This window comes from Arthrobacter sp. UYCu512 (assembly GCF_040547075.1).
Classification (GTDB): Bacteria; Actinomycetota; Actinomycetes; order Actinomycetales; family Micrococcaceae; genus Arthrobacter.
Map to the genome: position 1 here is coordinate 226,284 of NZ_JBEPPA010000002.1, position 55,682 is coordinate 281,965.

Here is a 55,682-nt window from a genome sequence, read left to right on the forward strand (position 1 = left end):
CAAGAAGGTCCTCGTAGCGGCCCGCGATGCCCTGGATGGTGACCATCTGGCCGCCGACGGCGACGGTGCGGTTTTCGACGCCGAACTCAACGCCCTCAAAGCGGAACGGGACGGCCGTTTCCTTGGCTTTCTCCAGCAGCACCTGGGCCGCGTCCCGGGGCTGCGCGGCGCTGACCAGGAAGCCGCCCGGCTTGATGATGCCGGCCTTTTCGTGGGCGATCTCCTCGGTTGTCTCGCCCAGCAGGTCCGTGTGGTCCAGCGAGATGGGCGTGACCACAAAGACCTCGCCGTCCCCGACGTTGGTCGCGTCGGTGATCCCGCCCAAGCCAACCTCAATGACGGCTACGTTGACCGGCTGGTCGGCGAAGACTGCGAAGCCCAGTATGGTGAGGCATTCGAAGTAGGTCAGCCGGGGCTGGCCCGCGGCCTCAAGTTCGCTGTCCACGATGGCAAGGTAGGGCCGGATCTCGTCCCAGATCCGAACGAACGTCTCATCCGGCACCGGAGCGCCGTCGATGCTGATCCGTTCGGTGACCTTGGACAGGTGCGGGCTCGTGTAGCGCCCGGTGCTCAGGCCGTGGGCGCGGAGCCCGGCCTCGATCATCCGGGCAGTCGAGGTCTTTCCGTTGGTGCCGGTGACGTGGATGATCGGGAACGCCTTGTTCGGCTCCCCCAGGATGTCCATCGCCCGGTGCAGCGGGGCCAGCCGCGGCTCCATCTTGTTTTCCGGGGCACGCCCCAGCAGCTCGGCGTAGACACTTTCTACGGAGAATTCGTCGGTCATGGCTTAGGCCTCAATTTTCTCGACGGCGATGTGCAACTCGGTGCCGTCTCCGTTGGAGGACAGCCCGAGTTCCACGGTGAGCGTTTCGGTGGATACCAGGTTTTCGTGCACCCGGATGGCGTCGATGACGTCCACGGGCGCCGCGACGGTGGTCCTGATCCGGTCGCTGACATTGAGCCCGGCATCCTTGCGGGCCTGCTGGATGCTACGGACCATGTCCCGGGCCAGGCCCTCGGCCTCGAGCTCGGGTGTGACCTCGGTGTTGAGCACCACAAACCCACCGCCCGGGAGCACGGCTGCCGCGCGGGAACCGGCGCCTTCAGCGGCTTCGGCGACGACGGTTTCCAGGGTGTATTCCTGCGGCTCAAGATCGAGCCCGCCGACGGTCACAACACCTGCATCGCTGACTGACCAGTCGCCGGACTTGGCGCCCTTGATGGCCTGCTGGACGTTCTTCCCCAGCCGCGGCCCGGCGGCCCGGGCGTTGACTACGAGCTTCTGCTCGATCCCGAACTCCGCCGGCGAGGCGCTCCCGGCGTCGAGCAGGCGGACGGACCGCAGGTTCAGTTCGTCGGCGACAACACCGGCGAAGCCCGCCAGCGCGTCGGCGCCCGGTGCCACAACAGTGAGTTCCTGCAACGGCAGCCGGACCCGGAGGTTGGCGGCCTTGCGCAGTGAGGATCCGGTGGAGCAGATCTGCTGGATCTTATCCATCGCCTCGACGAGTCCCGGGTTGGCCGGGAACAGGTCCGCGTCCGGCCAGTCGGCCAGGTGCACGGAGCGCCCGCCGGTGAGGCCGCGCCAGATCTCCTCGGAGACCAGTGGCAGCAGCGGGGCCGCGACCCGGCACACCGTCTCCAGCGCCGTGTAGAGCGCGTCGAAGGCGTCGGGGTTTTCGTCGAAGAAGCGCTGCCGGCTGCGGCGGACGTACCAATTCGTGAGCATGTCCAGGTAGCTGCGCAGTTCATCGCAGGCGCCGGAGATGTCGTAGCTGTCCAACTGGGCGGTCATGTTCCGGACCAGGTCGCCGGTGTTGGCCATCAGGTACTGGTCCAGGGTGTCGGCGTAGCCGTCGTGGCGCAGCTTGGCATCGTAGCCGGACGCTGTTCCATCCACTGCGTTCGATGCGTTCGTGTACAGCGTAAAGAAGCTGTAGACGTTCCACAGCGGCAGGATGACCTGGCGGACGCCCTCGCGGATGCCCTGCTCGGTGACTACGAGATTCCCGCCGCGCAGGATCGGGCTGGACATCAGGAACCAGCGCATCGCGTCCGAGCCGTCCCGGTCCAGGACCTCGGAAACGTCAGGGTAGTTCTGCAGGCTCTTGGACATCTTCTGCCCGTCCGAGCCCAGGACGATGCCGTGGCTGATGACGTTGCGGAAGGCGGGCCGGTCGAACAGCGCGGTGGAGAGGATGTGCAGCATGTAGAACCAGCCGCGGGTCTGGCCGATGTACTCGACGATGAAGTCCGCCGGGTTGTGGGTGTCGAACCATTCCTCGTTCTCGAACGGGTAGTGGACCTGACCGTAGGGCATGGACCCGGAGTCGAACCAGACGTCCAGAACATCCTCGACCCGGCGCATGACGGATTGGCCTTCCGCCGGGGTCCGCGGATCATCCGGGTTCGGGCGGGTCAGTTCGTCAATGAACGGCCGGTGCAGGTCGACCTGGCCGTCGTTGTTTAGCGGCAGGCGGCCGAAGTCGGCTTCGATCTCGGCGAGCGAGCCGTAGACGTCGGTGCGCGGGTAGTCCGGATCGCTGGACTGCCAGACCGGGATGGGGCTGCCCCAGTAACGGTTCCGGCTGATCGACCAGTCGCGGGCGTTGGCGAGCCATTTGCCGAACTGGCCGTCCTTGACGTTGCCCGGGATCCAGTTGATCTCCTGGTTCAGCTCGGACATCCGGTCCTTGAACTTGGTGACCTCCACGTACCAGGAGGACACGGCACGGTAGATCAGCGGGTTGCGGCAGCGCCAGCAGTGCGGGTAGCTGTGCTCGTAGCTGGCCTGGCGGACCAGGCGGCCCTGGGCGCGAAGTACCTGGGTGATGGGCTTGTTGGCTTCGAAGACCTGCAGCCCGGCGATCCCGGCGAGGTCGCCCTGGCCGAACAGCGGCAGGAACTTCGCCCCCTCGTCGACCGAGAGGACCACGGGGATCCCGGCTTCTTCACAGACTTTCTGGTCGTCTTCACCGTAGGCGGGTGCCTGGTGGACGATGCCGGTGCCGTCGGTGGTGGTGACGTAGTCCGCCACAAGAAAGCGCCAGCCGTTCTCGGTGCCGTACTTCTCAGCGTCGGAGAAGTAGTCCCAGAGCGGTTCGTAGGTCAGCCCTTCGAGCTCGACGCCGGTGTGCCGGGAGGTGACGGCGGCTTCGGCAGCCGCCACACCCTCGGCGCCGTCGCCGTAGCCGAGGTCCTTGGCGTAGGCGCCAAGGAGGTCCCCGGCGAGCAGGAAACGCCCGGTGACCGGGGCGTCGGCGGATGCGGCTTTGATCCCCTGCGGCCCGGCCGGCAGCACAACATAGGTGATGGCGGGCCCGACCGCGAGCGCCAGGTTCGTGGGCAGCGTCCAGGGTGTGGTGGTCCAGGCGAGCGCCTGGACCCCGGCGAGCTGCTTTGACAGTTCCGAGTCCCCAGCAGTGATGGGGAAGGTGACCGTAACGGTCTGGTCCTGGCGGTTTTTGTAGACGTCGTCGTCCATCCGCAGTTCATGGTTGGACAGCGGCGTCTCGTCCTTCCAGCAGTACGGCAGCACCCGGTAGCCGTTGTAGGTGAGGCCCTTTTCGTGCAGTTGTTTGAAGGCCCAGAGCACGGACTCCATGTACTCGACGTTGAGTGTTTTGTAGTCGTTCTCGAAGTCGACCCAGCGCGCCTGGCGGGTGACGTAGCTCTTCCATTCGTCGGCGTACTTCATCACCGAGGCGCGGCAGGCGTCGTTGAACTTGTCGATGCCCATCGCCTCGATCTGGGTTTTATCAGTCATGCCCAGCTGTTTCATGGCTTCGAGTTCGGCGGGCAGCCCGTGGGTGTCCCAGCCAAAGCGGCGTTCGACGCGGCGGCCGCGCTGGGTCTGGTAGCGGCCCACGAGGTCCTTGGCGTAGCCGGTCAGCAGGTGGCCGTAGTGCGGCAGGCCGTTGGCGAAGGGCGGGCCGTCGTAGAAAACGAACTCGTTGCTGCCGGGCTTTCCGCCGGGAAGGTCGGAGTCGCGCTGATCGATGCTGGCCTGGAACGTGCCGTCCTCATCCCAGTACCTGAGGATGCGCTCTTCGATCTCCGGGAACTTCACGGAGGCCGGTACACCAGAGGTGCTCGCGGCAGAGGTGGTGGCGCCTGCGCCGGACGGAGCAGCGGAGGCCTTCGGGTAGTAAGTCATCTCGACATCCTGGGTTGAGCTAGTGAACAAGTGGATTCATTCAGGATGCGAGGACGGCTCCTGCACTGTCTTTCGACAACACCGGCACCGCGGTACCACCTCACTTACCGTCACCGCGTGCGCCCCTTGGAGGGACCAACGGCGGCGGCCGCTCATTACTGCTGTGACGGGCTTACCCGTCCGGTTCTACCGGTCCCGGTCCGCTGAAAGCGGCATGAGGACGTTCTTCCGGAAGCTCACCGGTGATGGCCGGGTCGAAGCTGCTACAAGAAGTCTAACAACTGTCGCGGCTCCGTTGTGCCTGCACCGAGTCCCGCTGCTCAGGATCCTGGGCCGGGCCACCCCGCGGTCATTATCGACCACGGGGTAACCAAGCCCGTCGGTGCGCTACGGCCGCTCAGCGGCCGGTCTTGAGCTCGAAACTGCGCGGCAGCTTTATGCCGGATTCGGCCATAACGTCCCGCAGCCGGTCGGGGTAGTCCGTGATGAGGCCGTCTACCCCGAGGGCGATCAGGGCGCGCATGGTGGGCTTGTCGTCGACGGTCCACGGAATGACCTGCATGCCGGCGGCGTGTGCCCGGCTGACCATGTCGGCGGTGACATACGGGACGTAGTCCTGATCGGTGACTGCGCCATCCTGGGGCGTGCCGTGTACCGGGGACACGGCAGTGACCCCAAGGGAGGCCGCGGCCGCGACCAGATCCCCGCCAAAGTCGTCCGCGTCGATACCGCCGAGCCACGGCGAGCTGCCGGGCTGGCCGGCCTCAAGGAAGTCCTTGTTGGTCAGGGCAACGGTGGGGATCTGCGGCTGGCGTTCCCGGACCAGGCGCAGCGAGCCCCAGTCGAAGCTTTGGATGGAGACCCGGCTTTGCATGTGCGCCTTGTTGATTTCCTGCAGCGCGACGTCCACGAACTGCTCCCGCGGGGCGGTCTCCTCCGGCGCTCCGGCTTCGACCTTCGTTTCGATATTGAACCGGACCTGGCTGGCACGGTAGGACCGGGCCAGCGCAAAGACCTCGGCGAGGGTGGGCATTTTGGCGCCTGGGGACGCTGCCTGGCCCGGGAATTGAGGCTGGGTCAGCGAGCCGCAGTCCAGGCTCCGGACCTGTGCGAAGGTCAGGTCCTTGACGTATTTGCCGACGTAGGGAAACTGCGGGTCGCCAGCCGTCACCGGCGCGGTGTCCTGGCACTTTTTGTCGCTGATCTTGCGGTCGTGGGTGATCACCTCGCGGCCGTCTTTGGTGATCTGGAGGTCAAGTTCAAGCGTCGAGACACCGGTCTCGAGGCCCTTCGCGAACGATGCCAGCGTCGACTCGACGGTGAGACCGATGCCGCCGCGGTGCGCCTGAAGGTCAAAGTGGTGGTCGGCGCCTGTGCCCGAATCGCGGGAACGGGTGTCGGCGGCGTCGGCCTGGGCCGTGGTGGCGAGGAGCAGGGCGGCGCTCAGTACTGCGGCGCCGAGCTTGGTCGTGGTGCGCATGGGGATGAGTCTCCACTCTGGTGGTGTGCAGTTGCACCAGCCACGGTCCCCGCCCGCGGCCAACAGCGCACCACCCCTGGCCCACGGCAGAGCCAAGTGCAGATGAACGCCGGGCGTCCGGTTTCCGGCCGGCCAGTCCGGACCCGGCCGGAGTCCGGAGGACCCGCCTAGTTTTTGCGGATCAGCTTGTGGTTGGCGGCCTGCGCGACCGGACGGATCACAATCTGGTCGAGGTTCACGTGGTGCGGCGCCGTGACGGCGTAGCGGACGACGTCCGCGACATCCGCTGCGGTGAGCGGCTTCTCAACTCCCTGATAGACCTTGGCGGCTGAGGCCTGGTCCCCGAGGCGGTTCAGGGCGAACTCCTCCGTCTGCACCAGGCCGGGGGCCACCTCAATAACGCGGAGGTTGTGTTCGGCCTCTTCGAGGCGCAGCGCACCGGTCAGCGCGTGCTGGCCGAACTTTGCCGCGTTATAACCGCCGCCCCCCTCATAAGCGGACAGCCCGGCCGTTGACGTCAGATTCAGGACCGTACCCTCGCCAACCGCACGAAGCATCGGCAGGAAGGCCCGGATGAGCTTTAAGGTGCCGAGAACGTTGACCTCGAACATCCATTCCCAGTCCTCGGTCTTTGCCCCGGCCACCGTGTCCGCGCCGCGGGCGCCGCCGGCAATGTTGATCAGGGTGTCGATCCCGCCGGCGCGGGTCACCTCGTCCACCAGCCGGGCGACGGCGGCGTCGTCGGTCACGTCCGCCGGAAGGGCGACGGCGCCGGTTTCCGCGGCGAGCGCCGCCAACCGGTCCGCGCGGCGGGCCACGGCGTACACCGTCCAGCCCGCGCTCCGGAGCGCCCGCACGGTGGCCTCGCCGATTCCGGTGCTGGCGCCGGTTACTACTGCCGCTTTGTGCTGGATTCCCTCAGTCATGGCACCACCCTAGTGGATCAGCGCACGGTGCTGGATTCCAGGTCCTCGTCCTCGAGGCCGAGGACCTTGAGCTTGCCGCTCTTCCGGTCGGCGAGGTACTCCTTCATTTCGCGCTTGATGACCGGCAGCAGCAGGTAGACCCCGAGCAGGTTCACGAAGGCGCAGACGAACAGTGCAGCGTCGGCGAAGTTCAGCACCTGGGTGAAGGTCAGCACGGTTCCCACGACGGTAAAGAACAGGAAGACGCACTTGTAGCTGACCTCGGAGGCCTTGCTCCGGCCGAAGAGGTATTCCCAGGCCTTGAGCCCGTAATAGGACCAGGTGATCAGGGTGGAGAAGGCGAACAGCGAGACTGCCACGGCCAGCACTGCGGGAAACCACGGGAGCACGGTAGCAAAGGCGTCAGAGGTCAGAATGACGCCGTCGGGGGCGCCCTTCCCGGCCTGTACCTGATCCATGCCGGCCTGGAAGCTCGGTGCTCCGCCGATGATGATGGCGAGTGCTGTCATGGTACAGATGACCACCGTGTCGATGAGGGGTTCGAACATGGCCACAAAGCCTTCGCTCACGGGCCGGGTGGTCTTGACTGCAGAGTGGGCAATGGCGGCTGACCCCAGGCCGGCTTCGTTGGAGAACGCGGCGCGCTGGAAGCCCACGATCATCACGCCGACGACGCCGCCGGTGAGGCCTTGCGGATTGAACGCACCGCCAATGATCGATCCCATTGCGGCGGGGACATGGTCCAGGTTGGCGAGGATGACGAACAGGCAGGCGAGTACGTAGATAATTCCCATGGCCGGGACGAGTTTGCTGGTGGTGGCCCCGATCGACTTGATGCCGCCTAGGATCACGGCGGCCACCAGGGCGGCCAGGACGACCCCAAAGATCAACGCGGCCCCGGCGCTGCCGAGCGGACCGTCCTCGCCGCCCGTGACGTTTTGTACCTGGGCGAACGTCTGGTTTGCCTGGAACATGTTGCCGCCGGCGATACCGAAGATCAGGATGGCGACGGCGAAGATGCCGGTGAGCGTCTTGGCCGGGAACCGTCCGAACTTCTTGAACGCGATGGGCAGGTACTTGAACGGCCCGCCCGTCACCGTCCCGTCAGCGTGGACTTCCCGGTATTTGACCCCGAGGGTGCACTCGGCAAACTTCGTGGCCATGCCTAGCAGACCGGCAAGGATCATCCAGAATGTCGCTCCGGGGCCACCGAGCGCCATAGCCGCGCCGACGCCGGCGATGTTGCCCAGCCCCACGGTGCCGGACAGTGCCGAGGTCAACGCGTGGAAGTGGGGAACTTCGCCGGGATCGGATTTTGACGAGTAATGGCCGCGGATCACCTCGTGGGAGGTCTTGAGACCGCGGAACTGGATAAAGCCGAAGTAGACCGTGAAGATCACACCGGCGGCGATCAGCCAGGCCACGACGGCCGGAAAGCTCACCTCACCGATAGTGATGGGGAAAAAGACAATATTTGAGAAGGTCTCGGTGACCGGCTGAAAGACCGTATCTGCCGCGCTTTCTACGGCCGACAGCCAGCCGATCTCGTCGGAGGCAGCTTGTGTTGGCAGCGCTTGGTAAATTGACATTCCTCCACTAGAACGTCAATCGAACGTGATCGCAATCACATTTCGAATACCCTACGAAATTTGCGTTTGTCTTTGGTAGGTATCTGACACGGTTCTCGGTGGCGGAATCGTGTACGGACAGGCGTACAGACAATCGATCCGACTTCGGTGTTGATGCCCCGCCTTCCCGCCGTTGCCCTGCGGGGTCCTCCGGCCATGGAAGAATTGCCCCATGGCTGAAGACACGCAGGGTACAGACACGCCCACCACCGCCCCCATCAATGTTCCGGACAAGCCCGCCCTGGAAGGGCTGGAAACCGCGCTTACCCGGCGCTGGCTTGACGACGGGACCTACAAGTTCAACCCGGACACCACCCGGGAGCAGGTCTACTCGATCGACACTCCCCCGCCCACCGCGTCGGGTTCGCTGCACGTCGGCCACATGTTCTCCTACACCCAGACCGACGTCCTGGCCCGCTACCAGCGGATGACCGGCAAGAATGTCTTTTACCCGATGGGCTGGGACGACAACGGCCTGCCCACCGAGCGACGCGTGCAGAACTACTTCGGTGTACGCTGCGACCCAACGACCGCATACGACGCCGGCTACCGCCCCCCGGCGGAGCCGGCCAAGAACCAGCGCGACTTCGACGTCGTCTCGCGCCGGAACTTCATCGAACTCTGCGAGCAGCTCGCGGTCGAGGACGAAAAGGTTTTCGAGAACCTGTTCCAGACCCTCGGCCTGTCCGTGGACTGGGACCTGACGTACCGCACCATCGACGACAAGTCCCGTGCCATCTCCCAGCGTGCCTTCCTGGCGAACCTGGCTGCCGGCGATGCTTACATGGCCGAGGCGCCCACCCTGTGGGACGTAACCTTCCGCACCGCCGTGGCCCAGGCCGAGCTGGAGGACCGCGAAGTTGCCGGCGCGTACTACCGCTTCCCCTTCTTCACCGAAGGAGGCGAGAAGATCTTCATCGAGACCACCCGCCCGGAACTGCTAGCCGCCTGTGCCGCGCTCGTGGCCAATCCCGACGACGAACGCTACAAGCCGCTGTTCGGCACAAAAGTCACCTCCCCGCTGTTCGGCGTCGAGGTGGAAATCAAAGCCCACCCGCTCGCCAAGGCGGACAAAGGCTCCGGCATCGCCATGGTCTGCACCTTCGGGGACCTCACCGACGTCACCTGGTGGCGCGAACTCCAGCTGCCCACCCGCGCGATCGTGGGCCGTGACGGGCGCATCCTGGGCGAGACGCCGGAGTGGATCACCACTGCCGAAGGCCGCGCCCACTTCGAGGCGATCGCCGGCAAGACCGTGTTCAGCGCCAAAGAAGGCGTGGTGGAGCTGCTGGCGGCAGCGGAACTGCTCGACGGCGAACCGAAGAAGATCATGCACCCGGTGAACTTCTTCGAGAAGGGCGACAAGCCCCTTGAAGTTGTAACGTCACGCCAGTGGTACATCCGCAACGGCGGCCGTGACGCCGAACGCCGTGAGCGGCTCATTGCCCGCGGCCACGAAATCGAATTCCATCCGGCATTTATGCGTTCCCGCTACGAGAACTGGATCTCCGGACTGAACGGGGACTGGCTCGTTTCCCGCCAGCGCTTCTTCGGTGTGCCCGTGCCCGTCTGGTACCCGCTGGACGCCGACGGCAACCCCGACTTCGCAGCTCCGATCGTCCCGTCCGACGCGCAGCTGCCGGTGGATCCGGCGGCTGACGCGGCACCGGGGTACGAAGAGTCCCGGCGCGACGTGCCGGGGGGCTTCACCGGCGACGCCGATGTGCTCGACACCTGGGCCACCTCGTCGTTGACACCGCAGATCGTGGGTGGCTGGAGCACCGACGAGGCGCTCTTCGCCAAGGTCTTTCCGTTCGACGTCCGCCCGCAGGCCCACGACATCATCCGGACGTGGCTGTTTTCCACCGCCGTCCGCGCGGATGCCCTGCAGGACGTCGCGCCGTGGAAGCACGCGGCCATCTCCGGCTGGATCCTTGACCCGGACCGCAAGAAGATGTCCAAGTCCAAGGGCAACGTGATCGTTCCGACCGATGTGCTCAACGAATACGGTTCGGACGCCGTCCGCTACTGGGCAGCCTCGGCCAAGCTCGGCGCGGACACCGCGTATGAGATCGCGCAGATGAAGATCGGCCGGCGCCTGGCCATCAAGCTCCTGAACGCCTCCAAGTTTGTGCTGAATCTCGGCGCCACCGAGGACTCCGTCGTTTCGGCTGACCTCGCGGTGCTCAGCAACCCCCTGGACCGGGCCGTGCTGGCCCAGCTCTCCGAGGTGGTCCGCCTGGCCACCAAGGCGTTCGAAAACTACGACTATGCCCGCGCCCTGCAGATTTCCGAGAGCTTCTTCTGGCACTTCACCGATGACTACGTGGAGCTCATCAAGGACCGCGCCTACGGTGCCGCAGGCGGGACTGAACAGGCTTCAGTCCTGGCAGCACTGGCGACGAGCCTTGATACCCTGCTGCGCCTCTTCGCCCCGTTCCTGCCGTTCGCCACGGAGGAAGTCTGGAGCTGGTGGCGGACGGGTTCGGTGCACCGTGCACAGTGGCCCTCCGCCGTCGAAATCGACGGTGACACCACGTTGCTGGCCACCGTAGGGACCGCGCTCAGCGGGATCCGGAAAGCCAAATCGGAGGCCAAGGTCAAGCAGCGCACCGAGGTCCTGTCGGCGACCATCACGGCTCCGGAGTCCCTCACAACGCAACTGAAAGCCGGCCTGGCCGACCTGAAGGCCGCGGCAAACGCCCGGGAACTGATCCTCGTGGGCGGCGACGGCGAACTGACCGTCGGCGATGTTGTCCTGGCCCCGGCCGAGGAGACCGGGCAAGCCTGACGGCTGTCCGCCCGGGAGACCAAAAAAGGGCCCTCCGCCCGGCTCACGCCGGGCGGAGGGCCCTCTTTTCGTCTGGCTGATCCTTGCTTTCCGGGGCCTCAGATCCCGGCTGCGGCCCCGAAGTGCGTCAGCACCGGCGGTGCGGCCAACAACTCCGCCAGTCCGCTTGCGCCGGCGCCTGCGCGCCACGCGCGGTAAGCGGAGTCGTGTTCAATCGACTCCCACCGTTCCACCACCAGAAAGTGCGCGGGGTCGTGGCTGTCGACAAGGACATCAACACCGAGGCAGCCGTCAAAGGCCCGCGTGTCGCCGAGGATACCGCGGAGCACCTCCGCCGCCGTGGGCAGGGCTTCTGGCTTTAGGGTCAAGTCAAGGTGGGCTGTGATGGGCATGGAACTCCAATGGTCGCAGGTGGTCACAAGGGACAGCCGGCCTGAACGCCGGCCAACACGGCACCCGGAGCGGTGCCCTGCCATTGGTGGCAACAGCGGTGCCGGGCCAGTTGTTCCTGCGGCTCTGCTGAACGGGCGCGATGTGAACCGGTCCGGTTTGGGACAACCCGAATTTTGCCCTAACCCGCATTTTGGGGCAAAGGGGAAGCCCCATCAGCGTTTTGCCGTTGGTGGGGCTTCGACTTTCGATTGCCACGTGACGTCTCAGGCAATCTGGCGGAACCCTTGGATTTCCAGGTCTTCCTACCTCGTCACTGGTAGCCATCATCTGACTGTGCCGTAGGCTGCGTCGGATAAGTGTCACTGAATCGTTGGTTCCCGCGTCCCGCTTCTTCCGAAGTGGGTAAGATCAATTGTGATCCTGCCCTGCCGGATACGCAAGAGCCCCGAAGGAACTACACGCGGGTAGTTCCTTCGGGGCTCTGGTTGTCCCGCGGGCTTCTAGCTGAACACGGGGCTTTCGGTCCGGCTGCGCTTAAGTTCGAAGAAGTACGGGAACGACGCCAGGGTCACTGTGGCGTCCCAGAGCCGTCCGGCCTCCTCGCCGCGCGGAATGCGCGTTAGTACCGGGCCAAAGAAGGCGGTGCCGTTGAAGGCGACCACCGGTGTGCCGACGTCCTGCCCGACCAGCGAGATGCCTTCCTCGTGGCTGCTGCGCAGTTCGGCGTCGAACGCGTCGCTCTGGCCGGCGGCCGCCAGCTCCGCCGGGAGGCCAACCTCCGCGAGGGACTTCGAGATAACCTCGGCGATGTCAGCATTGCCTTCGTTGTGGATTTTGGTGCCCATGGCGTCGTAGAGCGCCTTCACGTATTTTTCGCCGTGCTGCTGGGCCGCGGCCATGATAACCCGCACGGGGGCCCAAGCCTTGGTGAGGAACGCCTTGTACTCCTCCGGGAGCTCCTCACGGCCCTCGTTCAGCACGGCCAGGCTCATAACGTGCCACTGGACGCTGATATCGCGGACGTCCTGTACCTCGCCAATCCAGCGGGAGGTCACCCACGCGAAGGGGCACATCGGGTCGAACCAGAAGTCGGCTTGGTTAGTCGTTGCTTCTTGGGTCAGGGATTCAGACACGGTTGTTCTCCTTAAGGAAGTCTGCCGGGAAACATGCGCTGCTGCGGATCCAGCACCCGGGCGCGCCATAGGTGACAGCGACCGGCGCATCGTGTTTATTCCGGGTCAGGCCGACTTGCGGCGCTTGAGGTCGTGGGCGATCAACGTGGGCGCTGCCTTCTTGGAGACGACGTCCTCCGTGATAACAACTGTGGCGATGTCCTCGCGGCTCGGCAGGTCAAACATCACAGGGAGCAGGACCTCCTCCATGATGGCGCGAAGCCCTCGGGCCCCGGTGCCGCGTTCCAGTGCCTGATCGGCGATCGTGTTAAGGGCTTCCTCGTCGAACACCAGCTCAACGCCGTCGATCTGGAACATCTTCTGGTACTGCTTCACCAGGGCGTTCTTGGGGGTGGACAGAATCTGGATGAGCGCCGCCCGGTCCAGGTTGGAGACCGTGGTGATGACGGGCAGGCGGCCGATGAACTCAGGGATGAGCCCGAACTTCAACAGGTCCTCAGGCATCACCTCGCCGTAGGAGTCGGTGTTGTTCTTGACCTCGTTGAGCGGGGCGCCGAATCCGATGCCCTTGCGGCCGGACCTGGAGCCGATGATCTCCTCGAGACCGGCGAACGCACCGGCCACGATAAAGAGCACATTGGTGGTATCGATCTGGATGAATTCCTGGTGCGGGTGCTTGCGGCCGCCTTGCGGCGGAACCGAGGCGACAGTGCCTTCCAGGATCTTCAGCAGGGCCTGCTGCACACCCTCGCCGGAAACGTCCCGGGTGATGGAGGGGTTCTCGCTCTTGCGTGAGATCTTGTCGATCTCATCGATGTAGATGATGCCTTGCTCGGCCTTCTTGACGTCGTAGTCAGCGGCCTGAATGAGCTTTAGGAGGATGTTCTCCACGTCCTCGCCGACGTAACCGGCTTCGGTCAGTGCGGTGGCGTCGGCGACGGCGAAGGGTACGTTGAGCCGTCGGGCAAGCGTCTGCGCAAGGTACGTCTTGCCGCAGCCGGTGGGCCCGATCAGCAGGATGTTCGACTTGGCGATCTCGACCTCATCGTGGTGCACCCCTTCGGCGAGGCTGCCGCTCTTAGGGGCGTGGCCCGCCTGGATGCGCTTGTAGTGGTTATAGACCGCTACGGCGAGTGAACGCTTGGCCGGCTCCTGGCCAATCACGTATTCCTGCAGGAAATCGAAGATTTCGCGGGGTTTTGGCAGCTCAAAACTGCCCAGGTCGGCCACTTCGGCGAGTTCTTCCTCGATGATCTCGTTGCAGAGTTCAATGCACTCGTCGCAAATGTAGACACCGGGCCCGGCAATGAGCTTCCGAACCTGCTTTTGGCTCTTTCCGCAGAAAGAACACTTCAGCAGATCCGTGCTCTCGCCAATCCGAGCCATATGTGAACCCCTTTGTATTTTGCTGCCGGCTGTGTTCTTCGCCTGCGCAGCGCTGCACCCGTTACTGGAATCACGGACCTTCCCCAGGGAGGCCAACCGTGACATGTTCCACTCTAGGTCACTTTCGGTCTATTGAGTGGAAAGCAGACACCGGTGCGGCCACGTCAAGTGGCGCACCGGTGTCGGGAACTGCTGCTTAGCTACTTGGTGATTGCCTGGGGCTTCATCTTGCGTGAATCCAGCACCTGGTCGATCAGGCCATACTGCATCGCCTCGGCTGCGGTGAGGATCTTGTCGCGTTCGATGTCGTTGTTGACCTGCTCGGGGGTCCGGCCGGAGTGCTTGGCCAGCGTGTCCTCAAGCCAGGACCGCATCCGCATAACCTCGGCTGCCTGGATCTCCAGGTCGGAGGCCTGGCCGCCCTGGCCGCCGGACAGGGAGGGCTGGTGAATGAGGACGCGGGCGTTGGGAAGCGCGAGGCGCTTGCCCGGTGTGCCGGCTGCAAGGAGCACAGCCGCGGCACTGGCGGCCTGGCCGAGGCAGACGGTCTGGATCTCCGGGCGGATATACGTCATGGTGTCGTAGATCGCGGTCATAGCGGTGAAGGACCCGCCCGGGGAGTTGATGTAGAGGGTAATGTCGCGGTCCGGGTCTGTTGACTCCAGCACCAGCAGCTGGGCCATCACGTCGTCGGCCGACGCGTCGTCAACCTGGACGCCGAGGAAGATGATGCGGTCCTCGAACAGCTTGGTGTAAGGGTCCTGGCGCTTGAATCCGTAGGGGGTGCGCTCTTCGAACTGCGGCAGCACGTAGCGGCTGCTCGGCAGGTTACCGGCAGTCGAACCGAAGTTGTAGTTCATGTTCATTGCTCCTGAAGTCATTGCTGTCTGCGTGCCGGTCAGTTCTCGGTGGCTGTGTCTGTGCCGTTGTCACTGCCGCCGGCATTGGTTCCGCCGCCGCCGGCCACGGAGCCCGCGTGCGCCGCAATCTTGTCGAAGAAACCGTAGTCAAGGGCCTCCTTGGCCGTGAACCACTTGTCGCGGTCGTTGTCCTTGAGGATGGTCTCGACGCTCTGTCCGGTCTGGTCAGCGGTCAGCTCGGCCATAACCTTCTTCATGTGCAGGATGAGCTCGGCCTGGATTTTGATGTCCGATGCCGTGCCGCCGATGCCGCCCGAGGGCTGGTGCATCAGGATGCGTGCGTTCGGGGTGGCGTAGCGCTTGCCCTTGGTACCGGAGGAGAGCAGGAACTGTCCCATCGAGGCGGCCAGGCCGGTGGCGACGGTCACGACGTCGTTGGGGATGAACTGCATGGTGTCGTAGATGGCCATGCCGGCCGTCACGGACCCGCCCGGTGAATTGATGTAGAGGTAGATATCCTTCTCGGGGTTCTCGGCCGAGAGCAGCAGCAGCTGCGAGCAGATCGCGTTGGCGTTCTCGTCGCGGACCTCGGAGCCGAGCCAGATGATGCGCTCTTTCAGCAGGCGGTTGTAAATGTAGTTGTCCTGGGCTGCCGGATCGACAGTAGCCATCCGGGGTGCCCCTGCTTGCTGTGACATATGTACTTCCCTCTCGCTGGCGACGGTGATGCCACTGGACGACATCACTGAACTTTCCTACATGGACACTAACGGTTTTTCGGACCGCTTTGTGCGCAGGCGCGGGGCTGTTCGCTGACGGCGCACGACTGGCCGGGAGGGTTCGTCACAGGCTTAAAAAGCAGCACCCCCGGATCAAAGATCCGGGGGTGCTGCTGGACCGCGGGAGCGGAAGGTATTAGAACTTCACGGCTGCCGGATCATCATTTGTGCCGGTCTCGGTTGCCGCTTCCTCGGAAGCGCTTTCCTCGGCCTCGGCAGTTGCCTCAACGGTTGCCTCTTCGTCGCCGGGGCGGACGAAGTCGCTGAGGTCGACGGCGTTGCCCTCAGAGTCGGTGACCTCGGCCTGGCCGAGGACCACGGCCAGTGCCTTGCGGCGGCGGACCTCGGAAACCATCATGGGGACCTGGCCGCTCTGATCGATGATCTGGGCGAACTGGTTCGGGTCCATGCCGTACTGGCCGGCGGTGGTCACGATGTAGTCGATCAGCTCGTTCTGGCTGACGTTGACTTCTTCCTTTTCGGCGATGGCGTCCAGGATGATCTCGTTCTGGAAAGCCCGCTCGCTGTTGGCCTTGACCTCGGCGCGGTGCTCCTCGGTGTCGTGATCGCCTTCACCGTGTGCGTTTTCGGCGTTGAAGTGCTGCTCAAGCTGCTCTTCGACGACGGAGGCCGGTACGGGAACCGCAACGAGCTCAACGAGCTTGTCGAGGACCTTGTCACGGGCTTCAACGCCCTGCTCGACGACCTTGGACTCTGCGGCCTGCTTGGTGAGGTCCTCGCGGAGTTCGGCCAGGGTGTCGAACTCCGAGGCCAGCTGGGCGAAGTCGTCGTCGGCCTCGGGCAGCTCGCGCTCCTTGACGGACTTGACGACGACCTTGACCTGGGCGGACTCACCGGCGTGCTCGCCGCCCACCAGGGTGGTGTCGAAGATCGCATCCTCGTCGGCGCTGAGGCCGGTGACAGCTTCATCAAGGCCCTCAAGCATTGTGCCGGCGCCTACCTGGTAGGACAGGCCCGTGGCGGAGTCGACTTCGGCGCCGTCGATGGTGGCGGTGATGTCGATGGTGAGGAAATCTTTGTCGGCCGCGGGGCGGTCCACGGACTTCAGCGTGCCGAAGCGGCCGCGCAGCTCATCCAGGGCCGTCTCGACGTCGGCGTCGGTGGAAGCAGCGGCCGCAACCTCAACCTTGATGCCGGCGTAGTCGGGCAGCTCGATCTCGGGGCGAACGTCAACCTCGGCGTGGAACTTCAGCTCACCATCGGTGGCTGAAGGATCCGGAACTTCGGTGATTTCGACCTCTGGACGGCTCAGCGGACGGATGCCGGTTTCCTGGACTGCCGCCTGGTACCAGCCGTTCAGGCCTTCGTTGATGGCAGTCTCCAGCACATAGCCGCGGCCGACGCGCTGGTCAATAAGCTTGGAGGGGACCTTGCCCTTGCGGAAACCGGGGACCTGGATCTGCGAAGCAACAGTCTTATATGCCTCTGCGATGCTGGGTTTCAATTCCTCAAAGGGGACCTCAACATTGAGCTTGACCCGCGTGGGGGTGAGGTTCTCGACAGCGCTCTTCACAGTCTAAGTACTCCTGGTTTTTAGGGGGTGGGGTTCTGCACCGCCAAGGTCTGGCGGCAACTGCAGAGTCGGGGTGACAGGATTTGAACCTGCGACTTCCTGCTCCCAAAGCAGGCGCTCTAGCCAAGCTGAGCTACACCCCGTAAGTGCACAGAACAGTCTACGGTCATATCGTGCCGGTTTGCACATTTGACACTGGGGCCCTGAATTAGGTTTAGTTGTATCCGGCTTGAACAGCCACCCGGAAGTTTTGCTGGAAGTCTCCTGCAAAGTCCCGGGGACGTAGCTTAATGGTAAAGCCTCAGTCTTCCAAACTGATTACGCGGGTTCGATTCCCGTCGTCCCCTCAGAAATATGACGAGAAAGCCCCTCTCCGGAGGGGCTTTTTTGTACCCGTTTGGCCGGCCGCACGGGCCCGCCACCAGCAAGGAACTCGATGGCCCGCTGCCCGCAAAGAGTACTCTCACCGCTGGCAGGAAGGGCACCAATAGAGCTTGCGGGCCCCCAGGTCGGTCAGCGCCACCGTCGTTCCGCAGTTCCGGCAGTCGAGACCCTGCCTCCGGTAGACGAAGTGGGACTCGTCCGGGGCGGGCAGCTGGCCACGGTTCCCGCTCGCGGCGAGGCCGGCCCAGCAGTCCGGGGGTGTTGTGATGATCCTGCCGTCACGGACGCCGTCGGACATCACCGCGACGCTGTCGTCCCACAGCTCCCGGGCAGCAGCGGCGGAGAGCGAGCGGCCCGGCAGCCAGGGGTCCAGCCCCTGCCGGAACAGCAGTTCGGCGCGGTAGACATTGCCGACGCCGGCGATGACCTTTTGGTCCATCAGCAGGGCCGCGATCGGCGTGCGCCGGGCCCGGACAGCGGCAACAAAGGAGTCCCGGTCCCCGGGCAGGTTTCGCAGCGGATCGGGTCCGAGTCGGGCGAGCACTGCGGCGGCTTCGGCTTCGGTAACCACTTCGCACGTCGTTGCGCCGCGCAGATCGGCCCAACCGTGGACCCCGGCGAGACGGACCCGGACGGCACCGACCGGTGCCGGCGGGCCCGAATACGGTGCCGGCTCAGCCGACGCACCGTCGTCAAAAATCTCCCGTTCCCCGACTTTCCGGGGCGCTCCGATGCTCGACGCGCCCCGGAAGCCTGCGTCTCCGCCGAAATCCCAGGCCCCGTAGAGGCCCAAGTGGACGTGCAGCGCCAGCCCGTGGCCGAACGCCAGGAAGAGGTGCTTCCCGTGCGCGGTGGAGCCGGTGAGCGTATGGCCGTCCAACAGTGCCGCGCCCCGGACAAAACGCCCCTGCGGACTCGACACCGCTAGCTGCTCGCCCGTAAAGACGTCGCCGAACTGGCGGGCCAGCCGGTGGACGGAATGCCCCTCCGGCACTAGGCGAGGACCTCGCCGGTGCGCTCATAGGCGGCGATCTTGCCGATCCGGCGGACGTGGCGGACGTCGTTGCTGAATGGTTCAGCCAGGAACGCCTCGATGATTTCGGTGGCCTCCTCGACGCTGTGCTGCCGGCCGCCGACGGCGACCACGTTGGCGTCGTTGTGATCTCGCGCCAGCTTCGCCGTGGACAGGTTCCAGGCCAGCGCCGCCCGGACGCCCTTGACCTTGTTCGCTGCAATCTGCTCGCCGTTGCCGGAGCCGCCCAGCACGATGCCCAGGGCGTGTGTGCCGGCTTCCTGGTCCGCAACGACCGCAAGAGCGGCATTGATGCAGAAGGAGGGGTAGTCATCCAGGGCGTCGTAGGCCGCGGGTCCGTGGTCGACTACCTCGTACCCCTTGGCGCCAAGATGGGCGACGAGGTGGGCACTGAGTTCCATGCCGGCGTGGTCGGTGGCGATGTGCACGCGCGGGAGGTCAGGAAGGGTCACGGCGTATCCGTTCGGTGGGGCAGAGCAGTGGGGTCACCGGGTCTGCGGTGCGGTCTGGGAAGCTGCTTCCAGCTTACTAGGGCACGCGACCGAGCCGGCCGTTCCGCCTGCCGGCAGTTCGTCACACACCGGCGGCTCCGCCGTCCCGGTGCGCGCGTGCGGCCACCCGTGAGATGACCTGGGCTACGTTCTCCGCAGTGGCGGCGCTCCCGCCGCTGACGGTAACGGTCCGCCCGTCGGAACGGCCCACAACGATTGCCGGTCCGCTGCTGACCAGCAGGGCAGTTGTGCTGCCGTGGCTGCGGTAACCCCAGCCGCCAAAGTCGGCCGCCCGGATCTCCTGCTGTGTCGCCGACTCGATGGCGCCGGCCGGAACATCCAGTACCCGGACGAAGCCTGCGGCGAAGACGCGCAGGCCGCCCCGGTCCACCCGGATGCGGGCGAACAGGCACGCCGCCGCCAGCAGGGCCAGGGCCACGAGCAGGGCCGCCAGCCAGGGCAAGGCGATGGTGAGGAGTGCGGCTGGAAGCACTGTGGCGACCCCGAGCATCACAAAAACGGAACTGCGGGCGTGGACCCACAGGCTCACTGCATCGCGGGCAAGCCCGGGATCGATTTCGCGGGCCAGGGCCGCCGCCACGGCCTTCTCATCGTCGGCGGACCAGCGTTCGTCGGCCTTGAAAACAAAGCCCATCACGAAGCCCAGGCCCAGTGCCGCGCCGCTTCCCATGGCGAGTACTGTGACGTCCACCTGGGCCTGCCTCGCATTGCCGAGCCCGAGCTGACCGACCAGCACGGCTGCGAGGACGGCGGTGATGAACAAACTGACGAACAGACCGGCGCCCATCATGATCCGGCGCATCACCGCTGGGCGGGACAGCGGTACCGCCTGCAGCAGCACGCCGCCGCCAAGCAGCACGATCAGGGCGGCGCCAACTCCGGTCACGGCCGGGAACGGTGCGAAGTCCGCCGCGCCGCCCTCAGCCCAGCGCACTGCCAGCGGCTCGGGCAGCTCCGTGCGGATCAGCAAGGCGCACACCACAAACGCCGTTGCCAGCATCAGCGGAAACCCCAAGGCGAAGCGCAGTGCCCTGGCGTCGACGGAATCCCGGAATCTATCCATATCCACCACGCTACCCCCGGGTGATGAGGGCTTCGGTATCGTGGTGGGACCTAACGCAACTTGCCAAGCACCGCAGACGTGAAAGAATGATTTCACAATACTTGTTCGCCCATCCGCACAGCATCCCTGGAGGCTCCCCTTGCCCGGAATGAACCTGACGCGCGCCGAAGCACGCGAGCGCGCCGAACTGATCGCCGTCGAATCCTACGAGGTCGAGCTCGACCTGACCCGCGGAGGGAAAGTCTTCGGCTCCACCACCGCTGTGAAGTTCACGGCCGTGCCGGGTTCCTCGACGTTCATCGACGCGGTGACCGACGCGGTGCACAGCGTGAAACTGAACGGCCGCGAGCTGGACCCTGCAGCGGTCTCCGACGGAGTCCGCATCCAGCTGCCGGATCTCGCAGCGGACAACGAGCTGCTGGTGGTCGCCGAGGCCCCCTACATGAATACCGGCGAGGGCCTGCACCGGTTCGTGGATCCGGTGGACCAGGAGGTCTACCTCTACACCCAGTTCGAGGTTCCGGATTCCCGGCGGATGTTTGCCGTGTTTGAACAGCCCGACCTCAAGGCCAGCTTCACGTTCACTGTGACTGCGCCCTCGCACTGGGATCTCATCTCCAACTCCCCCACCCCGGTGCCGGTGGAAACCATCCCCGGCCCCGACGGCGGCGCCCGCTCCGTCTGGGAATTCAGCCCCACCCCGCGCCTGTCCTCCTACGTCACGGCCCTGATCGCCGGGCCGTACGAATCGGTGCGCAGTGAAGTAGTGTCCGCCACCGGGAAAGTCACTCCGCTGGGCGTCTTCGCCCGCAAGTCGCTGATGCAGTACCTCGACGCGGACAACATCTTCGAACTCACCCGGCAGGGCTTCGAGTTCTTTGAGGCGCAGTTCGGCTGCCCGTACCCGTTCGAGAAGTACGATCAGCTCTTTGTGCCCGAGTTCAACGCCGGTGCGATGGAAAACGCCGGCGCCGTGACCATCCTGGAAGGCTACGTCTTCCGCAGCAAGGTCACCGACGCCCAGGTGGAGCGCCGTGCCATCACCGTGCTGCACGAACTCGCCCACATGTGGTTCGGGGACCTTGTGACGATGCGCTGGTGGAACGACCTCTGGCTCAATGAGTCCTTTGCCGAGTACATGTCCCACCTTGCCGCCGTCGAGAACACGGCATTCGACCACGCCTGGACCACCTTTGCCTCGGTGGAGAAATCCTGGGCGTACCGCCAGGACCAGCTGCCGACCACCCACCCGATCTTCGCCGAGATCAAGGACCTGGAAGACGTCGAAGTGAACTTCGACGGCATCACCTACGCCAAGGGCGCCTCGGTGCTCCGGCAACTGGTGGCCTGGGTGGGTCCGGAGGAATTTATGGCCGGCGTCCGCGAGTACTTCCGCAAGCACTCCTGGCAGAACACCGAGCTCAGCGACCTGATGGTCGAGCTCGAAAAGGCCAGCGGCCGCGACTTGGACCACTGGGGGAAACTTTGGCTGGAGACCGCCGGGGTCAACACCCTGACGTCGGAACTGTCCGTGGGTGCGGACGGAGGCATCTCGTCCTTCGCCATCCTGCAGACCGCCACCGAGACCCAGCCGACCATCCGTCCGCACCGGCTCGCCGTCGGCTTCTACAACCTCAATGGTGCCGGGAAGCTGGAGCGCGTGCACCGCGCGGAACTCGACGTCGACGGTCCGCGCACCGAGGTGCCCGCCCTGGCGGGGCTCGCACAGCCGGACCTGATCCTGCTCAACGACGATGACCTCGCCTACGCCAAGGTCCGGCTGGACCCGAAGTCCCTCGCCACTGCCACAGCACACCTGAAGGACATCGGCCAGAGCCTGCCCCGCACCCTCGTCTGGGGTTCGGCCTGGGACGCGGCGCGCGACGGCGAGACTCCGGCCCGCGGCTACGTGGAGTTGATCCTGGCCAACATCGCGGAGGAATCCGACTCGTCAGTGACCATGGTCCAGCTCCGCCAGCTGGCCACGACGCTGAACTTCTATGTGGCAGCGGACCACAAGGAAGCCACCGCGACCGCCGCGGCCGGCCGGCTCTGGGAGCTTGCCGCCGGCGTCCGGGCCGGCTCCGACGCACAGCTTCAGTTCGTGAAGGCCTTTGCCCTGTTGGCCCGCAGCGCCGGTCAGTTCGATACCGTCGCCGGGCTGCTTGACGGCTCCCTGAAACTGGCCGGCCTGACCGTGGACCAGGACCTGCGCTGGGAACTGACCACCGCCCTCGTGGTCGGCGGCCAGGCCGGGCAGGAGGCGATCGACGCCGAGCTCGAGCACGACAACACCGCCACCGGACAAAACGCGGCGGCCCTGGCGAAGGCGGCCATCCCCACCGCCGCGGCCAAGGCTGCGGCCTGGGAGTCGATTGTGGTCACCAACGAACTCTCCAACGCCCTGCAGGGTTCGGCGGTCGCCGGCTTCACCCGGGTGCTGGACACCTCACTGCTGGAGCCTTACGCGGAGAAATACTTTGCGGCCGTCCCCGGCGTGGTCAGGGACCGCACCCACGCCCTGGCCCAGCAGATCGTCGTCGGGCTCTACCCGGCCCAGCTGACCACACAGGCCACGGTGGACCGCACGGATGAGTTCCTGGCCTCGCTGCCGGCGGACAGTGCGGCGCTGCGCCGAATGATGTTGGAGAACCGCGACGGTGTGGCCCGCGCACTGCGGGCCCGGCAGGCCGACGCCGGCTAGGGAGCCGCTTAGGGAGCCGCTTCCCGGAGTCCCGCCCAACTAGCTCGCAGCAAAGGCCGTTTTGGACGCTCATAACGACCCCTGCTGCCAGCTAGTTGGGCAGGGATGTGTTTTAGGCTGGGGTAATGAGCCTCGACGAACACCGCTACGCGCTGACTGTCCGCTGGACCGGGAACCTTGGCGAGGGGACGGCGTCGTACCGCGGGTATGCACGGGACCACGACATCGAGGTTCCCGGGCTGCCCGTCCTGCGGGGCTCCGCAGACCCGGCCTTCCACGGCGACCGGACCCGTTTCAACCCGGAACAGCTCCTGCTGGCCGCACTCTGCCAGTGCCATATGCTGTCCTTCCTGCACGTTGCGGTGAAGCACGGTGTAGTGGTCACGGCTTATGAAGACCGGGCCGAGGGGCTGATGCGGACCAATCGGGACGGCAGTGGACAGTTTGAGTCGGTCACGCTCAGGCCGCGGGTGAGCACTGCGGAGCCGGTCCCGGAGGCCGTGATGGCGGACCTGCATAGCGCCGCGAACAAGGTCTGCTTCATCGCCCGGAGCGTCAACTTCCCGGTGCTGCACGAGCCGGTCACGGCGCCGGCAGGCCGGCGGGACGTGGTTTCGCCGTAGTTTCCGGATCCAGGTCCCTGCCGGCCCCTGGAGCGCGGCCGGGTAGGCTGCGCGCGCTCTGCTCCGCGGGCAGCCGCTACGGCGCTACTGTTGAACCAGACCAGAGCTTTATGCGCCCGCCGGACGCCGCAACAAGGAGTACTCCCCCACCGATGATCAGCCTGACCAGCGCCACGCCCATCACCGCTCCGGACATCTCGGCCATCAACGTGCCGGGGGTCCTCATCAGTCTGGGGGTCGGCGTCGCCATCTGGCTGGTGGCGTCCGTCGTGATCGGCGGAATCACGAAACGGGTCGCCGCGGGCAGCACATTCTTCAAAAAACCTCGGTTCCGCTGGGTGGCTCCCGCGTTCCGCGCCCTGGACCATGAGCGCAGAGTCCAGCGGGCCAACACAATCGGTGCACTTCTCAGCAGCGTGGCAGGCGTCCTGGTAGCCGTACTCACCGGCGTATACGTGCTTAAGAACCTGAACGTGGACGTCGCGCCGATCCTGACCAGCGTCGGAATCCTCGGAATTGCCTTGGGCTTCGGCGCCCAGCAGCTGATCCGGGACTTCCTGTCCGGCATTTTCATCACCATCGAGGACCAGTACGGCATCGGCGACATCATCGAGACCTCCGAGGTGGTGGGCACTGTGGAATCGATGAACCTTCGGATCACCCGGGTGCGGGCCGAAGACGGCGCCATCTGGTACCTGCGCAACGGCGAAATCCTGCGGGTGGGCAACCGTTCCCAGGGCAATTATGTTCCGCCCGGAAGTCCAACGGCGGACACCGAAGACAGCACACCCCAGCAACAGGCCGGAGAGTAGAGCCATGACAATTCCCAGCGCCGGCGGACCCGGACAGCCCAAGCAACTGCTGCAGAACGATCCGTTCAGCAGGCCGGGCTACACCGACAACTTTTACGATGCAGTGGGCGGCCACAAGACGTTTGTTAAGCTCATTGATGTCTTCTACGACGGCGTCGCATCGGATCCATTGCTGCGGCCGATGTATCCGGAGGAGGATCTGGGCCCTGCCCGGCGCCGTTTCCTGATGTTCCTCGAGCAGTACTGGGGCGGCCCGACGACGTATGGCGAGGAACGCGGGCACCCCCGGCTCAGGATGCGGCACCAGCCCTTCCGGGTCACCCCGGAGGCCAAGGACCGCTGGCTGCATCACATGCGCTCCGCGGTGGATTCCCTGGACCTCCCGCCGCTGCACGAGGGGACGCTGTGGGACTACATGGAGCGGGCAGCACTGTCCATGGTGAACAGCCCGTCCGAATCCTGAGCTGCGCCCGGCGGACGCCGCAGAACGAGCCGTGGCTAACGAGCCGTGGCTACTGACGGTCCTAGAGTCCTGAACCGGAGCGGGCCAGGACATGCCCCCGGGCCCCGCTGAGCCGGAACCAGCGCCCGGACCGGTAGAGCTGCTGCCCGCCGTCGGCGAGGAAGCCGAGGGTGAGGGCCGCAAACGCGGCACCCAGCGGCAGTCCGCCGGCTCCCTCCAGCTCCCGGCCCCAGACAGTGGCGCGGGCGTTGTTGACGATCAAGGCGCCGGGCTGGTCCGGGATGATGGCTGCAATCTCACTGATACCGGCCTCGGCGGACCTGCGCAGGGCGGAATCAGACAGGGTGGCCACGGCCTCCCACCCCGTGCGGGGAGCGCCGACGCCGGCCCACGATTCGGTAACGGTGACCGGCGGCAGCGGGAGCTCGACGTCGTCCTGGCCCGCGCGCGCCAGCCGATCCAGCACCGCGGAGATTGGGACGGTGACGTCAGTGTCCGCCGGCTGCGCCAGGGCCATGGTACGCAGGCCGAGGATCGTCGGTGTAGATTCGCCCAGCAGCCGTGGCCGCAGCACACACACGTAGGCGGCGAGCACCCGGCCGGAGGCCTGGAGGCGGATGGCACCGTCGTCAATGGACTTGGCGCGGGCCGCGAAAGTGCGCAGGTCAGCGAGATCGCGGGGATCGGTGAACTGCAGGGGCAGGGTGAGTACGTCAGACACAATATCGACTCTACCGGCTGTGCCTCGTTGGGACCGCGGCGGAGGGACGTCTAGAGTCAAACCATGACTGAAGCCGAAGCCGGATTGCAGGGACCACCGACACAGGACCCCACCTCCTCGCTCCTCCAACTGCTGAACCTCGGAGAGCTGGAGGGTGCCCGGACAGATGAGGACATCTTTATGGGCCCTTCCCAGCAGCAGCCCAGGCACCGGGTGTTCGGCGGCCAGGTACTCGCACAGTCGCTGATCGCCGGAAGCAGGACGGTCCCCGAAGGGCGCGGCGTGCATTCCATGCACGGCTACTTCCTGCGGCCGGGGGACGCTAACAAGCCGATTACCTTTGGGGTCCAGCGCCTCAGGGATGGACGATCGTTCTCAGCACGGCGGGTGCACGCGTACCAGGAGGGCATGCCCATCCTGTCGATGATCGCGTCGTTCCAGGACCCGGATGAAGGGATCGAACACCAGTCCGAGATGCCGTCCGGCATCCCCGCCCCGGAGTCGCTGCCGAGCACCGCTGACCTGTTGGGAAAGTTCGATCATCCGGTGGCGCGCCACTGGGCCTATGAGCGGCCTTTTGACATCCGTCACGTTGACCCTGCCCTCTACGTTTCGGCCAAGGGCGAAAAAGCACCGCGCAATGCCGTCTGGATGAAGACGTTCGGACCTATGCCGGATGATCCGGAGCTGCACCGCGCCGCGCTTGCCTACGCAAGTGACTACACGCTGTTGGAATCGATCCTCCGCAAGCACGGGATGAGCTGGATTACCCCCGGGATGTCCGTGGCCAGCCTGGACCACGCGATGTGGTGGCACCGGCCGGTCCGGGTGGACGAGTGGCTGCTCTACGTGCAGGAATCCCCCAGCGCCCAAAGCGCCCGCGGCCTGGCCACCGGCAAGATCTTCAGCCGTGACGGCCGCCACGTGGCAACCGTGGCGCAGGAAGGCATGATCAGGGTTCCCACCGACCTCAAAAGCAAGGTCAAGGGGGCCGTCCAGACCAAGGTCCTGGAGCACCAGATGCGCAAGGCTGAACGCGGCTGATGCAGGAACGACCAAGGCCGGCTCCCCGCGGGGAGCCGGCCATGGTCATCCGTGCAGTGCGGCGCTGGCCTAGTCGCGGGTGAGGCGACGGTGGGTCACGCGGTGCGGCTTGGCTGCGTCCGCGCCCAGGCGCTCGACTTTGTTCTCCTCGTAGGATTCGAAGTTGCCCTCGAACCAGTACCACTTGGAGGGGTTCTCCTCGTCACCTTCATAAGCCAGGATGTGGGTGGCCACCCGGTCCAGGAACCAACGGTCGTGCGAAACCACAACGGCGCAGCCCGGGAATTCGAGCAAAGCGTTTTCGAGGCTGCTGAGGGTCTCGACGTCGAGGTCGTTAGTGGGCTCGTCGAGCAGCAGCAGGTTTCCGCCCTGTTTAAGGGTCAGTGCCAGGTTCAGGCGGTTGCGCTCGCCACCGGAGAGCACCCCGGCCTTCTTCTGCTGGTCCGGGCCCTTAAAGCCGAAGGCAGCAACATAGGCGCGGGACGGCATTTCAACCTGGCCGACCTGGATGTAGTCGAGTCCGTCCGAGACAACCTCCCAGAGGGTCTTGTTCGGGTCGATACCGCCGCGGCTCTGGTCCGCGTAGGAAATCTTGACGGAGTCACCGATCTTCAGCTCGCCGCCGTCGAGGGGCTCGAGTCCGACGATGGTCTTGAACAGGGTGGTTTTTCCGACGCCGTTGGGGCCGATAACACCGACGATGCCGTTGCGCGGCAGGGTAAAGGACAACCCGTCGATCAAGGTGCGGTCCTCGAAGCCCTTCTGCAGGTTCTTCGCTTCCAGGACGAGGCCACCCAGGCGCGGTCCCGGCGGAATCTGGATCTCTTCGAAGTCCAGCTTGCGGGTGCGGTCAGCCTCCGCAGCCATCTCCTCGTAGCGGGCCAGACGAGCCTTGGACTTCGTCTGGCGGCCCTTGGCATTGGAGCGAACCCACTCAAGTTCCTCGGTGAGCCGCTTAGCCTGCTTGGCGTCCTTTTTGCCTTGGACTTCCAGGCGGGCGCGTTTTTTCTCAAGGTACGTGGAGTAGTTGCCCTCGTACGGGTACAAGTGGCCCCGGTCCACTTCGGCAATCCACTGGGCCACATGGTCCAGGAAGTACCGGTCGTGGGTGACGGCGAGGACGGCGCCGGGGTAGGCCGAGAGATGCTGTTCAAGCCACAGCACGCTCTCCGCGTCAAGGTGGTTAGTGGGCTCGTCGAGGAGCAGCAGGTCTGGCTTCTGGAGCAGGAGCTTGCACAGGGCAACACGGCGACGCTCACCGCCGGAGAGCAGGGTGACGTCTGCGTCGGCCGGCGGGCAGCGGAGGGCGTCCATGGCCTGCTCGAGCTGGGAATCGAGGTCCCACGCGTCGGCGTCGTCGATCGCTTCCTGCAACTGGCCCATTTCCTCCAGGAGGGCATCATAGTCGGCGTCGGGATTGGCCATCTCTTCGGAGATGTCATTAAAGCGCTGGATCTTGCCGTAGATCTCACCGACACCTTCCTGGACGTTGCCCAGGACGGTCTTGTCCTCGTTGAGCGGCGGCTCCTGCAGCAAGATGCCGACCGTGTAACCGGCGCTGAGCCGGGCCTCGCCGTTGGAGGGGGTGTCCAGCCCCGCCATGATCTTCAAAATGGTGGACTTGCCGGCACCATTCGGGCCGACGACGCCAATCTTGGCCCCCGGGAAGAAGGACATGCTCACGTCATCGAGGATAAGTTTTTCGCCAACGGCCTTTCGGGCCTTGGTCATTGTGTAGATAAATTCCGCCATGCCTACAAATCTAGTGGTTCGGCCGGGATAACTCACATCCTGCAGTCCTGGGGGACTCCGTGACGGCGGGCCGGACTCAGCCCGGGGTACCAACGAAACAGCGGCCATCAGCGAGGACCGGCAGGACGGACGCCGTGACCGTGCCATGGCGAAGCTGGGCGATGATGCAGTTCCGGTCTACCTGCACGGCAACTTCAACAGCGTCCGTGTCCAGCCCCGTGGGGGTTTTGCTTGCCGTGACCTCTCCACTGTCGGCGGGGAACCCCGCGTCCGTCAGCGCGGTGCGGATCCTTTCCGTCCCGGGCTTCGCGTCGGCCGCGGCGAGCGGCCGAAGGGCTGCCTCGAGCCGGGCTTTTGCGTCCGACAGCGCAGCGTCCGGGGCGGGAATGGTGGTGCCGCCGTGCACGACGCCCGCTACCCCGGCGGACGCAGTCGCTTCGCCTCCGCCGCCGGATTCCGACGGCGCCGAGCACCCGATCCCAGCCGTAACCACCAGCGCAAGAACCAAGGCCAGCGCACTGGCCCGTACCGGGACGGATGCTGCGCCGCGGCTGCCGGTTCTGGATCGCTTCACCCGGTCATTCTGGCACGGCCCGGGGGCTGCCGCATTGAACCCGCCAGGGGTTGGCTGCAACACGGCCGTCGCCGCTGCGCCGATGGGGTCAGCGGCCGGAGCGTCAGGCGGCGGCCCCTTTCAACTCCCCCGTTTCCTCGTCGAGTTCCTCTACGTCGCCGCTGATTTCGTCGACAAAGACTGCGCGGGAAACGGGCCCGTCATCCTCGTCCGGCCCTTCGTGGCCTTGGTCCTCCAGCGGCCCACCCTCGGGGCTGCCGTCCGGGAAAGCGGCCGGCGAACCGGAGGGACCCGGGGCCGTCGCCGAGCCATTGGCGGCCGTCCGGATGAAGTTGGCGGAACCCCACATAAGGTCGTGGCCGACTGACTCGGCATCAATCTCGACTGCGTGATAGATCCGGCCGTCCTTTTCCCAGCTCCTTAACTTGAGCCGGCCCACCACGATGACTCGCTGGCCTTTCTTGATGCTGCAACCGATGTTTCCTGCCAGCTGCCGGTAGCCCTGGACCGTAAACCAGTTGGTGTTGCCGTCCACCCAGGCGCTCGTGGCACGGTCGTACCGCCGCTCGGTGGACCCGATGCGGAATTTCGCCGTCGCCACCCCACCCGGCGTCGTCGAACTCGTGATCTCCGTGGCGACGAAGCCACGGACCGTGATGTTGTCACTCATGCTCATGTCCTGTCTCGAAATGTTGTGCCTAGCCGGCTCCTTCAGCATCGCGCCGGGAAGCGGACTCCGCGAGGAGCAAAAGAGGCCATGTGGAAAACCCCGATCCGGCCCCAGCGGCGTGTCTGCTGCGCTGTCCCGGCTACCGGGTGTTCCTGACAGCGGACACTCTGAGGGCACGGTAAACTCGTGGAGGCATCTCCCGGCAGCAGCCGGCAGTTATGCCGTCTTGCCCCAGTAGCTCAGGGGATAGAGCAGCGGCCTTCTAATCCGCCGGTCGGGGGTTCGATTCCCTCCTGGGGCACCAGAATGCGGCTCTGGCCTGCCGGAACGTTCCGCAGACCAGGGCCGCACTTTTCGGCCGCGGGCACGGTTACGGCACGTCCTCGGCCCGCACGTCGACCTTCTGCGATCAGCACACTTAGTATTAGTACACAAGCACGGCGCCAGGCATGACGGTGCGCCCGCACGCAACGAAAGGTACGCCGCCATGACGCAGACACCCCGGGAATTTGAACCCCACGATCCCAACGACGCCGAGACCCCCCGCTACCCGGAATCGGCCCCCGCCGCGTCCGGACCGGCCGTGGCAAGGAATTCTGCAGAGCCGCCGGCAACCGACAGCGAACGGGCCTCCGCCCCTGTCACGATTCCGGCCACCCCCGCGACGCCGCCGGAGCACAAGGACACGCCGCTGCCGCAGCAGCCCGAGGCATCGGCGACCGCCGCGGAACCGCGCCGGGTTACCCGTGCGGGTATGGTCTGGGCAGCCGTCGCCGCAGCACTGGTAGTGCTGATCCTGCTCATCGCCTTTATCCTGCAGAACCAGGAATATGTCCTTGTGAAGTTCTTTGGCCTGGAGGGCTCGGTGCCGCTCGGCATTGCACTGTTCATCGCGGCAGTTGGCGGCGGCGTGCTGGTCGCCATCGCCGGAGCCGCCCGCATCATTCAGCTGCGGCTCGCCGCGCACCGCCAGCGCGTCGGCCGACGCGCCGGCACGGGGACGCATACCCGCTGATAACGTCCGGCCCCGGCGACGCAACGCCGGGACTCGCCGTCGTACGCCCCGCCGCCCCGGCTGGCCCGCCACCACCATCTAGGGCCGGGTCAGGACCAGCGGACCGTCTTTTGTGATCGCGACGGTGTGTTCGCTGTGTGCGGCACGGCGGCCGTTGGCCGAGCGAAGCGTCCATTCGTCATCGTCGTGGAAGTACTCATCGTTGCCGCCCAGGATCAGCATCGGCTCGATGGCGATGACAAGACCTTCAGTCAGCTTGATGCCGCGGCCGGGCCGGCCGTCGTTGGGAACGTGCGGATCCGCGTGCATGGTCGTGCCGATTCCGTGACCGCCGTGGTCTGCCAGCATCCCGTAGCCTGCGCGGCGTGATGCACCGCCGACGGCGTAGCCCAGGTCCCCCATCTTGTTGCCGATCCTGGCGGCCTCGATGCCCCGGGCCAGTGCCGCGTCCGTCGCATCAATCAGTGCCTGGTCCGCCGGGTCGGCGGTGCCGACGATAAAGCTTATGGCAGCGTCGCCGCACCAGCCCTCAAGGAACGCGCCGCAGTCCACGCTGAGCAGGTCACCGTCCTGGAGCCGGTAGCCGTTCGGGATGCCGTGCACCACGGCGTCGTTGACGGACGTGCAGATCACGCCGGGAAACGGCACAGCGGCCCACCGTGGCTTGTAGTTCAGGAACGCCGGTGTTGCCCCGGCGGCGGCAATAGTCGCCGCGGCCACCTCGTCCAGTTCCTTCAGGGACACACCAACGGCGGCGGCCTCACGGACGCACTGCAGTGTGGTGGCCACTACCCGGCCGGCTTCGCGCATCAGGGCAATTTCGGCAGGCGTCTTGATCATTGACATGGGCTCCACTCTAGGGCCCGCCGGAGCGTAGCTAAAGTGTCCTTATGGCCACCGCTGAACTTCTGTCCGCGATCCGCTCCCGCCTGCAGGCGGCAGCAGATCCCGCGCGGGCAGCCAGGGCGCAGGCCTACCTGAAGTCCGGATTGCCCTCGCTGGGGGTCCGGGTTCCCGAGATCCGTCGGATCGTCAAGGCAGCCGCCGGCGAACTGCCTCCCGGCTCCCTTGAGGACTTGCTCTCCGGCGTCCTGGAACTGTGGCGCAGCGCAAACTGGCGCGAAGAACGCCACGCGGCCATCGATCTCACTGGCCTCAAGCTGGCCACCGGTGAGTTGGACATGCTGCCGGTCTACGAGGAAATCATCCGCAGCGGAGCCTGGTGGGACCTGGTGGACGGAGTGTCGCACCAGCTGTGCGATCTGCTGCAGACACACCCGGGCCAAGTGTCCCCCGCGCTGCGCCGCTGGAGTACCGACCCGGACTTCTGGATCCGGCGCGCCGCCATCACGGCCCAGCTGGGCGCCAAATCCGCAACGGATCGTGCCCTGCTGGCAGCAGTTATCGAGCCCAATCTGGCCGACCGGGAATTCTTCATCCGGAAGGCAATTGGCTGGGCCCTGCGTGACTACGCCGGCACCGATCCGAAATGGGTCCGGGAGTTCGCGGCACGGCACCGCGAAGAGCTCAGCCCGCTCTCCCTGCGGGAAGCCCTCCGGAAGCTTAAATGATCGGGCGGCTGCTGGCTGATTCCTCTGATTTGCTGAAGAGCAGCTTGGTCTTGGGATCGAGGAAGATCAGGTACAGGGCAAACAGCAGGGCGATGATCGCCGCGGCATTCCGGGCCAGGGCCAACGCCAGGCCCAGATCGGCTGTCTGCAGGTACGGGAACACTTCCAGCTGGTCCGAGATGGCGTACACCATAAAGAACGACACGATGAAGTAGAGCGCCTTGACCTGCCAGTCGTCCCGGATGCCGGTGAGGGCGAAGAGCGGGATCAGCCACACCACGTACCAGGACTGGATCATCGGGGCGAGGATAACGACGGCGGCGAACGCCAGCGCGAGCCGCCGAATCAGGCGGTCGTAGTCGCCGCGGAAGATCTGCCAGGCGATGATGCCGAGCGCAAGCAGCTTACCGGCGTCGTAGACCCATTTGGCCAGCCCCCAGCCGTCGAGTCCGAAGGCGTTGAAGATCGAGGCGACCACCAGGCCCAGCAGCCCGACCGGGGCGTACCAGATCCAGATGCTGCCCGGCGCGGATAGGCCGTTAATCCAGCCAAAGCCGAAGCCGTTGACCAGGCTCATGGCGTACAACAGGGCGAGGCTGATGCCGGCGGTGAGCCCCCAGAAAACGAATTTCCGCGGCCAGCCGGCGTTCTTCCCGGCCCAGAGCAAACCAATGAAGGGCAGGAAAACGATGGTGATGGGCTTGACCGAGACGGACAGGGTCACCAGGACCAGGCCGAGGATGACGCGCCGGGTAGCGCAGTAGTACAGCCCGGCCAGGGCCAGACCGATCATCAGGGCGTCGTTGTGGACGCTGGCGATGAAGTTGGTGAGGAAAAGCGGATTGGCGGCGGTCAGCCACAGCGCGCGGTGCGGGTTAACACCGTGGAGTTCGGCGAGCTTGGGCACGTAGACGATACACAGCACAATCCCCGCCAGCGCGGCAAGGCGGAAGAGCATAATGCTGGCCTCGGGGTGCACGTTGGTGGACCAGACCACAAACTGCTCGATCCAAAGGAAGAGCTGTCCGTAAGGCACCGGCGCCTCGGTCCACATTTTGTCGGCCCCGAGCTGGAAATAGTTCGACAGCGCGGAGATACCGTTTTCGTAGGGGTTGAAGCCCTCCACCATCAGGCGGCCCTGCCCGATATAGGCGTAGACGTCGCGGCTGAACAGCGGGACCGAGAACATCATGGGCAGCCCCCACAGCGCCACCGCCTGCAGGGTCGCCCTGCGTGCCTGCGCACCCCACACCCGCACGCGCTGGCCAAGCCTGAGCCAGGACCGGACCAGGAGCATCCCGCCGACGGCGAGCAGCACAATGCACAGGCCAACCCCGATTGCTTCGGTGCGCATCCAAATGAACAGCGGGACGCGGCGGAGGTCGGAGGCGGGCGCCAACCAGCCCACGCCGAGGGAACCGATCGCCATAAAAAGGGAGCCGATGAATCCCGCCAGCAGCGGCGAACGTGCATTGTCAACCTCAGCAACGGCTGCCGCCGGGAACGTGCCGGCAGCCGCTTTCCCCGCCGCAGGCACAGGCGCCGTCATCTCAGGATCGTCCAATCTGTTGTGGGGCTCATTCCACCCGCTGCCGGCCGTTGGAACGGGCCCGGGGCACGCCGCGGAGACAAACAATTCCGTCGCCCCGCGTACCCGAAATCCTAGCACCGGACCTCCCGCGGGCGACGAAACGGTAGGCTGGGCGCGTGCCTATATCTAATGAACGCATTGTCTGGATCGACTGCGAAATGACCGGCCTGGACACCAAGGACGACGCCCTCATCGAGGTAGCCGCGCTGGTGACGGACTCTGAGCTGAATATCCTCGGTGACGGCGTCGACGTCGTTATCAAACCCGACGACGCGGCCCTCACGCAGATGAACGACTTTGTCCGCGACATGCACACCCGTTCCGGGCTCCTGGCGGAGCTGCCCCACGGCAAGACGATGGCGGAAGCCCAGGGCATCGTCCTGGACTACATCAAGAAGTGGGTGCCGGATCCCAAGAAGGCGCCGCTGGGCGGCAACTCGGTCGGAACCGACCGCGTCTTCCTGGCCCGGGACATGCCGGAACTGGTGGAGCACCTGCACTACCGGGTGATCGACGTCAGCACCATCAAGGAACTCTCCCGACGCTGGTTCGCCAGGGCCTACTTCCAGTCCCCCGCCAAGCTCGGCGGCCACCGGGCGCTGGGCGACATCCAGGATTCCATTGATGAACTGCGCTACTACCGTGAGGCTGTCTTTGTGCCGGCACCGGGCCCGGACAGCGTCACCGCACGGCGGATTGCCAGCAGCATCACGGGAACGGCCGGGGAATCCGCTGCCCAGACCCCGTCCGGGCAGCCGGCGACGTAGCCGCTGCGGAGTAATCTGCGCCACGTTTGCGGAAATTTTTGGCGAAAACCCAAAAAGTGGCACAAGCGGCCCCGAAGAGCAGGTAAGCTATTTGTCGTTGCCTTTTCAGCCAGCCGGTCCGCCGGAAGGCATGGCGGGGCACATGGTGGGCGTAGCTCAGTTGGCAGAGCGCCTGGTTGTGGTCCAGGAGGTCGCGGGTTCAACCCCCGTCGCTCACCCTCATCAAGGACGGCAGTAAGTGTCCGACCTTAGACGAAGGCCGTACCGGATATCCGGTGCGGCCTTTGTTGTCTGTCCATGGAACCGTGAACGAAAGGAAACGCGATGAAGCGCACGATTTTTGAAGAAGACCACGAGATGTTCCGTGAGATGGCTGCCGAGTTCAACACCCGGGCCGTAGCGCCGCACTACGCCCAGTGGGACACGGACCACATGATGTCCCGGGCCCTGTGGACCGCCGCCGGTGAACAGGGCCTGCTGGGACTGGCCGTGCCGGAGGAGTTCGGCGGCCTGGGCATGAACGACTACCGCTTCCGCGCCGTGCTGGATGAGGAATTCGCCAGGAGCAACCACCTCGCCGTCGGCCTGGCCTTCCATCTCCACGATGACATGGTCCTCCCCCACCTGCTGGCCTACGGCTCCGAGGAGCTGAAAAGCCGCTGGCTACCCGGCATGGTCTCCGGCGAAACGGTCACCTCGGTTGCCTGGACGGAGCCAGGTGCCGGATCGGACCTCCGCGGCATCCGCACTAAAGCCGTGCGCGAGGGCGATGACTGGCTGATCAGCGGCCAGAAGACCTTCATTGGCAACGGCATCTCCGGTGATGCCGCCCTGGTCCTGGCCCGCAGCGACGGCAGCACCGGCCGCGGAAACCACAACTCCTTCTCCCTGTTTATGGTCCGGAAGGGCGAGGGCTACAACACCGGCAAGCAGCTGGACAAGATGGGGCTGAAAGCCTCGGACACAGCGGAACTGTTCTTCGACAACGTCCGCGTCCCGCACGCCGACCTCGTCGGTGAGGAAGGAAAGGGCCTGCAGTACTGCGCGGAGCAGCTCCCCCAGGGCCGACTGGCCATCGCGGTGGCGAGCTCCGCCGTCGTGCGTGCCGTTTACGAGTCGACCGTGCAGTACACCAGGGACCGCAATGCCTTCGGCGAGCGGATCATCGATTTCCAGAACAGCCGCTTCGAATTGGCCGACATCCTCACCGAGGTCGAGGTCACCGAAACGTACGTTGACAGGGCCATCCAGGCCTTTAATGCCGGAGAGCTCGACGCCGCGACCGCCGCACGCGCTAAACTCTGGGCGTCCGAGCGGGCAAAGTCCGTCACGGACCGTTGCCTGCAGCTGCACGGCGGCTACGGCTACATCCTGGAATACCCGGTGGCGCAGGCCTACCTCGCCGCCCGGCTGCTGACCATCTTCGGCGGCACCAACGAAATTATGCGCGACGTCGTCGGCCGCACCATCGCCGGCTGACCCGCCACCACTTAGCACAGAGGAACGTTTCTGACATGACAGTTCTGCCCATTACGATCTGGGGCGAGCCCGTACTGCACCGCCGGGCAGCTGAGGTTGCAGCCTTCGACGACGAGCTCCGGACACTCATCGCGGACATGTTCGAGACCAACGACGCCGCCAACGGCGTCGGTCTCGCCGCGCCCCAGGTCGGCGTCGGCAAACGGCTCTTTATCTACAAATACGACAACGACGACGGCGCCCCGCCGTCCGGCGCCGTCGTCAACCCGGTGCTGACCCTCTCGAAGATTTCCGGCGCGCTGCCGGATCCGGACGAGGAGGAGGAAGGCTGCCTGTCCTTCCCCGGCGGGCAGTATCCGCTGAAGCGGGCGGAATGGGCCCGGGTACAGGGCTTCGACGGCGACGGCAACCCCGTTGATTTCGAGGCGACCGGCTGGTTCGCGCGCGTGATCCAGCACGAATTCGACCACCTCGACGGGAAGTTGTACGTCAACAAGCTGATCGACCGGTATTCGCGCCAAGCCAAGAAACAAGCCAAAAAGAGCGGCTGGGGCGTCCCTGGCCTGACCTGGATGCCCGGTGTGGATCCGGACCCCTTCGGGCATTAGGGCGGCCTGCGCGAAGGTGTCCGCCGGTCTCCCGACCTTTGCGCCCGGGTCCGGTATTGCACCGGCGGTTCCCGGCCGGCACGCCAGTGCGGCCGGCCAATGTTGGGCAAACCCGGCGGCGTGGCCCCCTGGCAGCCCGAGCCGCAGCCTTAGGAAACGGGTTTGGCTGGTGTGCCCGTGCGGCCGAACCGCGGCGGCAGGACCAGGAGGAACATGATGGCTGCGATCACCACGGCGGCGGCGTAGATCGTGACCAGATGCGTCGCAAGCGGGGCCCCGTTGTACATGGTGACTCCGACGGCCAGCAGGGCGACGGCGAGCACCACCACGGCAAAAAACTGCTGCCGCCGAAGGCCGGCAAGAAGTAACGCCGCAGGCACCACATACCAGAGTATGCTCGCCGTGCCCATTGCGTTGATCTGGGCGATCACGGGTGCCGTGCCGGGTATTGCCGCGACGACTGACCCGAAAAACATCGCACCGCAATGAAGTACCAGGCCCGCGACTCCGGCCACCGCAAGCACCAGCTCACCCGGAGTGACGCGCCGGGCCAGCCGGGCATGCGGGACTGCCGGGGCCAGAAGCCGGATTACCAGCAGCACACCGGCGATCCCGGCAAGGCTTAACAGAAATTCATTCGACATCCTCCCAGCCTACCGAGCCGCCCCGGCCGGGCATCAGCCGCTGCGGCCCGCCGGCTGTGCCCCGTTAGCCGTGCCCGGACTTCAGCAGGATGGCCGCATGATCGGGAACGTAGCGGAACAATTCCCGTGGCGGCCGGGTGTAGTTGACCGCCCGCGGCCGTTCCGGCAGCGTCACGGGCTCCGTCCGAACCTCGGTGTAGTCGATCCCGGCGAGCAGATGGGCGATCATGTTGATCCGGGCCCGGCGCTTGTCCTCGGCCTCGACTACATACCAGGGCGAGTCGGCGGTGTCCGTCTGCATAAACATGTCGTCCTTGGCCCGTGAATAGTCTTCCCAACGGAGGATCGCTTCCCGGTCCATCGGCGAAAGCTTCCATTGCCGCATCGGATCATCCAGACGCGATTTGAACCGGCGTTCCTGTTCCGCATGGCTGATCGAAAACCAGTACTTGAACATCAGAATACCGTCCTGGATCAGCAGGCGTTCAAAGACGGGGCATTGGGCCATAAAACGCTTGTGTTCCGCTGGCGTACAGAATCCCATCACATGTTCGACGCCGGCTCGGTTGTACCAGGAGCGGTCCATCAGGACGATCTCCCCGGCCGCGGGAAGATGCTCCACATAACGCTGGAAATACCATTCGCCGCGCTGCCGGTCCGTCGGGGCGGGCAACGCCACAATCCGGGCAACCCGAGGATTCAGGTATTCGGTCACCCGCTTGATGGCGCTGCCCTTGCCGGCGGCGTCGCGTCCCTCGAAAATCACCAGGACTCGCGCTCCGGTGCTGCGGACCCATTCCTGCAATGAAACGAGTTCAGCCTGGAGCCGGGACAGCTCGGCCTCGTAGACGCCGAGCGGCAATCGCCCGGAGTGTCCGGCGGCATCTCCCTTGGCTCGCTTGCGATCATCCTGTGACGTGCCGGAGCCAGCCTTGCCGCCGCCGGCCTTGCGATGTGCCATGGTCCCCGTTCCACCTTCCGCGGCGGGATCTCCTGCCGCGTGCCCTGCCGTGCCCATTCTTGCCGAGCAAAGGACCGCCCACAAGGGGCCGTCCGGCCGGGTACACCGGCGGTGCGCAGCCCTATGCTTAGGCCATGCCAGACCACAGACCTACGCCGATGCAGCCGATCCTCACACTCACCGTAAATCCCGCGCTGGACATCAGTACTGCCACGGAGCATGTCATCAGCGGCCACAAGATGCGGTGCGGCGCCAGCCGCCTGGACCCGGGCGGCGGCGGGGTCAATGTCTCGCGGGTGGTGCAGCGCCTGGGCGGCCGCACCCTGGCCATCTACACCGCCGGCGGACCCACCGGAGAGGCATACCGCAGGCTGATCGAGGCCGAACGCGTTCCCACCCTCGCCGTGCCGATCCACGGCAATACCCGGGAGGACTTCACGGTCGATGAGACCACCACCGGCAAGCAGTTCCGTTTTGTCCTCCAGGGCCCCGAATTGACTGAGGCCGAATGGCGTTTGTGCCTGGCACTGGTGGCGGATTCACTGCCCGCCGGCGGCTATATCGTGGCCAGCGGCAGCCTCCCGCCGGGGGTTCCGGACGACTTCTACGCCCGCGTGGCACGGCTGGCGAAGCTGCATGGTGCGCGCTGCATCGTCGACGCGTCCGGTCCGGCGCTGGCCGAAGCCCTCGCCGAGGGGGTATTCCTGGTGAAGCCAAGCCGCCGTGAACTGGGGTTGCACTTTGGCACAACTCTGGAGGGCGAAGAGAGCGAAGTCGAGGCTGCCGCGGCGTTGGTTGCTGACGGCGCCGCGGAACACGTCGCCTTGACGCTTGGCGGCGAAGGAGCCGTACTCGCCTCGGAGTCCGGGATCCTTCGGCTGGCCGTACCGCGGGTGCACGTTCGCAGCACCGTCGGAGCCGGGGACAGCTTCCTCGCCGCTTTTGTGCTCCGGCTGGCCCAGGGCCGCACCCTGGCGGAGTCGCTCCGGGCCGCGGTGGCTGCCGGGAGCGCTACGGTGACCACACCGGCCACCGAACTTTGCCGCCGCGATGAGGTCGAACGCCTGGAGGCCGAACTCAACATCCGGGCCGCCGCCGACGGGATCCCCGCAGAGTGAAGCTGCGACCGGCTCCCCTGGCGCTCGGGATGCTGTTTGCTGCGGGAACGGCCGGCTGCTCGGGCTCCGCGCCAACGCCCTGCCCTGCCCTTGCGTGGTTCAACTCCCTGAGTGTGACCCTGGACGGCAATTCTCAATTGGTGAGCCTGGTCGAGTTCTGCGCGGAGGACGTCTGTTCGGTGCGCTACGCCGCAGGCGGCGGCGTCCTGGCCCGGCGCGAAGTACAGCTGGACTGGACCAGGGTGGGCGGCAGCGAAGCATGCGGCGGTCCGGCAACAGCCGGCCCCGTCAGGCTCACCATCTAAGCACGCTGCGGCCCGTGCCGGTTCTTCCCGGGGAGGGGAGGGAGCCGCTTGGCCAGCCAGCTCAGGGTCAACAGCTCAAAGTCACTCCAGCTGCCTTTCCGGGGCGGACACCGCCGTGTCCTGAAGCTCGTCCGGAGCCACACCAGGACCGCGCGGTCATCCGGCCGGGCGCACGCAGCCTACCGGGCAGCCGGCACAACAGTCTGCTGTTCGGGACAGGAGGCGAGGATCCGTTTTATGGCCTCCTTCTCCGCCGGGGTGACCCACAACAGGTAGGCAGCCTTGACCGATATTTGCCGGGCCACGTAGTGGCAACGCAAGGCCTTGTTCGGTGGAAGCCAGGTCGCGGCGTCGGATGCACTCTTGTCCTGGTTCGCAGCCCCGTCGACGGCGATCAGGTTCAGCGGATCGTTTGCCAGATGCTCCCGCTGCCCGGCGCTCAACTGCTGGGCACCCTTCTGCCAGGCGTCGCCCAGGGCCACAACATGGTCGATCTGTACGTCTTTGCTGCTCCCGCTTCCCCGCCGGAACCTGATCTGCTGGCCGGTGTATGGTTCCCGGAGCGTTCCGGCGGCCACCTGGCAGGTGGATCCCCCGGTGAACTCGAGGTCCGAAAGGTCGCGGCGAAGGATGTCGTTTCGGGTATCGCAACCGTTCAGGTCCACGTCGAGCCATGCCTGGCCGAATGCCCCGCGGTCATAGTCGGCCCGGGCTGCCCGGCCCTTGACCGCCAGCGTTTCGAGCAGCACAGCAGCGGAGCCAGCCGGAACGGGACGCACGGAAGCGACCGCATTCATCCAGCGCGCCGCCAGCACCGGCGCCTCGCCGGACCCCCCTCCGGGGGGTTCCACAGCCGCGAACTGCCCGGCGGTGAAAAACCAGCCGAGCCCCGCTGCTACGGCGAGGGCCACTGCGGCAAGCAGGGCCCACGCCTGGCGGGACCGCCGTCGTGACTGCCGGAATTCCGGCCATGTCCGGGTCACACCCGCACCAGGGCACACTGCCGGGTGCCGGTCCGTTCCGGGGCGGGACGACTTCCTTCCACCCCTGAAGGCTAAATCCGGTCTCCGCCGCCGCCGCAGTTTTCCACAGTGTGGAGGACAGGTGCCCGGCTAGTTCTCCTTCGTCACCCGCACAAGGTCCTCGTTGGCGAGGGACATCAGGGATTCGAGTTGCTGGACCCGCGCCTCGTCTACCTCCCCGGCCGCATACTTGGTGCGTGCATCGTCGAGGAGCCGCTTGGCTTCCTTAACGTTCCGGTGCGCGACGTCCAACGCGTGTTCAAGAGTGGTTTCGTGGTCTACTGCCGGGTTTTGTTCCATTGAACCATTGTGGTGCGCATTCCAGGTCGATTCCAGCGGACCGGCCGGGAATGCGCCACAGAGTTCAGAAATGTCCGGTCAGGCGGTGACCTCAACGCGAAGACCGGCTGCCTGCAGGGTGGCAGCCGCGTCCTTGGCGGGGAACGACGGCGGGTTCACGCCGGCCATTTCCTCCATAACGCGGACCACCTGGCAGCTGTAGCCGAACTCGTTGTCGTACCAGACGTAGAGGATAACGTTCTTGTCGTTGGTGATGGTGGCAAGGCCGTCGATTATTCCTGCCCGGCGTGAGCCGACGAAGTCGGTGGAGACAACCTCCGGCGAATCGATGTAGTCGAGCTGCTTGCGCAGCTCCGAGTGCAGCGACATTTCCCGGAGGTAGTCGTTGACCTCATCCTTGGTGGTGCCGTTTTCCAGGCTCAGGTTCAGGATGGCCAGGGACACGTCCGGGGTGGGCACCCGGATGGAACTTCCCGTCAGCTTGCCGAGCAGCTCCGGGAGTGCCTTCGCCACTGCCGTGGCCGCCCCGGTCTCGGTGATCACCATATTCAGGGCGGCGGAGCGTCCGCGCCGGTCACCCTTGTGGAAGTTATCGATCAGGTTCTGGTCGTTGGTGAAGGAGTGGACGGTCTCCACATGGCCGTGAACGACGCCGTACCGGTCGTTGATCGCCTTCAGGACAGGAGTGATGGCATTCGTGGTGCAGGAAGCCGCGGAGACGATCCTGTCCGCATCGGTGATCGTTGCGTGGTTGATGCCGTGAACGATGTTCTTCAGCTCGCCCTTGCCCGGAGCAGTTAGCAGAACCCGGGATGCGCCCTTGCTCTTGAGGTGCTGGGAGAGTCCGTCGGCGTCGCGCCAGCGTCCCGTGTTGTCGACGACGAGTGCGTTGTGGATGCCGTAGGCGGTGTAGTCGATGGTGGCGGGGTTGTCCGAGTAGATGACCTGGATCTGAACGCCGTTCGCGGTGATGGTGTCGTTTTCGAGGTCCACCTTGATGGTGCCTTCGAAGGAACCGTGGACCGAGTCGCGGCGCAGCAGGCTGGCACGCTTGGCAAGGTCATTGTCCGAACCGCGGCGGACCACAATAGCGCGCAGCCGCAGCCCATGCCCGCCGCCGGCCTTTTCGATCAGGAGCCGGGCCAGGAGCCGGCCGATGCGGCCAAATCCGTAGAGGACGACGTCGGTGCTGGTGCGGTCGTCGGCGCCGCGCTTGCCCACAACATCGGCCAGCTCCGCACGGAGGAACTCGTCCAGGGTGGCACCCTTGCCCTCGACGCGGTACTTCTCGGTGAGGCGGGCGACGTCGATGGCTGCGGCGCCGAGGTCCAGCGTGGTCAGGGCGTCCAGCAGCGGGGCGGTCTCCTCAAGACGCAGTTCTTCCTTGCTCATCCGACGGGCGAAGCGGTGTGCCTTCAGGATGTTCATGGTGGACTTGTTGATCAGGCTGCGGCCGTGGATGGACGTCACCACGTTGTTCTCGCGGTACAGCCGGCCGATCACCGGGATCATGGCCTCGGCGAGCGCCTCCCGGCCCATCCACGTATCAAGACAAGAATCTGACGTCTGGCTCACAGAAATACCTTCCTAAAATCCACCACATACGGCGCCGTATGCGGAAGTCGGCTGCCGGAGGGTGTCCGGAACCTGGGCTCCGGGGATTCGGTCCACCCCGGGCGCACGTGTCAAGCAAAACGAAAGCCGCCGGCTGCGAACGCAGACCCGACGGCAGAACATCTACGTTCGTCTTCCATTCTACCGGCGGCCCGGAAGGGACCGGTGCCCCGTTACGCGTGAAATGACTCACACGCGGCCCGGGTTAGCCCGTCGTGCCCACCGGCACACCCAACGCAGGACAGCTGCGACGCCGGGCTCTGGCGCCCTCCGGCCTAAGCAGCTGCCCGCTACCCTCTAGGATGTTCCTATGGGACTAATAATCACTCTACTTATCATCTGGCTCGTTTTGTCCGTCCTCGGCTTTGTCGTCAAGGGCCTTCTCTGGCTGGCCGTCGTTGGCCTGATCCTCTTTGTGGCAACCGGCGTCTGGGGCTGGGTGAAGCGGAAGGCCAAGGCCTAACACTGCCATTGGTCCATACCGGCGGTGGCCGGCACCTTTCGGTGCCGGCCACCGCTTTTTTCGTGCGCGGCGGGTGCGCGGCAGCGCGCACCGCAGCGCGCCGCGGGGTTTGTCGTTACGCGGCCCAACCGGTGGTGTGGGTGGATGGGTTGACCGATACGCCGGGTTCTGTGTTCCCGCGCCGTTGCCAGCACAGGAATAGCGGCCATCCATCTACGAACGCCGTTGCCGGCGCCCTCCAGCAGCCTACCCGGACACTCGGGCGGGCAGCCCTCAAACGTGTCCTGTCTGGCCTTGCTCCGGGTGGGGTTTACCTAGCCTTCCCGGTCACCCGGGAAGCTGGTGGTCTCTTACACCACCGTTTCACCCTTACCTGCCCTGCCGGCTGTGCAAGCACACCCGGCACGCAGGCGGTCTGTTCTCTGTGGCACTGGCCTGCGGGTTACCCCGAGTGGGCGTTACCCACCACCCTGCCCTGCGGAGCCCGGACGTTCCTCGAGCCACTTGCGTGACGCGCGGCCGCCTAGTCAACCCATCCGCCGTCTATTCTACGGTCACTGCGGGCCGGCCCGGCAACACCTCCGGCGCCGGGCCTATGATCGGGGAATGGACGCGTCAGAACTGAGCCGGCGCCGTTTGCTGGAGCTGGCGGGAATCGGAGTGGGTGCGTCCGCCCTGGCAGCCTGCGCTCCCGGAATCCCGTCCCCTGCCGCGCCACCGCCGGCGCCGCCCGCGGGTCCCGCGGGTGGGCAGGCGAACCCGACGGCGGGTTCGACCCGGACGCCTGCTGTCCCGTTGACCGTCCGGACCAGGACGGGATCATTTGTTTCGGTGTTCCGCCCCGGAATCAGCACCGGCTGGTCACTGGCCGCCCCCGAAGCCCCGCCCGGCGCGGCGCGGCCCGATCTGCCGCTGGCGGTATTCCTGCACGGTCTCGGCGGCAGCCACACGGTGCTGCTGGAGGAACTGGCCGCCCACGAGGCGCTTCGGCGGCACCTCGACGCCGGCGGTCTGCCCTTCGGGATAGCCGCCGTGGACGGCGGAAACAGCTGGTGGCACCCCCGCGCTGACGGCAGCGACACCCAGGCAATGCTGATCCAGGAGTTCATTCCGTTCCTCGGCGGCCAGGGGTACGACCTTGGCCGGATCGGCCTCTTTGGCCTCTCGATGGGCGGCTTCGGTTCGCTGCTGCTCGCCTCGCAGGGCCGCTTGCCCGGTGTACGGGCCGTCGCAGCCATGAGTCCGGCTCTCTGGGACCACTACGACCCGCGCACCGACAGCGCCTTCGACGGTCCGGACGACTTTGCGGCCCATAACGTGTTCGCGCTCCGCCCAAGACTCGCAGCGCTGCCCAAACGAATCGACTGCGGGACCGCGGACACCCTTGCCGGAACGGTTCGCCAGTACCGGGAGGGGCTCCCGGGCGCCGTCGAGGGCGGCTTCCAGCCCGGCGGCCACGACTCCGGCTATTGGCGCTCCATCCTCCCCGAGGTCTTGTCCTTCCTGGGCCGGAACCTGGCCTGAACTTCGGTCGGAAGCTGCCGGCGGCCGGCCCGCGCAGGACGCGCCGCTAAGCTTGGACGGTGCTGATTCTGCTGCCGCCCTCCGAAGGCAAGACTCCCGCCACAGCCGGCGACGCCGTCGACTGGGCCACCTTGAGCTTCCCCGAATTGAACAGCTACCGTGCCAAGGTGCTGGCGGGCCTTGGTACGGTCAGCGCCCACGAGGACGCCCTGGCGCTGTTGGGCGTTGGCGCCTCCCTCTGGGCCGACGTCGAGCGGAACACCAGGCTGCACGCCGAACCGGCAGCCCCGGCCCACCAGGTCTACTCAGGGGTGCTTTACGACGCCTTGGACTACAACAGCCTCACGCCTTCGCAGCGGAAAAGAGCGGACGCTTCCGTGCTGGTCATTTCGGCACTCTGGGGTGCCATCCACTTCGGGGACCGGGTGCCGGCGTATCGGTTGTCAATGGCCGCTGCGTTGCCCGACGTCGGACGCCTGGCATCTTTTTGGAAGCCGCACCTCAGCGCGGCGCTCGCGACCGTCACCGCTGGCGAACTGCTTGTGGACTGCCGTTCCAGCACGTACGCCGCCGCGTGGGCTCCGCCGCCGCCGCAGACCGTGGCCGTGAACGTGTTTACCGAGGCCAAAGGCGTCCGGAAGGTCGTCAGCCACTTCGCCAAGCACACCCGTGGCGAGCTCGCCCGGCACCTGCTGAGCCGGCGGGGTCCGGCACCGCAGACTCCCGCCCGGCTGCAGAAAGCCGCGGCCGAAAAGTGGACAGCGGAACTGGTCGAGGGCACGTCCCGGAAGCCGCACACCCTCAACCTGATCCTGCCCAACTAGCTCGCAGCAGGGGTCGTTTTGAGCGCTCAAAACGACCCCTGCTGCGAGTCAGTTTGTGGTTACACCCATTCGGACGAGCGGACCAGGATGCAGCCGGAATCCGGGCAGAACACCACTTCGTCCTCGGCCGCAGCCTTGATCTCGGCGAGGTCCCCCGGGCTCAGCTGCATACCCGAACCCTCGGACGTTCCGTGGAAGAGCCGGGCCGCGCCCACGCCGCGCTTCGCCAGGGTCTTTTCGTAGACCGCCAGGAGGCCGGCATCCAGGCCTTCGGCGAACTGGGCGCGATTGCCCCGCACCACAGTTGCCTCGGCTGCGATCTCCGCGAGCCGCTCGTCAAGTTCGGAGCGGATGGAACCGAACGAGCCCTGAATGTCGTCAACGATCTGCTGCTGGCCGGCCTGGCGCAGGCGGAGCGAGTCCAGCCGTTCCAGGACTTCCAGCTCAATGTCCTCAAGGTCGGAGCGGCGCTTGTTCAGTGACACGAGGTCACGCTGCAGCGCCACGAGGTCCTTCGACAGGCCGGTGCCGCTGTTGAGCCTGGCCTCGTCGCGTTCAATCCGGGAGGCGACCTGCTCCACGTCGGCTTCGGCCCGCTTGAGCTCGAGTTCGGCGTCGTGGACCGCCACCTTCGCGGCGCCAAGTTCCCCGCTGGCCACGCCGAGGGCAGCCTCAAGATCGGTGATCCGTGGGTCGCTTTCAAGGCTTCGGCGGCGGTTGGACAGGGATTTGAGCTTCGCATCAAGTCCCTGCAATTCGAGCAACTTCAACTGTTCCGCCGGTGCTGCCTTGGCCACTATTTACCTCCGCTAAATCCCTGCCGGCCGCAGCCGGGCGCCGTGTCGGCGCTCCCTAGACTCTAGCGCCTAGCGTACTCCCCGGCCTCGCTAGCTCACCCGGGGCACCTCGCACGCCAGGCTTAGCCCGGAGTCAGAATGAAGTCCCACGGGTCGCTGTTGGTGGTGCTGACCCGGATCTGCACGTTGTGGCCCTGGTCTCCCAGGACGTTGCCCAATGCCTCGGCGGCGGCAGGCAGCCACAGCCACTCGCTGGCGAAGTGCGAAACGTCGATGAGGTAGGGCCTGTTGTTGACGGCCTCCTCCCGGGCTTCCGACGCCGGATGGTGCCGCAGGTCGGCCGTCAGGTAAACATCGGCGTCGGCGGCCCGCACCGCGTCCAGGAGCGAATCTCCGGCCCCGCCGCAGACGGCGACGCGGCGCACCAGCCCGTCCCGGTCCCCGGACACCCGAACTCCCCCGGCGACGGCCGGGAGGATGCCGAACACGCGGGCGGCGAACTCGCCCAGGGTGAGTGGTTCGGCCAGGTCGCCGACCCGCCCGATCCCCTCTTCGGGCAGCCCGTTGGACGCCGGAGACAGCGGGGCAACGTTCTGCAGGCCCAACGCATCGGCCAGCACATCCGAGACGCCGCCGACGGCGGAATCGCCGTTGGTATGGACCGTCAGCAGGGCGGTCCCGGTTTCGATCAGGCGGTGCACGGCCCGGCCCTTGGCGGTGGTCGCGGCTACCGAGGTGACACCTTTGAGCAGCAACGGGTGGTGGGTGATGAGCAGCTCGGCGCCGAACTCGATCGCCTCCTCGATCACCTCAAGGGTGGGATCGACGGCGAAGAGGATCCTGCCCACCCCGGCGGCGGGGCGTCCGGCCACAAGCCCCACCTCATCCCAGTCCTCGGCCAGTGATTCGGGCCACAGCTCCTCGGCGGCCAGCAGGATCATGCCCAGGGTAGGCTGCCGCTCCGTTTCCCCGGATCCATGGCCGGCAGCGTCGGTCCCTTCGAGAGGGCCGGCTGAAACGTCGGTGTTTACAGGTTCCATACCCCCATTTTTACCCTATTGGGCGGCGGCCCCTGCAGGCGCCGGGAATCTTCGGGGCCCTTCAACCATTGAAGAGGACATGAGAACTTTTGTCCTCGGCGGAGGCTGCTTCTGGTGCCTCGACGCCGTCTACCAGAAAACCAAAGGTGTCAGCGCCGTCGTTTCGGGCTACTCCGGCGGCCATGACCGCAACCCCGACTACTACGCAGTCTGCTCCGGAACCACCGGCCACGCCGAGGTGGTGGCAGTGACGTTCGATGAGCAGATCGTCCCGGCGGAAATCATCCTGGACATGTTCTTCGCACTCCACGACCCCACAACCCTGAACCGTCAGGGCTACGACGTCGGCACTCAGTACCGCTCCTCAATGTTCTACGAAACGACTGAGGAAAAGATCCTCTTCGAGGAGGCGATCGAACGGAACCAGTCGCTGTGGGCGCATCCGATTGTCACGGAGGTCAGCCGGCTGCCGGTGTTCCACCGGGCGGAGGAAATTCACCAGGACTACTACGGCAAATTCCCGGAGCAAGGTTACTGCCAGGTGATCATCAATCCGAAGCTGGCCAAGGCCAGGAAATATTACTCTTCATGGCTTAATGCTTAGCTAGGGCCTGTGGGCCCTCGTTAGGCTGACCTCAGCATTCCCCCTCAACAGACAGGTGCAGACACCCATGGCACGGATCTATGACGATGTTACCCAGCTGGTCGGCGGCACTCCGCTGGTCCGGCTGAACCGGCTGACCGAAGGCCTTGACGCCACAGTGGCGGTCAAGCTGGAGTTCTACAATCCGGCCAACAGCGTCAAGGACCGGATCGGCGTTGCGATTGTCGATGCTGCGGAAAAGTCCGGCGCCCTCAAGCCCGGCGGCACCATCGTCGAAGGCACCTCAGGCAACACCGGCATCGCCCTCGCCATGGTCGGCGCTGCCCGCGGCTACAAGGTCATCCTGACCATGCCGGAAACCATGTCCACCGAGCGCCGCGTGATGCTCCGCGCCTACGGTGCCGAGATTGTGCTGACGCCCGGCTCCGAGGGCATGCGTGGCGCCGTCGAAAAGGCCCAGGAGATCGTCGCCAACACGGAGAATTCCATCTGGGCGCAGCAGTTCGCGAACGAGGCCAACCCCGAAGTCCACCGCCAGACGACAGCCGAGGAGATCTGGTCCGACACTGACGGCAAGGTGGACATTTTCGTCGCCGGCGTTGGCACCGGCGGAACCGTCACCGGCGTCGGACAGGTACTCAAGGAGCGCAAGCCCGACGTGCAGATCATCGCCGTCGAGCCGAAGGACTCAGCCATCCTCAATGGTGCCGCACCGGGACCGCATAAGATCCAGGGCCTCGGCGCCAACTTTGTGCCCGAAATCCTGGATACAAACGTCTACGACGAGGTTATGGACGCCACCCTTGAGGACTCGGTCCGCGTGGCCCGGGACCTCGGCGTCAGGGAAGGCATCCTCGGCGGAATCTCCTCCGGCGCGATCGTTTGGGCGGCCCTGGAGCTCGCCAAACGGCCGGAGAACGCCGGTAAGCTGATTGTTGCTATCGTCTGCGACTTCGGTGAGCGTTACATTTCCACGGTGCTGTACGACGACATCCGCGGCTGAGTCCGGCCACTGTCCACGATTTTTGTAGAAAGGTCTTTGTGAGCTTTTTCGCAAGGCTGAAGGAAGACCTCGACGCCGCCAGGTCCCACGACCCGGCGGCTCGAGGTTCCTTTGAGAACTTCTTTGCCTACTCCGGCCTGCACGCGATCTGGGCGCACCGCCTGACGCACCGGATGTGGCAGGACCCGGCGCTGCGCTTCCCGGCGCGGCTGATCTCCCAGCTGGCGAGGTTCTGCACCGGCATCGAGATCCACCCCGGCGCAACCATCGGCCGTCGCTTTTTCATCGACCACGGTATGGGTGTGGTCATTGGCGAGACCGCCGAAATCGGTGAGGACGTGATGCTGTACCACGGGGTGACCCTCGGCGGCCGGTCGCTGGCCAAGGTCAAACGCCATCCCACCATCGAGGACCGGGTCGTGGTCGGCGCCGGCGCCAAAATACTTGGCCCCATCACCATCGGCCGGGACAGCGCCGTGGGTGCCAACGCCGTGGTGGTCAAGGACGCCCCGGCAGAGTCGATCCTCACGGGAGTGCCTGCCACCTGGCGGCACCGGGACGCGCAGCGGGAGACCAAACCGGGCGTCGACCCGGCGGAATACCTGATCGAATACCGGATCTAGGCGGTACTCACCGATTCCCGGGCCGGCCAGCTGGCCTGCGTTACGCGGGAAACCGTTTGTAGATGTTCCAGATGACAACGTCGAAGGCCCGGTCCGGCAACAACCGTCGCAGCATCAGGATGGCCCGGGCACCCTTGCCTACCGGGTAGCGGGTCCTGGGCCTTGGTGACGTCGCGGCGTGGACGATTGCGTCGGCAATGACGGTCGCGGCGGTGGACATGGCGGAGCCCTCGGTCGATGCCAGCGCAGCCGCGACGACTTTCGCCTGGTCCATGTAGGGTCCGCGGCCGGAGGTGGCCAGCAGGCTGTCACCGGAAATGGCGCCCCATTCCGACTGCGTTCCCGCCGGCTCGATGATGGAGACGTTGATGCCGTGGGGTTTGAGTTCAACCCGCAGTGAATCGCTCAGGCCCTCGACGGCGAACTTCGTGGCGTGGTACCAGGCTCCCAGCGGCTCATACATTTTTCCGCCGATCGAGGACACGTTGATGATCCGCCCCCGCCCGGCGGCCCGCATTCCAGGGAGCACCAGCTGGGTCATCCGGGCCAGCCCGAAGAGGTTGACGTCAAATTGCCGCCGCCCCTCTGCCAGCTCCACTTCCTCGAGTGAACCAAAGGAGCCGTAGCCGGCGTTGTTCACCAGGACATCAACCCGGCCGTGCACCGCGATCACCTGTTCGATGGCCGCCGTCATGGAGTCCTCGTTGGTGACGTCAAGCGCAACAACGCTCACACCGTGGGCTTTGAGGGGCGCCATCTTCTCCACCCGGCGGGCCCCGGCATACACGGTAAAACCGCGGGCAGCGAGTTTCCATGCCGTCTCATAGCCGATTCCGGCGGAGGCTCCGGTGACGAATGCTACGGGCTGGCTCATCTGCTGCACTCCTGGGACGGGTACTGGGGACCACGGCTGGCGGCCGGGTATCCGGGGAAAACCGAACGGCCGGTGCTCCCAGAGTAGCGGGAAGCACCGGCCGTCGGTCAGAGGCGGAAGCTAGTGGGTATCCACTGCCTCAATTTCAGCCTTGTCCTCGCCCCAGAGGGTGTGGAAGGTACCCTCGGTGTCGACGCGGCCGTAGGTGTGCGCACCGAAGAGGTCGCGCTGGCCCTGGATCAGGGCGGCCGGCAGGCGCTTGCGCCGCAGGCCGTCGTAGTAGGCCAGCGAGGAGGAGAACACCGGCACGGGGATGCCGAGCTGGACGGCGGTGGCGACGACCCGGCGCCAGGCCGGGAGGACGTCGGCGATCGCCGTGGTGAAGGCCGGGGCGAACAGCAGGTTGGCCGGCTTCTCGTTCGCGGCGTAGGCCTTTGTGATCTCCTTGAGCAGTTCGGCACGGATGATGCAGCCGCCGCGCCAGAGGGAGGCGATCTCGTCCAGTTTCAGGTCCCAGCCATATTCCGTGGCAGCGGAGGTGAGCATGTCCAGCCCCTGCGCGTAGGAGACCAGCTTGGAGGCGTACAGCGCCTGGCGGACATCCTCGACAAAGCTCTCCGGGACCTCGACGCCGGCTTCGCCGCCGGCCAGCAGCTCCTGGGCCAGCTTCCGCTGTTCCGTCTGTGAGGACAGTGCCCGGGCGAAGACCGATTCGGCGATGCCCGAGACCGGGGAGCCCAGTTCAAGGGCGGAGATGACGGTCCAGCGGCCGGTGCCCTTCTGGCCCGCGGCGTCCACCACAACATCCACAAACGGCTTGCCGGTCTTAGCGTCCACATGGCCAAGGACCTCGGCGGAGATCTCGATCAGGAAGGAGGCGAGGTCGCCCTTGTTCCACTCTGCGAAGATCTTGGCCTGCTCGGCCGGTTCGATGCCGGCGCCGGAGCGCAGCAGGTCAAAGGCCTCGCCGATCACCTGCATGTCGGCGTATTCGATGCCGTTGTGGACCATCTTGACGAAGTGGCCGGCGCCGTCGGTGCCGATCCAGGCGCAGCACGGCTTGCCGTCGACGTGAGCGGCGATCTTTTCCAGCAGCGGGCCGAGGGCGTCGTAGGACTCCTTGGAACCACCAGGCATGATCGAGGGGCCGTTGAGGGCCCCCTCTTCGCCGCCGGAGACACCGATGCCAACGAAGTGCAGGTCCTTCTTGGCGAGCGCTGCTTCGCGGCGGCGGGTGTCCTCGTAGTGGGAGTTGCCGGCATCGATGATGATGTCGCCGGCTTCCAGCAGCGGTTCGAGCTGTTCGATCACGGAGTCGACCGGCTTGCCGGCCTTGACCATGATCAGCACGCGGCGTGGCTTCTCCAGCGAGTCGACGAGCTCCTGCAGGGTCTCGGTGCGGATGAAGTCGCCGTCCTGGCCGTGCTTCTCGAGCAGGGCGTCTGTCTTCTCGACCGACCGGTTGTGCAGGGCCACCGTGAAGCCGTTCCGGGCCAGGTTACGGGCCAGGTTGGCCCCCATCACCGCAAGGCCTGTGACACCGATGTGTGCTGACATCAAAACTCCCATTCATTTCTGTGCAACGAGTGCACTTCGTCCCGCGCGGAGGGCGGAAACTTTCTTCTGAGGATCAGTGGTTGTCAATAAACCATATGTATTTCAGGGGGCTGCTGGAAAGCAGAGCCCACGTGGCTGAATATGGCGCGTCACAAACAGTCTATGATTCCCGCGGCCGCTCCGCCGGTCCACGCCGTAACGACGGTTCGTTCAGCTTCCGCCGCACTATGCTTACGACTATGTCAACCAGCCTCCACCACCGCGCGATTGAGCACCTCGGCAGCCGGATTGTCGCGGGACAGCTCCCGGCCGGTCACATTATGCTGGCCGAACACCTCGAAGGTGAACTCAGCGTGTCCCGTTCGGTGGTCCGCGAAGCAGTGCGTGTGCTGCAGTCCCTCGGCCTGGTGGAAACAACCAAAAGGGTGGGGATCCGGGTCCTCCCATTCAGCCGCTGGAATCCGTTCGATCCGCAGGTGATCCGCTGGCGCCTTGCCGGCGAGGGCCGTGGAGCGCAGCTGCGCTCCCTCGCAGAGCTGCGCACCGCCGTCGAACCCGTTGCCGCCGAGCTGGCCGCCACCAACGCCCCGGAGTCGATCCGGCGGGAGATCGTGGAAGTTTCCCACGCCATGCGCGACGCCGGCCGCGCCGGGGACGTGCCACGGTTCCTTGAGCTCGATATCCACTTCCATTCCCTGCTGCTAACGGGCTCCGGAAACGAGATGTTTGCGAACATGGTGGGCCAGGTGGCGGAGACCTTGACCGGACGCACGGTGCACGGCTTGATGCCGGACCACCCAAGCAACTCGGCGCTGCAGTGGCATGTGGACGTTGCCGAAGCCATTGCCGCCGGGAACCCGGCGGCGGCCCGTGAGGCTTCTGACCGGATTATGCGAGAGACCATTTCGGAGATGGAACCAGGGTGGAAGAATCAGCCCCGGATGTTCGTACCCCTGAAGCGGCCTTAGCCACAAATTGCAGGACGTGGGGTTCCACGCCGGCGGGGACCCCACCCCGGCCGGGGTTCTAAGTCAACAGGATGGTCCCATGACCGAAGTTGAGACCGTTGTTGCCATCGCCGTTCCCCTGGAAGCAGAACCTGTGGAACGGATCCGCGCCGTCGACGCGTCCGTGGCCGTGCTGTATGAGCCCGGATTGCTGCCAGCAACCCTCATCTGCAGTGGATCCAGGCCTTGGCGGCCGGTGCCGGCTGCGCGGTCAAGGCTTCGGGGCTGGACAAGGAGTCCCTCAGGAAACTGAGAATCACCACCTCGGCGGGCGTGCACGCGTTGCCCTTGGCGGAGTTCTCCGCGCCGGGTATCCTCAACGGCTTCAAAGGCACCGAGGACCTCGCCCGGGACCAGGCGGATAAATTCTGGCCGGAGGTCCGCACCCCCACCCGGCTGGTCAGTGGCTCATATCTTGTCATCACCGGTCTCGGTGAGATCGGGCTGGAGACGGCCCGGATCGCGCGTGCGCTGGGCCTGAGCGTGAGCGGCACCAAACGTACCGTGGAGGCGCTCGACAAAATCGCGGAGGTAACTGACAACGAGGGCCTTGCCGGGCTGCTGCCGGCCGCCGACGCCATCGTCAACACGCTGCCGGGTACTGCCAGCACCGAGAAGCTGTTCGACCGGAAGATTTTCAGCGCCAAGAAGCCGGGCACCGTGTTCATCAACGTGGGCCGCGGCAGCGTGGTGGACGAGGACGCCCTGCTGGAGGCACTCGACTCCGGTCAGGTGTCCTATGCGTGCCTGGAAGTGTTTGCGGTGGAACCGCTCCCGGTGGACAGCCCGCTGTGGGACCACCCCAACGTGCTGGTCTCCCCGCACAGCTCTGCCCTCAGCGCTGCAGAAAACCAGCTCACTACGGACCGCTTCTGCGCCAATCTGCGGATCTTCCTCGACGGCGGCGACCTCCCCCACCTGGTGGATCCCGTCCACTTTTACTAGGCGCTGCGGGTACTAAGCGGGCCGACGCCGGGAGGGCCCGTCCCAGCGGCCTGCTCGGCAACGTCTCGTCCCACGTGCTGCCATGAATTAGACCATCGAATGGGCATTTTCGCTGGGCGACATGGCCATCCAGGTGTTTTATATTTCCCACTTTTCACGGTATATTCATTACAAGCCTTCCACCGCGGCATCCCCCAATAGTCGCGGTGGAAGGCTTTTCCATTGCCCGGCTCCTATGCCCGCCTTTACAGGATTGGCCCCGCGGCAGCGCAGTCAGCCGGCGGCCCCGACGCCGTGTCTAGGCCACGTCCGCAGTGGCCTCCCGGAGCCGCCAGCCGCCGCCCAGGCCATCCCGGATTATTTCCATGGTGGTAAGCGCGGAGCCTGCGTTCCGGCCAAGGCGCACCTGGACCTGCCACACCTCGACATCGACCCGGCTCAGTCCTTTGGGCATCCGCCGCTCCGCCTCCCACCAACTCACCCGCTCGAACCAGCGGACCGGCTCGGCGCCAACAATCCATTCGCGGCCGCCTCGCAGCACTGTTTTGGGCCGGCCGTTCGGACCCGATTTCACCATCACGTGTTCCATGCATGTCACGATAGGGCGGGGCTGCGACAATTTTCCGTGCGCATCTCCTGGCCGGGATGCAAGCAGTCTGACGGGCCGGGATCAACCGACCACCGAGTAAGCGGAATACCTGAAGTAGTGGTTACGCCGTGGTTCACGGCGGGGATCCACGTGGGGCGGCGGAATGAACCATGGGATGCCGCCGCTGACCTGGATGGTCCATTTCTCCTTGTGCACCAGGTGGTGGTGATGTGAACAGAGAAGGGTGCCATTTTCTGTGCCTGATGTCCCGCCCCGCGACCAATAGGTGATGTGGTGGGCTTCGCACCATGACGCCGGAATGGTGCAACCCGGAAAGGCGCACCCCAGGTCCCGTGCGGTGATGGCTTTGCGGACGTGGGGCGGAAAGACCCGCGAGGCCCTGCCGACGTCCAATGTCCTGCCTTCTCCCCCCAGCACCACCGGGATGATGTCGGCGTCGCAGGCGATCTTCCGAACGGTCGATGCGGTGACCGGCCCGGTGAGCAGGAAGCTTCCCCCGGTACTGGCGGTGCGGCCTTCCAGGTCGTCGAGCAGGTCCCGGTAGGCGATGGTGACCATCACCTGCGGCCGGAGTCCACCTGCGGAAGGCAGCGTTCCGGACGCCAGGGCCACTGAACAGGCGCCCACGAGGCCGTCGAGATGCTTTTGCGGCCGGGATCGGCGGTCCAGGCCGTTCACTGCCGCCTCCTGGCCGGTTCCGCCGAGCGGGCCGGACTGGGTGCGTGGATTCGTGGCGGTGTTCATGACCGTCAGCAACTGCTCGAACTGCTCTGCGGTGGCGAAGATCTCGACATGCTACAACCCAAAACGCGGCCGGCGCACGAAGGCTCCCTGAACCTGCCGCAACACTTCCTCGGCAGGCTCCGCGCCGTCCTGATCCAGGGCGTCGGTCCATCGGCGGGCTACCCGGACTAGAAAGTCGGGGTCATGCTCGATCGCCGTCAGGGTCAGGGCGTGTTCCATTCGCTGCGTGGCTTCAGCGGTGCAACGGTGACGGACCCGATCCAATGCGCTGGTGATGAGACTTGCCGAATGCGAGGCCACGGAGCCGGCCGCCACTGCCGCGCTCAGTTCCCCGTGACGGGGTGGCACCGGCTGACCGGTGATGCCGGTCTGCGGCAGGATGCTCGCGCTCAGGCACAATCGGCGTCGGACTTCCGCGGCGCTGACTCTCAAGCTGGCCCGCAGAAACTCGGTGGAATTGCGGTAGCCATCGTCCGCCGGTTGCGCCGCCGGGCCGCGGGCGGCTTCTTCTGCAGACCATCCAGTGGCCCACGAGGTCACCGCCGAACCCCCTGCAGCTGCTTCCTTTCGGGCGCGGTCCACGGCGCCTGCCGCGAGGACCTGAAAGTAATCCATCACCCGGGAGATATCCTCAACGCGGCGTGCAAAGTC

At 65.6% G+C, this 55,682-nt stretch carries 52 protein-coding genes, 4 tRNA genes, 1 other RNA gene and 1 pseudogene (2 of these 58 cut by a window edge); 24 read left to right on the top strand and 34 right to left on the bottom strand.

Annotated features, from left to right (window positions below; genetic code table 11):
- From ABIB49_RS03630 to ABIB49_RS03650, 5 genes are all read right to left on the bottom strand, one after another.
- Nucleotides 1-784: the 5' portion of a bifunctional folylpolyglutamate synthase/dihydrofolate synthase gene (locus ABIB49_RS03630; protein ID WP_226774577.1), read on the bottom strand. Its footprint begins 575 nt before the window's first position; 784 of the gene's 1,359 nt are visible here — the first part of the coding sequence; its start codon is at nucleotides 782-784; its stop codon lies beyond the left edge, outside the window.
- 3 nt (nucleotides 785-787) lie between these two features.
- Nucleotides 788-4,156, bottom strand: coding sequence for an isoleucine--tRNA ligase (gene ileS, locus ABIB49_RS03635; protein ID WP_354156710.1), 3,369 nt, complete (start codon nucleotides 4,154-4,156; stop codon nucleotides 788-790).
- A 397-nt stretch (nucleotides 4,157-4,553) separates the two neighbouring features.
- Entirely contained in the window at nucleotides 4,554-5,636 is a 1,083-nt protein-coding gene (locus tag ABIB49_RS03640) for a glycerophosphodiester phosphodiesterase (protein ID WP_226774579.1), read from the bottom strand.
- 167 nt (nucleotides 5,637-5,803) lie between these two features.
- A complete protein-coding gene (locus tag ABIB49_RS03645; protein WP_283479483.1) occupies nucleotides 5,804-6,562 on the bottom strand; it encodes an SDR family oxidoreductase in 759 nt (252 codons plus the stop codon).
- 17 nt (nucleotides 6,563-6,579) lie between these two features.
- Nucleotides 6,580-8,151: an alanine/glycine:cation symporter family protein gene (locus tag ABIB49_RS03650; protein WP_226774581.1), complete on the bottom strand. Its 1,572-nt coding sequence runs from the start codon at nucleotides 8,149-8,151 to the stop codon at nucleotides 6,580-6,582.
- A 211-nt stretch (nucleotides 8,152-8,362) separates the two neighbouring features.
- Here ABIB49_RS03650 and valS point away from each other — a divergent pair, with 211 nt between their 5' ends.
- Nucleotides 8,363-10,981 (top strand): valine--tRNA ligase, encoded by a 2,619-nt coding sequence (gene valS / locus ABIB49_RS03655; RefSeq protein WP_354156711.1) that lies wholly within the window; start codon nucleotides 8,363-8,365, stop codon nucleotides 10,979-10,981.
- Between the two features lie 98 nt (nucleotides 10,982-11,079).
- Here valS and ABIB49_RS03660 read toward each other — a convergent pair whose 3' ends face one another.
- The 7 genes from ABIB49_RS03660 to ABIB49_RS03690 form a co-directional block, all read right to left on the bottom strand.
- Nucleotides 11,080-11,373, bottom strand: coding sequence for a putative quinol monooxygenase (locus ABIB49_RS03660; protein ID WP_354156712.1), 294 nt, complete (start codon nucleotides 11,371-11,373; stop codon nucleotides 11,080-11,082).
- Between the two features lie 501 nt (nucleotides 11,374-11,874).
- Nucleotides 11,875-12,507 (bottom strand): mycothiol-dependent nitroreductase Rv2466c family protein, encoded by a 633-nt coding sequence (locus ABIB49_RS03665; protein ID WP_226774584.1) that lies wholly within the window; start codon nucleotides 12,505-12,507, stop codon nucleotides 11,875-11,877.
- 105 nt (nucleotides 12,508-12,612) lie between these two features.
- On the bottom strand, nucleotides 12,613-13,893 hold the full coding sequence (clpX, locus tag ABIB49_RS03670) for an ATP-dependent Clp protease ATP-binding subunit ClpX (RefSeq protein WP_226774585.1): 1,281 nt from the start codon (nucleotides 13,891-13,893) through the stop codon (nucleotides 12,613-12,615).
- 200 nt (nucleotides 13,894-14,093) lie between these two features.
- Entirely contained in the window at nucleotides 14,094-14,753 is a 660-nt protein-coding gene (locus ABIB49_RS03675) for an ATP-dependent Clp protease proteolytic subunit (protein ID WP_226761217.1), read from the bottom strand.
- A gap of 38 nt (nucleotides 14,754-14,791) precedes the next feature.
- A complete protein-coding gene (locus ABIB49_RS03680; protein WP_226774595.1) occupies nucleotides 14,792-15,424 on the bottom strand; it encodes an ATP-dependent Clp protease proteolytic subunit in 633 nt (210 codons plus the stop codon).
- A 244-nt stretch (nucleotides 15,425-15,668) separates the two neighbouring features.
- Nucleotides 15,669-17,066, bottom strand: a complete 1,398-nt coding sequence (tig, locus tag ABIB49_RS03685; RefSeq protein ID WP_283479480.1) for a trigger factor — start codon at nucleotides 17,064-17,066, stop codon at nucleotides 15,669-15,671.
- A 68-nt stretch (nucleotides 17,067-17,134) separates the two neighbouring features.
- A tRNA-Pro gene (locus tag ABIB49_RS03690) sits at nucleotides 17,135-17,209 on the bottom strand.
- Between the two features lie 133 nt (nucleotides 17,210-17,342).
- Here ABIB49_RS03690 and ABIB49_RS03695 point away from each other — a divergent pair.
- Nucleotides 17,343-17,413, top strand: a tRNA-Gly gene (locus tag ABIB49_RS03695).
- A gap of 116 nt (nucleotides 17,414-17,529) precedes the next feature.
- On the opposite strand, the gene ABIB49_RS03700 is transcribed toward ABIB49_RS03695, so the two are convergent.
- From ABIB49_RS03700 to ABIB49_RS03710, 3 genes are all read right to left on the bottom strand, one after another.
- Nucleotides 17,530-18,444 carry an Fpg/Nei family DNA glycosylase gene (locus tag ABIB49_RS03700; protein ID WP_283479479.1) on the bottom strand — a complete coding sequence of 305 codons (915 nt, stop codon included), beginning with the start codon at nucleotides 18,442-18,444 and terminating at the stop codon, nucleotides 17,530-17,532.
- Nucleotides 18,444-18,935: a ribose-5-phosphate isomerase gene (locus ABIB49_RS03705; RefSeq protein ID WP_283479478.1), complete on the bottom strand. Its 492-nt coding sequence runs from the start codon at nucleotides 18,933-18,935 to the stop codon at nucleotides 18,444-18,446. The genes ABIB49_RS03700 and ABIB49_RS03705 overlap by 1 nt, the downstream gene beginning before the upstream one ends.
- Nucleotides 18,936-19,056: 121 nt before the next feature.
- On the bottom strand, nucleotides 19,057-20,058 hold the full coding sequence (locus ABIB49_RS03710; protein WP_226774589.1) for a hypothetical protein: 1,002 nt from the start codon (nucleotides 20,056-20,058) through the stop codon (nucleotides 19,057-19,059).
- A 148-nt stretch (nucleotides 20,059-20,206) separates the two neighbouring features.
- Between ABIB49_RS03710 and pepN the strand changes: the two genes are divergently transcribed.
- The 4 genes from pepN (at nucleotide 20,207) to ABIB49_RS03730 (ending at nucleotide 24,660) form a co-directional block, all read left to right on the top strand.
- The gene (gene pepN / locus ABIB49_RS03715) at nucleotides 20,207-22,762 is read left to right on the top strand and encodes an aminopeptidase N (protein WP_354156713.1); all 2,556 of its coding nucleotides are present in this window, start codon (nucleotides 20,207-20,209) and stop codon (nucleotides 22,760-22,762) included.
- Between the two features lie 125 nt (nucleotides 22,763-22,887).
- Nucleotides 22,888-23,385, top strand: a complete 498-nt coding sequence (locus tag ABIB49_RS03720) for an OsmC family protein (RefSeq protein WP_354156714.1) — start codon at nucleotides 22,888-22,890, stop codon at nucleotides 23,383-23,385.
- A 152-nt stretch (nucleotides 23,386-23,537) separates the two neighbouring features.
- Nucleotides 23,538-24,197, top strand: coding sequence for a mechanosensitive ion channel family protein (locus ABIB49_RS03725; protein ID WP_226774925.1), 660 nt, complete (start codon nucleotides 23,538-23,540; stop codon nucleotides 24,195-24,197).
- Between the two features lie 4 nt (nucleotides 24,198-24,201).
- Nucleotides 24,202-24,660 carry a globin gene (locus tag ABIB49_RS03730; RefSeq protein ID WP_282360281.1) on the top strand — a complete coding sequence of 153 codons (459 nt, stop codon included), beginning with the start codon at nucleotides 24,202-24,204 and terminating at the stop codon, nucleotides 24,658-24,660.
- A 61-nt stretch (nucleotides 24,661-24,721) separates the two neighbouring features.
- On the opposite strand, the gene ABIB49_RS03735 is transcribed toward ABIB49_RS03730, so the two are convergent.
- Nucleotides 24,722-25,381, bottom strand: a complete 660-nt coding sequence (locus ABIB49_RS03735) for a DUF8185 domain-containing protein (RefSeq protein ID WP_282360282.1) — start codon at nucleotides 25,379-25,381, stop codon at nucleotides 24,722-24,724.
- 63 nt (nucleotides 25,382-25,444) lie between these two features.
- Here ABIB49_RS03735 and ABIB49_RS03740 point away from each other — a divergent pair, with 63 nt between their 5' ends.
- Nucleotides 25,445-26,425 (top strand): acyl-CoA thioesterase, encoded by a 981-nt coding sequence (locus ABIB49_RS03740; RefSeq protein ID WP_226774928.1) that lies wholly within the window; start codon nucleotides 25,445-25,447, stop codon nucleotides 26,423-26,425.
- Nucleotides 26,426-26,494: 69 nt separating this feature from the next.
- Here ABIB49_RS03740 and ettA read toward each other — a convergent pair whose 3' ends face one another.
- The 3 genes from ettA to ABIB49_RS03755 form a co-directional block, all read right to left on the bottom strand.
- Nucleotides 26,495-28,177, bottom strand: coding sequence for an energy-dependent translational throttle protein EttA (gene ettA / locus ABIB49_RS03745; protein ID WP_226774929.1), 1,683 nt, complete (start codon nucleotides 28,175-28,177; stop codon nucleotides 26,495-26,497).
- A gap of 76 nt (nucleotides 28,178-28,253) precedes the next feature.
- A complete protein-coding gene (locus tag ABIB49_RS03750) occupies nucleotides 28,254-28,751 on the bottom strand; it encodes a DUF6993 domain-containing protein (protein WP_354156716.1) in 498 nt (165 codons plus the stop codon).
- A gap of 103 nt (nucleotides 28,752-28,854) precedes the next feature.
- Nucleotides 28,855-29,421 (bottom strand): single-stranded DNA-binding protein, encoded by a 567-nt coding sequence (locus ABIB49_RS03755; RefSeq protein WP_354156717.1) that lies wholly within the window; start codon nucleotides 29,419-29,421, stop codon nucleotides 28,855-28,857.
- Between the two features lie 228 nt (nucleotides 29,422-29,649).
- On the opposite strand from ABIB49_RS03755, the gene ABIB49_RS03760 reads away from it, so the two are divergent.
- Together ABIB49_RS03760 and ABIB49_RS03765 are read left to right on the top strand one after the other, a co-directional pair.
- A tRNA-Arg gene (locus tag ABIB49_RS03760) sits at nucleotides 29,650-29,725 on the top strand.
- 183 nt (nucleotides 29,726-29,908) lie between these two features.
- Nucleotides 29,909-30,436, top strand: a complete 528-nt coding sequence (locus tag ABIB49_RS03765) for a LapA family protein (protein WP_354156718.1) — start codon at nucleotides 29,909-29,911, stop codon at nucleotides 30,434-30,436.
- 78 nt (nucleotides 30,437-30,514) lie between these two features.
- On the opposite strand, the gene map is transcribed toward ABIB49_RS03765, so the two are convergent.
- Entirely contained in the window at nucleotides 30,515-31,282 is a 768-nt protein-coding gene (map, locus tag ABIB49_RS03770) for a type I methionyl aminopeptidase (RefSeq protein ID WP_354156719.1), read from the bottom strand.
- A gap of 44 nt (nucleotides 31,283-31,326) precedes the next feature.
- Between map and ABIB49_RS03775 the strand changes: the two genes are divergently transcribed.
- Nucleotides 31,327-32,007 carry a DNA alkylation repair protein gene (locus ABIB49_RS03775; protein WP_354156720.1) on the top strand — a complete coding sequence of 227 codons (681 nt, stop codon included), beginning with the start codon at nucleotides 31,327-31,329 and terminating at the stop codon, nucleotides 32,005-32,007.
- On the opposite strand, the gene mptB is transcribed toward ABIB49_RS03775, so the two are convergent.
- Nucleotides 32,000-33,556 (bottom strand): polyprenol phosphomannose-dependent alpha 1,6 mannosyltransferase MptB, encoded by a 1,557-nt coding sequence (gene mptB, locus ABIB49_RS03780; protein WP_354156722.1) that lies wholly within the window; start codon nucleotides 33,554-33,556, stop codon nucleotides 32,000-32,002. The two genes, ABIB49_RS03775 and mptB, sit on opposite strands and share 8 nt — an antisense overlap.
- A gap of 158 nt (nucleotides 33,557-33,714) precedes the next feature.
- Between mptB and orn the strand changes: the two genes are divergently transcribed.
- The 4 genes from orn (at nucleotide 33,715) to def (ending at nucleotide 36,452) form a co-directional block, all read left to right on the top strand.
- A complete protein-coding gene (gene orn, locus ABIB49_RS03785; RefSeq protein WP_226774936.1) occupies nucleotides 33,715-34,365 on the top strand; it encodes an oligoribonuclease in 651 nt (216 codons plus the stop codon).
- 145 nt (nucleotides 34,366-34,510) lie between these two features.
- A tRNA-His gene (locus ABIB49_RS03790) sits at nucleotides 34,511-34,583 on the top strand.
- 106 nt (nucleotides 34,584-34,689) lie between these two features.
- Nucleotides 34,690-35,844 (top strand): acyl-CoA dehydrogenase family protein, encoded by a 1,155-nt coding sequence (locus ABIB49_RS03795; RefSeq protein ID WP_282360291.1) that lies wholly within the window; start codon nucleotides 34,690-34,692, stop codon nucleotides 35,842-35,844.
- A 35-nt stretch (nucleotides 35,845-35,879) separates the two neighbouring features.
- Nucleotides 35,880-36,452, top strand: coding sequence for a peptide deformylase (def, locus tag ABIB49_RS03800; protein ID WP_226774938.1), 573 nt, complete (start codon nucleotides 35,880-35,882; stop codon nucleotides 36,450-36,452).
- 149 nt (nucleotides 36,453-36,601) lie between these two features.
- On the opposite strand, the gene ABIB49_RS03805 is transcribed toward def, so the two are convergent.
- A complete protein-coding gene (locus tag ABIB49_RS03805) occupies nucleotides 36,602-37,096 on the bottom strand; it encodes a hypothetical protein (RefSeq protein WP_282360292.1) in 495 nt (164 codons plus the stop codon).
- 64 nt (nucleotides 37,097-37,160) lie between these two features.
- Complete coding sequence (ppk2, locus tag ABIB49_RS03810) at nucleotides 37,161-38,057, bottom strand: polyphosphate kinase 2 (protein ID WP_502913748.1); 897 nt, start codon at nucleotides 38,055-38,057, stop codon at nucleotides 37,161-37,163.
- Nucleotides 38,058-38,191: 134 nt separating this feature from the next.
- On the opposite strand from ppk2, the gene ABIB49_RS03815 reads away from it, so the two are divergent.
- Nucleotides 38,192-39,175, top strand: coding sequence for a 1-phosphofructokinase family hexose kinase (locus ABIB49_RS03815; protein ID WP_282360293.1), 984 nt, complete (start codon nucleotides 38,192-38,194; stop codon nucleotides 39,173-39,175).
- Nucleotides 39,172-39,480, top strand: a complete 309-nt coding sequence (locus tag ABIB49_RS03820; protein ID WP_282360294.1) for a hypothetical protein — start codon at nucleotides 39,172-39,174, stop codon at nucleotides 39,478-39,480. The genes ABIB49_RS03815 and ABIB49_RS03820 overlap by 4 nt, the downstream gene beginning before the upstream one ends.
- 179 nt (nucleotides 39,481-39,659) lie before the next feature.
- Here the strand turns inward: ABIB49_RS03820 and ABIB49_RS03825 are convergent, their stop codons facing one another.
- The 3 genes from ABIB49_RS03825 to ABIB49_RS03835 form a co-directional block, all read right to left on the bottom strand.
- The gene (locus ABIB49_RS03825; protein WP_354156723.1) at nucleotides 39,660-40,463 is read right to left on the bottom strand and encodes an HNH endonuclease family protein; all 804 of its coding nucleotides are present in this window, start codon (nucleotides 40,461-40,463) and stop codon (nucleotides 39,660-39,662) included.
- Between the two features lie 129 nt (nucleotides 40,464-40,592).
- A complete protein-coding gene (locus tag ABIB49_RS03830; RefSeq protein WP_226774944.1) occupies nucleotides 40,593-40,802 on the bottom strand; it encodes a TolC family protein in 210 nt (69 codons plus the stop codon).
- Nucleotides 40,803-40,880: 78 nt separating this feature from the next.
- Nucleotides 40,881-42,377, bottom strand: coding sequence for a glyceraldehyde-3-phosphate dehydrogenase (locus ABIB49_RS03835; RefSeq protein WP_226774945.1), 1,497 nt, complete (start codon nucleotides 42,375-42,377; stop codon nucleotides 40,881-40,883).
- A 349-nt stretch (nucleotides 42,378-42,726) separates the two neighbouring features.
- Between ABIB49_RS03835 and ABIB49_RS03840 the strand changes: the two genes are divergently transcribed.
- Complete coding sequence (locus ABIB49_RS03840; RefSeq protein ID WP_226774946.1) at nucleotides 42,727-42,879, top strand: hypothetical protein; 153 nt, start codon at nucleotides 42,727-42,729, stop codon at nucleotides 42,877-42,879.
- A gap of 141 nt (nucleotides 42,880-43,020) precedes the next feature.
- Here the strand turns inward: ABIB49_RS03840 and rnpB are convergent.
- Nucleotides 43,021-43,414: RNase P RNA component class A (gene rnpB / locus ABIB49_RS03845), an RNA gene on the bottom strand.
- Between the two features lie 71 nt (nucleotides 43,415-43,485).
- Here rnpB and ABIB49_RS03850 point away from each other — a divergent pair.
- Nucleotides 43,486-44,403 (top strand): alpha/beta hydrolase, encoded by a 918-nt coding sequence (locus ABIB49_RS03850; protein ID WP_282360296.1) that lies wholly within the window; start codon nucleotides 43,486-43,488, stop codon nucleotides 44,401-44,403.
- Nucleotides 44,404-44,462: 59 nt separating this feature from the next.
- Nucleotides 44,463-45,227 carry a YaaA family protein gene (locus ABIB49_RS03855; RefSeq protein WP_226774948.1) on the top strand — a complete coding sequence of 255 codons (765 nt, stop codon included), beginning with the start codon at nucleotides 44,463-44,465 and terminating at the stop codon, nucleotides 45,225-45,227.
- A 59-nt stretch (nucleotides 45,228-45,286) separates the two neighbouring features.
- Here ABIB49_RS03855 and ABIB49_RS03860 read toward each other — a convergent pair whose 3' ends face one another.
- Nucleotides 45,287-46,024: a zinc ribbon domain-containing protein gene (locus tag ABIB49_RS03860; protein WP_226774949.1), complete on the bottom strand. Its 738-nt coding sequence runs from the start codon at nucleotides 46,022-46,024 to the stop codon at nucleotides 45,287-45,289.
- Nucleotides 46,025-46,146: 122 nt separating this feature from the next.
- Nucleotides 46,147-47,064, bottom strand: a complete 918-nt coding sequence (locus ABIB49_RS03865) for a Nif3-like dinuclear metal center hexameric protein (RefSeq protein WP_502913749.1) — start codon at nucleotides 47,062-47,064, stop codon at nucleotides 46,147-46,149.
- A gap of 79 nt (nucleotides 47,065-47,143) precedes the next feature.
- Between ABIB49_RS03865 and msrA the strand changes: the two genes are divergently transcribed.
- The 3 genes from msrA (at nucleotide 47,144) to epsC (ending at nucleotide 49,294) form a co-directional block, all read left to right on the top strand.
- Nucleotides 47,144-47,668 carry a peptide-methionine (S)-S-oxide reductase MsrA gene (gene msrA, locus ABIB49_RS03870; RefSeq protein WP_226774950.1) on the top strand — a complete coding sequence of 175 codons (525 nt, stop codon included), beginning with the start codon at nucleotides 47,144-47,146 and terminating at the stop codon, nucleotides 47,666-47,668.
- Nucleotides 47,669-47,735: 67 nt separating this feature from the next.
- Nucleotides 47,736-48,671: a cysteine synthase A gene (gene cysK / locus ABIB49_RS03875; protein WP_226774951.1), complete on the top strand. Its 936-nt coding sequence runs from the start codon at nucleotides 47,736-47,738 to the stop codon at nucleotides 48,669-48,671.
- A 38-nt stretch (nucleotides 48,672-48,709) separates the two neighbouring features.
- Nucleotides 48,710-49,294, top strand: a complete 585-nt coding sequence (gene epsC, locus ABIB49_RS03880; RefSeq protein ID WP_226774952.1) for a serine O-acetyltransferase EpsC — start codon at nucleotides 48,710-48,712, stop codon at nucleotides 49,292-49,294.
- A gap of 40 nt (nucleotides 49,295-49,334) precedes the next feature.
- Here the strand turns inward: epsC and ABIB49_RS03885 are convergent, their stop codons facing one another.
- Both ABIB49_RS03885 and gnd read right to left on the bottom strand, forming a co-directional pair.
- A complete protein-coding gene (locus tag ABIB49_RS03885) occupies nucleotides 49,335-50,168 on the bottom strand; it encodes an oxidoreductase (protein WP_282360297.1) in 834 nt (277 codons plus the stop codon).
- Nucleotides 50,169-50,288: 120 nt separating this feature from the next.
- Nucleotides 50,289-51,725: an NADP-dependent phosphogluconate dehydrogenase gene (gene gnd, locus ABIB49_RS03890; protein ID WP_226774954.1), complete on the bottom strand. Its 1,437-nt coding sequence runs from the start codon at nucleotides 51,723-51,725 to the stop codon at nucleotides 50,289-50,291.
- A gap of 239 nt (nucleotides 51,726-51,964) precedes the next feature.
- Here gnd and ABIB49_RS03895 point away from each other — a divergent pair, with 239 nt between their 5' ends.
- Nucleotides 51,965-52,693: a FadR/GntR family transcriptional regulator gene (locus ABIB49_RS03895; RefSeq protein ID WP_226774955.1), complete on the top strand. Its 729-nt coding sequence runs from the start codon at nucleotides 51,965-51,967 to the stop codon at nucleotides 52,691-52,693.
- Between the two features lie 225 nt (nucleotides 52,694-52,918).
- Nucleotides 52,919-53,677 (top strand): D-2-hydroxyacid dehydrogenase, encoded by a 759-nt coding sequence (locus tag ABIB49_RS03900; RefSeq protein ID WP_354156725.1) that lies wholly within the window; start codon nucleotides 52,919-52,921, stop codon nucleotides 53,675-53,677.
- A gap of 298 nt (nucleotides 53,678-53,975) precedes the next feature.
- Here ABIB49_RS03900 and ABIB49_RS03905 read toward each other — a convergent pair whose 3' ends face one another.
- From ABIB49_RS03905 to ABIB49_RS03915, 3 genes and pseudogenes are all read right to left on the bottom strand, one after another.
- Nucleotides 53,976-54,266: a hypothetical protein gene (locus tag ABIB49_RS03905; RefSeq protein ID WP_226774957.1), complete on the bottom strand. Its 291-nt coding sequence runs from the start codon at nucleotides 54,264-54,266 to the stop codon at nucleotides 53,976-53,978.
- Nucleotides 54,267-54,347: 81 nt separating this feature from the next.
- Nucleotides 54,348-54,629: an HNH endonuclease signature motif containing protein gene (locus tag ABIB49_RS03910; RefSeq protein WP_348994535.1), complete on the bottom strand. Its 282-nt coding sequence runs from the start codon at nucleotides 54,627-54,629 to the stop codon at nucleotides 54,348-54,350.
- Nucleotides 54,627-55,682, bottom strand: a pseudogene (locus ABIB49_RS03915) (DUF222 domain-containing protein) (its annotated part continues 156 nt past the right edge of the window); the annotation flags it as partial. The gene ABIB49_RS03910 and the pseudogene ABIB49_RS03915, both read right to left, overlap by 3 nt.

Coding starts and splice junctions, on each gene's coding strand:
- ileS (WP_354156710.1), bottom strand. CDS start 4,156: ATGACTTACTACCCGAAGGCCTCCGCTGCTCCGTCCGGCGCAGGCGCC.
- ABIB49_RS03640 (WP_226774579.1), bottom strand. CDS start 5,636: ATGCGCACCACGACCAAGCTCGGCGCCGCAGTACTGAGCGCCGCCCTG.
- ABIB49_RS03645 (WP_283479483.1), bottom strand. CDS start 6,562: ATGACTGAGGGAATCCAGCACAAAGCGGCAGTAGTAACCGGCGCCAGC.
- ABIB49_RS03650 (WP_226774581.1), bottom strand. CDS start 8,151: ATGTCAATTTACCAAGCGCTGCCAACACAAGCTGCCTCCGACGAGATC.
- valS (WP_354156711.1), top strand. CDS start 8,363: ATGGCTGAAGACACGCAGGGTACAGACACGCCCACCACCGCCCCCATC.
- ABIB49_RS03660 (WP_354156712.1), bottom strand. CDS start 11,373: ATGCCCATCACAGCCCACCTTGACTTGACCCTAAAGCCAGAAGCCCTG.
- clpX (WP_226774585.1), bottom strand. CDS start 13,893: ATGGCTCGGATTGGCGAGAGCACGGATCTGCTGAAGTGTTCTTTCTGC.
- ABIB49_RS03675 (WP_226761217.1), bottom strand. CDS start 14,753: ATGAACTACAACTTCGGTTCGACTGCCGGTAACCTGCCGAGCAGCCGC.
- ABIB49_RS03680 (WP_226774595.1), bottom strand. CDS start 15,424: ATGGCTACTGTCGATCCGGCAGCCCAGGACAACTACATTTACAACCGC.
- ABIB49_RS03710 (WP_226774589.1), bottom strand. CDS start 20,058: ATGGATAGATTCCGGGATTCCGTCGACGCCAGGGCACTGCGCTTCGCC.
- pepN (WP_354156713.1), top strand. CDS start 20,207: ATGAACCTGACGCGCGCCGAAGCACGCGAGCGCGCCGAACTGATCGCC.
- ABIB49_RS03720 (WP_354156714.1), top strand. CDS start 22,888: ATGAGCCTCGACGAACACCGCTACGCGCTGACTGTCCGCTGGACCGGG.
- ABIB49_RS03725 (WP_226774925.1), top strand. CDS start 23,538: ATGATCAGCCTGACCAGCGCCACGCCCATCACCGCTCCGGACATCTCG.
- ABIB49_RS03730 (WP_282360281.1), top strand. CDS start 24,202: ATGACAATTCCCAGCGCCGGCGGACCCGGACAGCCCAAGCAACTGCTG.
- ABIB49_RS03740 (WP_226774928.1), top strand. CDS start 25,445: ATGACTGAAGCCGAAGCCGGATTGCAGGGACCACCGACACAGGACCCC.
- ettA (WP_226774929.1), bottom strand. CDS start 28,177: ATGGCGGAATTTATCTACACAATGACCAAGGCCCGAAAGGCCGTTGGC.
- ABIB49_RS03755 (WP_354156717.1), bottom strand. CDS start 29,421: ATGAGTGACAACATCACGGTCCGTGGCTTCGTCGCCACGGAGATCACG.
- ABIB49_RS03765 (WP_354156718.1), top strand. CDS start 29,909: ATGACGCAGACACCCCGGGAATTTGAACCCCACGATCCCAACGACGCC.
- map (WP_354156719.1), bottom strand. CDS start 31,282: ATGTCAATGATCAAGACGCCTGCCGAAATTGCCCTGATGCGCGAAGCC.
- ABIB49_RS03775 (WP_354156720.1), top strand. CDS start 31,327: ATGGCCACCGCTGAACTTCTGTCCGCGATCCGCTCCCGCCTGCAGGCG.
- mptB (WP_354156722.1), bottom strand. CDS start 33,556: ATGACGGCGCCTGTGCCTGCGGCGGGGAAAGCGGCTGCCGGCACGTTC.
- ABIB49_RS03795 (WP_282360291.1), top strand. CDS start 34,690: ATGAAGCGCACGATTTTTGAAGAAGACCACGAGATGTTCCGTGAGATG.
- def (WP_226774938.1), top strand. CDS start 35,880: ATGACAGTTCTGCCCATTACGATCTGGGGCGAGCCCGTACTGCACCGC.
- ABIB49_RS03805 (WP_282360292.1), bottom strand. CDS start 37,096: ATGTCGAATGAATTTCTGTTAAGCCTTGCCGGGATCGCCGGTGTGCTG.
- ppk2 (WP_502913748.1), bottom strand. CDS start 38,057: ATGGCACATCGCAAGGCCGGCGGCGGCAAGGCTGGCTCCGGCACGTCA.
- ABIB49_RS03815 (WP_282360293.1), top strand. CDS start 38,192: ATGCCAGACCACAGACCTACGCCGATGCAGCCGATCCTCACACTCACC.
- ABIB49_RS03830 (WP_226774944.1), bottom strand. CDS start 40,802: ATGGAACAAAACCCGGCAGTAGACCACGAAACCACTCTTGAACACGCG.
- ABIB49_RS03840 (WP_226774946.1), top strand. CDS start 42,727: ATGGGACTAATAATCACTCTACTTATCATCTGGCTCGTTTTGTCCGTC.
- ABIB49_RS03850 (WP_282360296.1), top strand. CDS start 43,486: ATGGACGCGTCAGAACTGAGCCGGCGCCGTTTGCTGGAGCTGGCGGGA.
- ABIB49_RS03865 (WP_502913749.1), bottom strand. CDS start 47,064: ATGGAACCTGTAAACACCGACGTTTCAGCCGGCCCTCTCGAAGGGACC.
- msrA (WP_226774950.1), top strand. CDS start 47,144: ATGAGAACTTTTGTCCTCGGCGGAGGCTGCTTCTGGTGCCTCGACGCC.
- cysK (WP_226774951.1), top strand. CDS start 47,736: ATGGCACGGATCTATGACGATGTTACCCAGCTGGTCGGCGGCACTCCG.
- ABIB49_RS03885 (WP_282360297.1), bottom strand. CDS start 50,168: ATGAGCCAGCCCGTAGCATTCGTCACCGGAGCCTCCGCCGGAATCGGC.
- gnd (WP_226774954.1), bottom strand. CDS start 51,725: ATGTCAGCACACATCGGTGTCACAGGCCTTGCGGTGATGGGGGCCAAC.
- ABIB49_RS03895 (WP_226774955.1), top strand. CDS start 51,965: ATGTCAACCAGCCTCCACCACCGCGCGATTGAGCACCTCGGCAGCCGG.
- ABIB49_RS03905 (WP_226774957.1), bottom strand. CDS start 54,266: ATGGAACACGTGATGGTGAAATCGGGTCCGAACGGCCGGCCCAAAACA.